At 52.8% G+C, this 57,671-nt stretch carries 55 protein-coding genes and 14 tRNA genes (1 of these 69 running past the window's edge); 17 read left to right on the top strand and 52 right to left on the bottom strand.

Annotated features, from left to right (window positions below; translation table 11 throughout):
• Positions 1-1,571 carry the 5' portion of a helicase-exonuclease AddAB subunit AddB gene (gene addB, locus JJU47_RS04905; protein WP_228616694.1) on the bottom strand. Its footprint begins 1,870 nt before the window's first position, so the window shows 1,571 of its 3,441 coding nt (coding positions 1-1,571); it begins with the start codon at positions 1,569-1,571; its stop codon lies off the left edge, out of view.
• Between the two features lie 158 nt (positions 1,572-1,729).
• On the opposite strand from addB, the gene JJU47_RS04900 reads away from it, so the two are divergent.
• Complete coding sequence (locus JJU47_RS04900; RefSeq protein WP_228616692.1) at positions 1,730-2,110, top strand: truncated hemoglobin; 381 nt, start codon at positions 1,730-1,732, stop codon at positions 2,108-2,110.
• A gap of 54 nt (positions 2,111-2,164) precedes the next feature.
• The gene (locus JJU47_RS04895; RefSeq protein WP_024371816.1) at positions 2,165-2,518 is read left to right on the top strand and encodes a hypothetical protein; all 354 of its coding nucleotides are present in this window, start codon (positions 2,165-2,167) and stop codon (positions 2,516-2,518) included.
• Positions 2,519-2,545: 27 nt separating this feature from the next.
• Here JJU47_RS04895 and JJU47_RS04890 read toward each other — a convergent pair whose 3' ends face one another.
• The 16 genes from JJU47_RS04890 to JJU47_RS04815 all read right to left on the bottom strand — a co-directional run bounded on the left by JJU47_RS04890 (position 2,546) and on the right by JJU47_RS04815 (position 20,017).
• Complete coding sequence (locus JJU47_RS04890) at positions 2,546-2,956, bottom strand: hypothetical protein (protein WP_228616690.1); 411 nt, start codon at positions 2,954-2,956, stop codon at positions 2,546-2,548.
• Between the two features lie 133 nt (positions 2,957-3,089).
• Entirely contained in the window at positions 3,090-6,158 is a 3,069-nt protein-coding gene (locus JJU47_RS04885) for an efflux RND transporter permease subunit (RefSeq protein ID WP_228616688.1), read from the bottom strand.
• 87 nt (positions 6,159-6,245) lie between these two features.
• Positions 6,246-6,716 (bottom strand): competence protein ComK, encoded by a 471-nt coding sequence (locus JJU47_RS04880; protein ID WP_228616686.1) that lies wholly within the window; start codon positions 6,714-6,716, stop codon positions 6,246-6,248.
• Between the two features lie 128 nt (positions 6,717-6,844).
• A complete protein-coding gene (locus JJU47_RS04875; RefSeq protein WP_228616684.1) occupies positions 6,845-8,218 on the bottom strand; it encodes a sensor histidine kinase in 1,374 nt (457 codons plus the stop codon).
• Positions 8,215-8,877 (bottom strand): response regulator transcription factor, encoded by a 663-nt coding sequence (locus JJU47_RS04870; protein WP_228616682.1) that lies wholly within the window; start codon positions 8,875-8,877, stop codon positions 8,215-8,217. The genes JJU47_RS04875 and JJU47_RS04870 overlap by 4 nt, the downstream gene beginning before the upstream one ends.
• Positions 8,878-9,205: 328 nt before the next feature.
• A complete protein-coding gene (gene copZ, locus JJU47_RS04865) occupies positions 9,206-9,412 on the bottom strand; it encodes a copper chaperone CopZ (protein ID WP_228616680.1) in 207 nt (68 codons plus the stop codon).
• Positions 9,409-11,520: a heavy metal translocating P-type ATPase gene (locus JJU47_RS04860; protein ID WP_228616678.1), complete on the bottom strand. Its 2,112-nt coding sequence runs from the start codon at positions 11,518-11,520 to the stop codon at positions 9,409-9,411. Before JJU47_RS04860 ends, copZ begins: the two co-directional genes overlap by 4 nt.
• A 12-nt stretch (positions 11,521-11,532) precedes the next feature.
• Positions 11,533-11,835 carry a metal-sensitive transcriptional regulator gene (locus tag JJU47_RS04855; RefSeq protein ID WP_228616676.1) on the bottom strand — a complete coding sequence of 101 codons (303 nt, stop codon included), beginning with the start codon at positions 11,833-11,835 and terminating at the stop codon, positions 11,533-11,535.
• A 93-nt stretch (positions 11,836-11,928) separates the two neighbouring features.
• Complete coding sequence (locus JJU47_RS04850) at positions 11,929-13,473, bottom strand: long-chain-fatty-acid--CoA ligase (protein WP_228616674.1); 1,545 nt, start codon at positions 13,471-13,473, stop codon at positions 11,929-11,931.
• Positions 13,474-13,575: 102 nt separating this feature from the next.
• Entirely contained in the window at positions 13,576-14,049 is a 474-nt protein-coding gene (locus tag JJU47_RS04845) for a PTS sugar transporter subunit IIA (protein WP_228616672.1), read from the bottom strand.
• Positions 14,050-14,205: 156 nt separating this feature from the next.
• Positions 14,206-15,195, bottom strand: a complete 990-nt coding sequence (gene lplA, locus JJU47_RS04840; RefSeq protein WP_228616669.1) for a lipoate--protein ligase — start codon at positions 15,193-15,195, stop codon at positions 14,206-14,208.
• A gap of 70 nt (positions 15,196-15,265) precedes the next feature.
• Positions 15,266-16,153, bottom strand: a complete 888-nt coding sequence (locus JJU47_RS04835) for an HAD family hydrolase (protein ID WP_228616667.1) — start codon at positions 16,151-16,153, stop codon at positions 15,266-15,268.
• Positions 16,154-16,241: 88 nt separating this feature from the next.
• Positions 16,242-17,627: a protoporphyrinogen oxidase gene (gene hemG, locus JJU47_RS04830; protein WP_228616665.1), complete on the bottom strand. Its 1,386-nt coding sequence runs from the start codon at positions 17,625-17,627 to the stop codon at positions 16,242-16,244.
• On the bottom strand, positions 17,620-18,549 hold the full coding sequence (gene hemH / locus JJU47_RS04825) for a ferrochelatase (RefSeq protein ID WP_228616663.1): 930 nt from the start codon (positions 18,547-18,549) through the stop codon (positions 17,620-17,622). Before hemH ends, hemG begins: the two co-directional genes overlap by 8 nt.
• Positions 18,546-19,595 (bottom strand): uroporphyrinogen decarboxylase, encoded by a 1,050-nt coding sequence (gene hemE / locus JJU47_RS04820; RefSeq protein ID WP_228616661.1) that lies wholly within the window; start codon positions 19,593-19,595, stop codon positions 18,546-18,548. Before hemE ends, hemH begins: the two co-directional genes overlap by 4 nt.
• A gap of 116 nt (positions 19,596-19,711) precedes the next feature.
• Positions 19,712-20,017, bottom strand: a complete 306-nt coding sequence (locus JJU47_RS04815) for a MerR family transcriptional regulator (RefSeq protein WP_228616659.1) — start codon at positions 20,015-20,017, stop codon at positions 19,712-19,714.
• A gap of 130 nt (positions 20,018-20,147) precedes the next feature.
• Here JJU47_RS04815 and JJU47_RS04810 point away from each other — a divergent pair, with 130 nt between their 5' ends.
• Complete coding sequence (locus tag JJU47_RS04810) at positions 20,148-21,446, top strand: ammonium transporter (protein ID WP_228616657.1); 1,299 nt, start codon at positions 20,148-20,150, stop codon at positions 21,444-21,446.
• A 39-nt stretch (positions 21,447-21,485) separates the two neighbouring features.
• Here the strand turns inward: JJU47_RS04810 and JJU47_RS04805 are convergent, their stop codons facing one another.
• A complete protein-coding gene (locus tag JJU47_RS04805; RefSeq protein ID WP_228616655.1) occupies positions 21,486-22,616 on the bottom strand; it encodes an ABC transporter permease in 1,131 nt (376 codons plus the stop codon).
• A complete protein-coding gene (locus tag JJU47_RS04800) occupies positions 22,613-23,350 on the bottom strand; it encodes an ABC transporter ATP-binding protein (protein ID WP_228616653.1) in 738 nt (245 codons plus the stop codon). The genes JJU47_RS04805 and JJU47_RS04800 overlap by 4 nt, the downstream gene beginning before the upstream one ends.
• A 166-nt stretch (positions 23,351-23,516) precedes the next feature.
• On the opposite strand from JJU47_RS04800, the gene JJU47_RS04795 reads away from it, so the two are divergent.
• Positions 23,517-23,768 carry a GlsB/YeaQ/YmgE family stress response membrane protein gene (locus tag JJU47_RS04795; protein ID WP_228616650.1) on the top strand — a complete coding sequence of 84 codons (252 nt, stop codon included), beginning with the start codon at positions 23,517-23,519 and terminating at the stop codon, positions 23,766-23,768.
• 52 nt (positions 23,769-23,820) lie between these two features.
• Here JJU47_RS04795 and JJU47_RS04790 read toward each other — a convergent pair whose 3' ends face one another.
• Positions 23,821-24,864, bottom strand: coding sequence for a hypothetical protein (locus JJU47_RS04790; protein ID WP_228616648.1), 1,044 nt, complete (start codon positions 24,862-24,864; stop codon positions 23,821-23,823).
• A 129-nt stretch (positions 24,865-24,993) separates the two neighbouring features.
• On the opposite strand from JJU47_RS04790, the gene JJU47_RS04785 reads away from it, so the two are divergent.
• On the top strand, positions 24,994-25,422 hold the full coding sequence (locus tag JJU47_RS04785) for an HIT family protein (protein ID WP_228616646.1): 429 nt from the start codon (positions 24,994-24,996) through the stop codon (positions 25,420-25,422).
• Positions 25,423-25,459: 37 nt separating this feature from the next.
• Here the strand turns inward: JJU47_RS04785 and JJU47_RS04780 are convergent, their stop codons facing one another.
• Entirely contained in the window at positions 25,460-25,789 is a 330-nt protein-coding gene (locus tag JJU47_RS04780; protein ID WP_228616644.1) for a hypothetical protein, read from the bottom strand.
• A 243-nt stretch (positions 25,790-26,032) separates the two neighbouring features.
• Between JJU47_RS04780 and JJU47_RS04775 the strand changes: the two genes are divergently transcribed.
• Both JJU47_RS04775 and JJU47_RS04770 read left to right on the top strand, forming a co-directional pair.
• Positions 26,033-26,320, top strand: coding sequence for a hypothetical protein (locus JJU47_RS04775; RefSeq protein ID WP_228616642.1), 288 nt, complete (start codon positions 26,033-26,035; stop codon positions 26,318-26,320).
• 60 nt (positions 26,321-26,380) lie between these two features.
• The gene (locus JJU47_RS04770) at positions 26,381-26,944 is read left to right on the top strand and encodes an HTH-type transcriptional regulator Hpr (RefSeq protein ID WP_024371791.1); all 564 of its coding nucleotides are present in this window, start codon (positions 26,381-26,383) and stop codon (positions 26,942-26,944) included.
• Here the strand turns inward: JJU47_RS04770 and JJU47_RS04765 are convergent.
• Positions 26,928-27,266: a DUF1878 family protein gene (locus JJU47_RS04765; RefSeq protein WP_228616640.1), complete on the bottom strand. Its 339-nt coding sequence runs from the start codon at positions 27,264-27,266 to the stop codon at positions 26,928-26,930. The two genes, JJU47_RS04770 and JJU47_RS04765, sit on opposite strands and share 17 nt — an antisense overlap.
• 151 nt (positions 27,267-27,417) lie before the next feature.
• Here JJU47_RS04765 and JJU47_RS04760 point away from each other — a divergent pair, with 151 nt between their 5' ends.
• Complete coding sequence (locus JJU47_RS04760; RefSeq protein ID WP_228616638.1) at positions 27,418-28,407, top strand: peptidylprolyl isomerase; 990 nt, start codon at positions 27,418-27,420, stop codon at positions 28,405-28,407.
• Between the two features lie 41 nt (positions 28,408-28,448).
• Here JJU47_RS04760 and JJU47_RS04755 read toward each other — a convergent pair whose 3' ends face one another.
• Entirely contained in the window at positions 28,449-29,375 is a 927-nt protein-coding gene (locus JJU47_RS04755; RefSeq protein WP_024371788.1) for an HD domain-containing protein, read from the bottom strand.
• Between the two features lie 115 nt (positions 29,376-29,490).
• On the opposite strand from JJU47_RS04755, the gene JJU47_RS04750 reads away from it, so the two are divergent.
• From JJU47_RS04750 to JJU47_RS04740, 3 genes are read left to right on the top strand one after another with little or no spacing between them, the layout of a single operon-like run.
• Positions 29,491-30,414, top strand: a complete 924-nt coding sequence (locus tag JJU47_RS04750) for a CorA family divalent cation transporter (protein ID WP_228616636.1) — start codon at positions 29,491-29,493, stop codon at positions 30,412-30,414.
• A gap of 36 nt (positions 30,415-30,450) precedes the next feature.
• A complete protein-coding gene (dinB, locus tag JJU47_RS04745; protein ID WP_228616634.1) occupies positions 30,451-31,542 on the top strand; it encodes a DNA polymerase IV in 1,092 nt (363 codons plus the stop codon).
• A 38-nt stretch (positions 31,543-31,580) separates the two neighbouring features.
• Entirely contained in the window at positions 31,581-31,799 is a 219-nt protein-coding gene (locus tag JJU47_RS04740) for a YhzD family protein (protein ID WP_228616632.1), read from the top strand.
• Between the two features lie 47 nt (positions 31,800-31,846).
• Here JJU47_RS04740 and JJU47_RS04735 read toward each other — a convergent pair whose 3' ends face one another.
• From JJU47_RS04735 to JJU47_RS04725, 3 genes are all read right to left on the bottom strand, one after another.
• Positions 31,847-33,622, bottom strand: a complete 1,776-nt coding sequence (locus JJU47_RS04735) for an SLC13 family permease (protein ID WP_228616630.1) — start codon at positions 33,620-33,622, stop codon at positions 31,847-31,849.
• A 132-nt stretch (positions 33,623-33,754) separates the two neighbouring features.
• On the bottom strand, positions 33,755-34,126 hold the full coding sequence (locus JJU47_RS04730; protein WP_024371783.1) for a YlbF/YmcA family competence regulator: 372 nt from the start codon (positions 34,124-34,126) through the stop codon (positions 33,755-33,757).
• A 35-nt stretch (positions 34,127-34,161) separates the two neighbouring features.
• Positions 34,162-35,253, bottom strand: a complete 1,092-nt coding sequence (locus JJU47_RS04725; protein WP_483298118.1) for a DUF445 domain-containing protein — start codon at positions 35,251-35,253, stop codon at positions 34,162-34,164.
• A 69-nt stretch (positions 35,254-35,322) separates the two neighbouring features.
• On the opposite strand from JJU47_RS04725, the gene JJU47_RS04720 reads away from it, so the two are divergent.
• The 3 genes from JJU47_RS04720 to JJU47_RS04710 all read left to right on the top strand — a co-directional run bounded on the left by JJU47_RS04720 (position 35,323) and on the right by JJU47_RS04710 (position 38,366).
• On the top strand, positions 35,323-36,180 hold the full coding sequence (locus tag JJU47_RS04720; RefSeq protein ID WP_228616625.1) for a PucR family transcriptional regulator: 858 nt from the start codon (positions 35,323-35,325) through the stop codon (positions 36,178-36,180).
• Positions 36,181-36,283: 103 nt separating this feature from the next.
• The gene (locus JJU47_RS04715) at positions 36,284-37,384 is read left to right on the top strand and encodes an ABC transporter ATP-binding protein (RefSeq protein WP_228616623.1); all 1,101 of its coding nucleotides are present in this window, start codon (positions 36,284-36,286) and stop codon (positions 37,382-37,384) included.
• 142 nt (positions 37,385-37,526) lie between these two features.
• Complete coding sequence (locus JJU47_RS04710; protein ID WP_228616621.1) at positions 37,527-38,366, top strand: DUF6671 family protein; 840 nt, start codon at positions 37,527-37,529, stop codon at positions 38,364-38,366.
• Between the two features lie 58 nt (positions 38,367-38,424).
• Here the strand turns inward: JJU47_RS04710 and JJU47_RS04705 are convergent, their stop codons facing one another.
• The 3 genes from JJU47_RS04705 to JJU47_RS04695 form a co-directional block, all read right to left on the bottom strand.
• Complete coding sequence (locus tag JJU47_RS04705) at positions 38,425-39,075, bottom strand: amino acid ABC transporter permease (protein WP_228616619.1); 651 nt, start codon at positions 39,073-39,075, stop codon at positions 38,425-38,427.
• On the bottom strand, positions 39,072-39,830 hold the full coding sequence (locus JJU47_RS04700; RefSeq protein WP_228616618.1) for a transporter substrate-binding domain-containing protein: 759 nt from the start codon (positions 39,828-39,830) through the stop codon (positions 39,072-39,074). The genes JJU47_RS04705 and JJU47_RS04700 overlap by 4 nt, the downstream gene beginning before the upstream one ends.
• A gap of 125 nt (positions 39,831-39,955) precedes the next feature.
• Positions 39,956-41,686, bottom strand: coding sequence for a phospho-sugar mutase (locus tag JJU47_RS04695; RefSeq protein ID WP_228616617.1), 1,731 nt, complete (start codon positions 41,684-41,686; stop codon positions 39,956-39,958).
• A 97-nt stretch (positions 41,687-41,783) separates the two neighbouring features.
• Between JJU47_RS04695 and JJU47_RS04690 the strand changes: the two genes are divergently transcribed.
• A complete protein-coding gene (locus tag JJU47_RS04690; protein WP_228616615.1) occupies positions 41,784-42,599 on the top strand; it encodes a sulfurtransferase in 816 nt (271 codons plus the stop codon).
• Between the two features lie 17 nt (positions 42,600-42,616).
• Here JJU47_RS04690 and JJU47_RS04685 read toward each other — a convergent pair whose 3' ends face one another.
• The 4 genes from JJU47_RS04685 to JJU47_RS04670 are packed head-to-tail and all read right to left on the bottom strand — an operon-like array spanning position 42,617 to position 48,812.
• Positions 42,617-45,049 (bottom strand): glycogen/starch/alpha-glucan phosphorylase, encoded by a 2,433-nt coding sequence (locus JJU47_RS04685; RefSeq protein WP_228616613.1) that lies wholly within the window; start codon positions 45,047-45,049, stop codon positions 42,617-42,619.
• Between the two features lie 22 nt (positions 45,050-45,071).
• On the bottom strand, positions 45,072-46,511 hold the full coding sequence (gene glgA / locus JJU47_RS04680) for a glycogen synthase GlgA (protein ID WP_228616611.1): 1,440 nt from the start codon (positions 46,509-46,511) through the stop codon (positions 45,072-45,074).
• 11 nt (positions 46,512-46,522) lie between these two features.
• Positions 46,523-47,623, bottom strand: coding sequence for a glucose-1-phosphate adenylyltransferase subunit GlgD (glgD, locus tag JJU47_RS04675; protein WP_228616609.1), 1,101 nt, complete (start codon positions 47,621-47,623; stop codon positions 46,523-46,525).
• A 34-nt stretch (positions 47,624-47,657) separates the two neighbouring features.
• Positions 47,658-48,812: a glucose-1-phosphate adenylyltransferase gene (locus JJU47_RS04670; RefSeq protein WP_228616607.1), complete on the bottom strand. Its 1,155-nt coding sequence runs from the start codon at positions 48,810-48,812 to the stop codon at positions 47,658-47,660.
• Between the two features lie 152 nt (positions 48,813-48,964).
• On the opposite strand from JJU47_RS04670, the gene JJU47_RS04665 reads away from it, so the two are divergent.
• Positions 48,965-50,752, top strand: a complete 1,788-nt coding sequence (locus JJU47_RS04665; RefSeq protein ID WP_228616605.1) for a transglycosylase domain-containing protein — start codon at positions 48,965-48,967, stop codon at positions 50,750-50,752.
• 321 nt (positions 50,753-51,073) lie between these two features.
• Here the strand turns inward: JJU47_RS04665 and JJU47_RS04660 are convergent, their stop codons facing one another.
• From JJU47_RS04660 to desA, 6 genes are all read right to left on the bottom strand, one after another.
• Positions 51,074-51,631 carry a DUF5366 family protein gene (locus tag JJU47_RS04660; protein WP_228616603.1) on the bottom strand — a complete coding sequence of 186 codons (558 nt, stop codon included), beginning with the start codon at positions 51,629-51,631 and terminating at the stop codon, positions 51,074-51,076.
• Between the two features lie 367 nt (positions 51,632-51,998).
• Positions 51,999-52,472 (bottom strand): tRNA (uridine(34)/cytosine(34)/5-carboxymethylaminomethyluridine(34)-2'-O)-methyltransferase TrmL, encoded by a 474-nt coding sequence (gene trmL, locus JJU47_RS04655; protein WP_228616600.1) that lies wholly within the window; start codon positions 52,470-52,472, stop codon positions 51,999-52,001.
• Positions 52,473-52,482: 10 nt separating this feature from the next.
• Positions 52,483-52,923, bottom strand: coding sequence for a methylated-DNA--[protein]-cysteine S-methyltransferase (locus JJU47_RS04650; RefSeq protein ID WP_024372516.1), 441 nt, complete (start codon positions 52,921-52,923; stop codon positions 52,483-52,485).
• Positions 52,904-54,052: a tRNA epoxyqueuosine(34) reductase QueG gene (queG, locus tag JJU47_RS04645; RefSeq protein ID WP_228616698.1), complete on the bottom strand. Its 1,149-nt coding sequence runs from the start codon at positions 54,050-54,052 to the stop codon at positions 52,904-52,906. Before queG ends, JJU47_RS04650 begins: the two co-directional genes overlap by 20 nt.
• Before the next feature lie 78 nt (positions 54,053-54,130).
• Positions 54,131-54,201 (bottom strand) — tRNA-Gly (locus JJU47_RS04640).
• Positions 54,202-54,399: 198 nt separating this feature from the next.
• The gene (gene desA / locus JJU47_RS04635) at positions 54,400-55,419 is read right to left on the bottom strand and encodes a Delta(5) desaturase DesA (RefSeq protein WP_228616598.1); all 1,020 of its coding nucleotides are present in this window, start codon (positions 55,417-55,419) and stop codon (positions 54,400-54,402) included.
• 264 nt (positions 55,420-55,683) lie between these two features.
• Here desA and JJU47_RS14670 point away from each other — a divergent pair, with 264 nt between their 5' ends.
• Positions 55,684-56,328 (top strand): DUF6241 domain-containing protein, encoded by a 645-nt coding sequence (locus tag JJU47_RS14670; RefSeq protein WP_228616596.1) that lies wholly within the window; start codon positions 55,684-55,686, stop codon positions 56,326-56,328.
• Positions 56,329-56,476: 148 nt separating this feature from the next.
• Here JJU47_RS14670 and JJU47_RS04625 read toward each other — a convergent pair.
• From JJU47_RS04625 to JJU47_RS04565, 13 genes are all read right to left on the bottom strand, one after another.
• Positions 56,477-56,557: transfer RNA gene (locus tag JJU47_RS04625), tRNA-Leu, on the bottom strand.
• Between the two features lie 9 nt (positions 56,558-56,566).
• A tRNA-Cys gene (locus tag JJU47_RS04620) sits at positions 56,567-56,640 on the bottom strand.
• Positions 56,641-56,648: 8 nt separating this feature from the next.
• A tRNA-Gly gene (locus JJU47_RS04615) sits at positions 56,649-56,723 on the bottom strand.
• A 5-nt stretch (positions 56,724-56,728) separates the two neighbouring features.
• A tRNA-Gln gene (locus tag JJU47_RS04610) sits at positions 56,729-56,803 on the bottom strand.
• Positions 56,804-56,809: 6 nt separating this feature from the next.
• Positions 56,810-56,885, bottom strand: a tRNA-His gene (locus JJU47_RS04605).
• 9 nt (positions 56,886-56,894) lie between these two features.
• Positions 56,895-56,965 (bottom strand) — tRNA-Trp (locus JJU47_RS04600).
• Between the two features lie 3 nt (positions 56,966-56,968).
• Positions 56,969-57,052, bottom strand: a tRNA-Tyr gene (locus JJU47_RS04595).
• Positions 57,053-57,055: 3 nt separating this feature from the next.
• Positions 57,056-57,131 (bottom strand) — tRNA-Phe (locus tag JJU47_RS04590).
• A gap of 28 nt (positions 57,132-57,159) precedes the next feature.
• Positions 57,160-57,235 (bottom strand) — tRNA-Asp (locus tag JJU47_RS04585).
• Between the two features lie 7 nt (positions 57,236-57,242).
• Positions 57,243-57,316, bottom strand: a tRNA-Met gene (locus tag JJU47_RS04580).
• Positions 57,317-57,333: 17 nt separating this feature from the next.
• Positions 57,334-57,408 (bottom strand) — tRNA-Glu (locus JJU47_RS04575).
• A gap of 18 nt (positions 57,409-57,426) precedes the next feature.
• Positions 57,427-57,517, bottom strand: a tRNA-Ser gene (locus tag JJU47_RS04570).
• A gap of 13 nt (positions 57,518-57,530) precedes the next feature.
• Positions 57,531-57,605, bottom strand: a tRNA-Asn gene (locus JJU47_RS04565).
• Between the last annotated feature and the right edge of the window lie 66 nt (positions 57,606-57,671).

Here is a 57,671-nt window from a genome sequence, read left to right as displayed (position 1 = left end):
AGCACCGCATCCCACACTTGCGTATGTTCACGCGCTTCGAGCAGCCTTGCCTCTTCGAGCGCTTCTTCGCGCCAATAGGCTAAGCACGACGCGACATCGATCCGCTCTAAGAAGTGATAAATCGCATGCGTGTACGCTTGCATCGTCTTCGCCGCTTTCAAATCGTCAAGCAACGGGTCGAACGTTTCGACGACCGTCTGGCGATAGCGATTGAGCGACGCCTCAAGGTCAAGTTCTTCCCCCGTCAGCTTCGCCTCGTCCTCGGCCCGTCGTTTCAGTTGCCAGTCATCGTGCCAGTGGTAATGTTTGACGCCGCGCTCGATGACGAACGCCTCGAGCCGGTCGACAGACGTGCGGCGATGCTCAGCGTCGAGCAAGATGAGCTCGGTTTTCAGTGCCCGAAACACCGGCTCTTCCCGGTATCCGCGCAAGGCGACTTCGATCGTCGCTTTCAACAGTTCGACGACAGGATGATCGAGCATCGGTTGCCGTTCATCCAGGAAGAACGGCAACGCCGCTTTCTGAAGGGCTTGTGAAGCCAAGTCGCCGTATTCTTCGAGCGAACGCGACACGAACGCGATGTCCCGATAACGAAAATTCTCTTCCCGAACGAGCCGCATCACTTCTCGTACCGCCGCCTCGACTTCGACGGACCGGTCGACGGCTGCTTCGAGTGTGACGTGATTTTCCTCGCGTGTGTACGGTGCCGCCGCCACTTGGCCAAACGTCGCCTCGAGGTAAGCGAGGCTCGCGTGTGTGAACCGGCGCACTCCGTCGTGCGGCACATCAGTCGAGCTGATTTGCCGTTCTGCGAGCAACTCTTTAAACCGCATAATCGTCCGTTGTGTCGGTCCAAAGAGCGGGTGTGGACGATAGAGCGAGTCCGGGTCGATCGTCAACAACACGGAGAGCGGGGCTTTCTCCGCCAAAGCGGTGAGGACGGCGAGTTCTTGCTCGGAAAACTCGTTGAACCCATCGACGTAAAATTCAGTTCCCGCCAAATCGACTTCCGGCAATAGCTCGAGCATGACATTGAAGTAGTCCTCGGCATGGAGCGCTTTGCCGGAAGTCATCGACAAAAACCCTTCATACAGAATCGATAAGTCTTGGAGCTTTAACGCGCGGTGCTTGTCTTGCTCGCTCAACCGAAGCAATTGTTCCGGGTCGACCAACCCCCGCTTCAACATCGTGATCAAATCATTCAACTCTTCATAAAAGCCATATTGATTCATCGTCCGCCGGAACAGCGTCAGCCGCTCCTCATTCATCTCGACGACCCGACGCAACAACAAGTGCGTCCCTGTCTGGTCTAAAAATTGCTCGGTGGAAATGCCGTGATCACGCATCATTAAAAACGCGAGACGGCGCATCGACAGGACTTGTACCCGGGTCGACCCGGTCAAGCCGTCGGTCATCGCCATCTTTCGTTCCATTTCAAATGACATTTGGTCCGGGACCAACAAATAGATGGTCGGTCCGCTCGGGTCGCGCTTCAGCTCTTCGATGATACGGCCGATCATCCATTCGCTCTTGCCGCTCCCCGAACGTCCGACGTGAAAAGTGACCGTCATTTAGGCGAACACCCCTTCCCTTTTTTCTTTATTATGACGCATCCACATCTGTTTGTAGAGGGAAACCTCCTCTATACCTTAGAAGAAAAATAGCCAACCCTTCTCAGTCCCATTTAATGCTTGTTTCGATTAGACTAGACGTATGAGGGGGATGAGCAATGAGTGCATACGAACAATTCGGCGGTGAACGCGGCGTCTCGCAACTCGTGGACGCGTTTTACAATCTCGTCTACGCCGACCCGGTATTATTGCCGCTGTTTCCAGATGACAAAGAGCGGGTAAAACAACATCAGTTTGAATTTTTGACACAGCTGCTCGGAGGACCGAAGCTGTATACGGAACGGCGCGGCGGCGGCAACTTGGCGATGATCCATCGGGACCATCCGATTTCTGAGACACACGCCGGACATTGGCTCGGCTGCATGGAGCAGGCGCTGAAGACGGTCGATGCACCGGAAGCGGTGAAACGCCAGTTGTTCCATCGATTGATCATGTCGTCGTCAAACGTCGTCCGCGTCTGCTCGCACCATTTTGAGTAGTCAGCCTTTCAAAAAGCGGGTATGATAAGAAAGTAAGTAAAGGAGGTCGTTGTCATGACAGAAGAAGAGAAAAAAGAAGCCGTTTCCTCTGAGGAAGAAACGGAAGAAGTCGAGCCTACGGCTGTCCTCGCCGATGCACTCGATGAGGACGAAGAAGAGGATCAACCCGAAGAAAAGAACATGGACCACATTAAAGGCGTGTTCAACTATATGCATGAGAACGGACGGGAATATCGGGTCGTCTTTTATAACGACCGCAAAAACCTCGTCTTCCGCGAACTCGGGAACGGGAAAGTCGAATTCGTCGGCCGTTTCACGGACGACGCATACGATGAAGAAAACGAAGACGAGATGCGTGAACTCGGTGAACGTGAACTGAACCGCATCCTCGCCGACCGACTCAAATAAAAAAATCGCCCCATCCGGGCGATTTTTTTATTTTTTCTTGTTTTGTTTTTTCTTCCGGAGCGCATAAATCGCACCGGCAATCCCGCCGGCGACCGCGATTCCGGCCATAACCGGAACGAGTACTTTCTTCGTCGGGATCATCTCTTTCACCCGCTCATACGGTGTCGGCATCGACAACTCGAGATGGACGGCCGATTCCCCGTGGCCGTGCGCCCGTGCTTTGCGGGCCGCATCGGTGACGACGACCCGTCCCGTCGTATAGCGGCGGTTGCCATGCTCGTCCGTGTAAGGACGGCGAACTCGTTTCACCCCACGGACCGTCTTGCCGCGCGCCGCATCAGGTCGGACGACACGCTCACTCGTCCAAGCGCGACCGCCAGTTGCACTATAGGCCGGGCGAATCGTCCGGCGATTTAACCATGTATACGAATCATTCATCGTTGATTCCCTCCAATATTGTGAAGTCCTTCTCTTATTATACCCATAGAGCATCTCCAAAAAACATCCCTTCTCGGCGTCACTCGACTCGGGCAACAAAAAAAGGACCGGCATGACGACCGGTCCTCCCCTATCAGTCCGTGAACGGTTTGTCACGGTGGCGACGTTTCGCCAAAATCAAGTAGTACGCCGGCACAAGCACGAGCGTAAGCACGGTCGAGAACAAGATACCCGACACGATACCGATCGCAAGCGGCTTAAAGAGCGGGTCTTCTCCGAGAGCGACCGGCAAGAGCGCGACGACCGCCGTGAGTGCCGTCAGTAAAATCGGACGGATCCTTGCGCGCCCGGCCTCATAGACGGCCGTTGTGACCGCCATGCCTTGGCGAATGCCCTGTTCGATGAACTCGAACAAGACGACGGCATTACGGACGACGATCCCGGCGAGCGAGACCATCCCCATCGACGCCATGAAACTGAACGGCGTCTGCGTGACGAACAAGCCGACGACCGCACCGGCGATGGCCAAGTAAATCGTGAACAAGACGAGGAGCGGAAGCGACAACGAATTGAACTGGAACGCGATAATCAAGAAAATCAAGAACAAGACGACGATGAACAGTGTGGCGAGTTCAAGGAAGAACTCGTTCTGGGTATCGCTCGACCCGGTTTGGGCGAACGAGACGCCGTCGTCCGTCAATCCGGCCTGTGCATCTTCTAGCACCCGATCGACGTCTTGCTTGAACGCTTCTTCATCCATTCCTTCCGTTGGATAGATTTGAAGCGTGACGGTCCGCTCTCCGTTCTCGCGCGGAATTTGCTGGATCTGCTCGGTCGTCGTCTCCGTGACGAACGTACTGAGCGGCGCGACCGGAGGACCTGCCTCCGTTTCGACCGGAACGAGAATCTCATCTAATGCGAGCGCTTCACGGTTCGCTTCGGCATCGATGACGATTTTCACGTCGCGTTGCTCGATGCCGTCATCGAACGTGCCGATCGGGACACCGTCTGTGACGAGACGAATTTGATCGCTGATCGCCTTCGCCGTCACACCGGCCGCGGCCATCGCTTCACGGTCTAGCTCATACGTGAGCGTCTGGAACGGCTCTTTAATGTTATCGAGCACGAGCGCACCGTCGATCGCCTCGAGTTCTGCCTTCACCGTATCCCGGGCGTTGACGAGTTGGTCAATCGTCTCTCCGCGCATCGTGAACTCGACTGGGGCCGAAGTCGGTGGTCCTTGCTGCTGTGTGTCTAAGAAAATCTCAGCATCCGGATAGTTTTCTCGCAACTGTGTCGTATAACGATCAATCAGCTGGATCGCATCGATTTGATCGTTGTCGACCCGAACGATGACTTGGCCGGTATTGTCCCCGGACTGATCGAGGCCTCCTGTGAAGAGGCTCGGCAATCCGCCTCCTGCGAAGACCGACGTTTCGACGACACCGTCGATGTCTTGGAACTCAGCTTCCATCTGTTGCAAACGACGTTCCGTCTCTTCAAGGTTCGTCTGGACCGGGAACGTGACACTCGTCACGACCTCGGGCCGGTTCGCAGCCGGGAAGAATTCAAACGGCGTCAACAAGATGAGACCATACAGTGCCGTCGTGATGGCAAATCCGACGAGCCCGAACGTCCAAGGACGTTTGGCGACGACCGGGAGGAGCTTGTCCGCATAAAAGTTGCTGAGACGGTTGAGCGGGCCGCCCAGCCATCCCGGCTCTCGTTTCGAGACACGGACGCGCTTCCGGTTCAACCAGTATTGAGCGATCGGGACGAGCGTCAAACTGATGACCATCGACGCGAGCACCGACAAGGCGAGTACGGTCGGAAGGGCACGGATGAAGTTCCCGTTCGCCCCTGAAAGTAACGTGAGCGGCAAGAACGCGAAGACGACGGCGAGCGTCGACGTGACGATCGAGCCCCACACTTCTTTCGTCCCGCGAACGGCACCGATCATCGCCGAATCGCCTCTGCGGTAGCGGCGTAAAATGTTGTCGTTGACGACGATGGCGTCATCGACAAGTATCCCGAGCGCGATGATGGCCCCGATGATTGAAATTTGGTTCAAGTCGACTCCTGTGAAGCGAAGCGGAATCAAGGCGATCAAAAACGAGAGCGGGATCGCCAAACTGACGATGAGTGAACCTGTGAACGTCAGACCGATCGTCGTCACGATGATGACGGCAATCATGGCGATGATGAACTCACGTGTCAACGAAGAGAAAATGTCGTCGACGGCTTTCGCCTGGTCATAGTACGTGACGAGATTGACACCTTCGAGATTTCCGACTTCGGACGCGACGACTTCATCGACCCGTCCTTGCAGCGTCGGGATGTCTTGGCCGGGCTCGATCGTCACCGTGAGCGAGACGGCCGGTTTCCCATCGAGCGAGACGAGATCCGTGACCGTTTTCGGTGCTTCTTCGACCGTACCGACGTCTTCAAGCAACACCGGCTCCCCATCGACCGCACCGACGACGACTTGTCCCATCTCATTGACGTTCGTCAAACTGTCGATCGCGAGTTGGTAAATGCCGTCCTCGGTCGATTGGCGTCCGAGCGGTGTCGTCTTATACTCCTCGTTAATTGCGGTCAGCACGTCAGGGAATGCGAGTTGACGCTCCCCGAGCGCTTCTGAGTCGAGCGAGACGACGAACTCCGTCTCCGGGAGTCCTTTGATCGTCACGCCCGTCACTCCGTCCGTCCGGAGCAGTCGTTCTTCTAACTGTTCTACGTCCGCGCGGACCGTCTCGAACGATTCACGTTCGTCCGCTGTCAACAAATAGGAAGCGACCGGCAGTTGTCCGACCGAATCGTTGATCGTCGGCGGGAGCGCTTCTTCCGGCAAGCGTGACTCCGCATCGGACACGGCTTGGCGAACGTTCGCTTGCAGTTCTGCTTTGTTCAAACCGTCCTCATATTCGACGGTGATGTTCGAGAACTCGGACGCTGACAGCGACGTGACGTTCTCGACACCTTCGACGCCTCTCAGCTCGTTCTCGAGCACGTTCGTGACGTTCCGTTCGACCGCCTCGGCAGTCGCCCCCGGATAAGGGGTTTGAATGAGCACGATGTTGACGCTCGTCTCCGGTATTTCGCGCTTAGGCAGTTGGAAGAACGTCAGCACCCCTACGATGATTGCGACGAGTAAAAACACGATAACGAGTTTTCCCCGCTCAATCATTTTTTGAAAAAACATAATGACCCCTCACTTTCAGATGATGTGCAAATACACATATGAACTATTCTTCTTCATCATAGAGGGGTTCACTGTTGATTTCAATCTTTACGTGCGGCTCAATGTGCTGCTGTGAAAACGTTTTTGGAACGCATAGGAGATTTCAATCGAGCGTTGTTTTTGACGCGAGACGGTATGGTCGGACACATTGACTTCCACGGATTCGCCGGTCAAGAACTGGATGCGTGTCCCGTCCTTACAGCGTTTGATGTCGGTGACGTGTTGGAAGTTGATCCACGCACAATCAGGACTCTCTTTGGCGATCGTCGGGAAAAAGACGGCATCGGCGTGCCAATCCATGACGACCGGCGTCTTACGATGCGGACCGAGCACGTACCGGGCCGCTTCAATTCGTCCTTGGATGCTCGACCCATAATAGAGACAGGCCGTCTCGAGCAAATGCATCGGTGAACCTTTCATCCGATGGACTCCGTCTGGCTGATAGACGAGCGTCTCCGCCTCCCCATATTCGTTAAATACCGGAAGCAAAGCTCTAGTGTCATTCGTCAACTGCGTCATCTGTTCATCCTCCATACCGTTTATTGTGACTTACACGTTATTCATACCAAGTTCTAACCGAAGCAGCAAATCGCGTTTTCAAATTGCCCAACTAAAAAACCAGCCGATTTCGGCTGGTTTTTAAAAATTCAAGCGTCTAAATTTGAATTTTGGATCGATTTTTGCTGCGGGAAGCGGAATCGGACAGCAACTCCGTTCGAAGTATTTCCTAACGTGACTTCTCCTTGATGGAGCGTCACGATGCGTTGGACGATAAACAGTCCGAGACCGAATTTTCCTTGTTTCCCTCGGGAGAACTGATGGAACAAGTCCAAGTTTTCGTCGACAGGCGGACCGTCGTTTTTAATCGTGACGCCGATTCCCGCGTCCGTGCGCTCGAGTTCGATTTGAATCGTCGACTCGGCGTAGCGGAGGGCGTTATCAAGCACGTTCTCGAAGGCGACACGGATCTGTTCGCCGTCCCCTAACATCTCACCTGCGTGACCGGTGATGCGCCAGTCCAAGTCGCCGCGCAGTTTGAAGCGTGCGACGAGCAGTTCCATAAGCTTATCGAGGTTGATCGGCTCGAGACGCATCTCCTGGCCTTTGAAATACTCGAGTTTCGTGACGTACAGCAAATCGACGACTTTCTTCTCGAGGCGGGACGCTTCTTCGTCGATGACTTCAGCTGACCCTTTCAAATCCCCGGTCGGATAAATGCCGTCCCCGATGGACTGCGCGTAACCACGGATGACCATGATTGGTGTCTTCAAGTCGTGCGAGATGTTTTGAAGCAACGCCTGTTGCGCCAAATCTTGCTCTTGAAGCTCTTTCCGCATCGCGTCGATCGACCGGGCCAACTGCCCGAGCTCATCTTCACGCGCGAGCGGCAACACCGTCTCCCATTGCCGGTTCGAGATTTTTTCAACGGCCCGTTCCATCTCGACGATCGGCTTCGTCAGTTCTCGTGACATCCAAAGCGCCGGGATGAGCGACAGCAGACTGATCACACCGATCAAAATCGAGATGCGCCAAAATAGGGTCGAGACGAGCTCACGGCGATAAGCATCCCATGCATATGACGCCTGATAGATGATCGTCCCATCATACTCATTTTGACGAATGATGTAGTAGACGTCTTCCCCGTCAATCGTCGTCTGGTATTTCTCGACCTCCCCCGTCTGCTCGATCGCTTCGCGGTACATCCGGTTCGTCAACTCGAGCGGGGCCGAGCCGTAAATGATCCGTCCGTTCGGCAAGAAAATGAGCTGGTTGACGGAACGCGACTCTTGTTGACGGCGGTCATACTCGATCGGGTTACGCGGAATGTTCTCGAGCTCGTTCGTATTTCCAAGGTAATAATCAACGTCTTGCAACGTCTCGTATACTTGTTCATCAATGAACTGGGCGATCGACGAGCGGACGGTGAGCAAAATCATCAACGCGAGCGTGACGATAATCAACAGGATGAGCACCCAAATCTTCCACATGAGCCGTTTCGGCTTGAACTGCTCAAGTTTCATGGCTTGACGAGTCGGTAGCCGACACCATAGAGCGTCTCAAGTTCGAGCCGATGCAATTTCTTCCGGAGCCGGCGGACCAAATCATCGACGACTCGGTCGGAGCCGAAATAGTCGTGTCCCCAAACCCCTTCTAAAATCTGTTCACGCGACAACGCCGAACCCGGGTGCTCTAAAAAGAGGAGCAACAAATCGAACTCTTTCGACGTCAAATCGATTTCTTCGTCTTCATGCTTGATGAGGCGCTTGTCCGGATAAATCGTATACTCGCCGTAATCGATATGTTCGTTCGACTTCGATCCGTAGACGCGGTCAATCAACTTTTTGACCCGGATGACGAGCTCGCGCGGCAAAAACGGCTTGGCGATGTAGTCATCAGACCCCATCTCAAGCCCGATGATTTTATCGATATCCTCATCGCGTGCCGAAATGAAAATCGTCGGCGTGTTGGCGTTTGTCGCTTTGATTTGTTTCAACAGCTGGAAGCCGTCTAGGTCCGGCAACATGATATCGAGTACCCAGAGATCCGGTTCATCTTTGATCGCAGCCTGCGCCGAGACCCCGTCAGTGAATGACCGGACCCGATATCCTTCCTGTTCTAAATATGTGACGAGCATTTTATTCAAGTTGATTTCATCGTCGACTAAGTAGATTGTGTACATCCGATTCACTCCTGCAACGTTTTTACATATCATATCAAACATTTATGGGCGAATGATGGGAATATCCTCGCAAAAAGCCGTTGTAATGTGCGACAAGCCCGCAAAAAAAGAGGGTTTCCCCTCTTCATCGGGACGTCTGCTCCCGCAACTTTTGGGCAAGGAAAGCCGTGCCCCCGCTCAGGAGCGCCACCACACCGCTAATCATGACGAGTTCCATCACCATCCACCTTCCCACTGATACCGATTCTCATTATCACCTCCAATATAGCACATTTCCCTCGTCTTGCCCAATGCAAAAAAAGTCCCGCCTCGAGGGCGGGACAACGGTTCATGCGTTTACGTCATAACCTTGCTCTTCAATCGCTTCGATCATCGTTTTCACCGACACTTTGTCGTTGTGGATCACATCGACGCGGTGGTCTTGCAACGATACGATAGCTGACTCGACGCCTTCAAGCTCGGCCAACGCCCCTTCGACCGCCGCCTTGCAATGATTGCACGTCATACCTTCTACTTTCAATACTGTCTCGTTCATGAGTTCGTTCCTCCTTGAGTTTTTAATCGTAACGCGTTCAAGACGACTGACACCGAACTGAACGCCATCGCCGCCCCGGCAATCCATGGGGCGAGCAATCCTGCCGCCGCGACTGGGATCCCGAGACTGTTGTAGGCGAGTGCCCAAAACAAGTTTTGGCGGATGTTCTTCATCGTCAGCCGGCTCATCTCGAGCGCACGCGTCACGCCGATTACATCTTTCCCCATCACGGTCACATCGGCCGCTTCAAGCGCCACATCCGTCCCGCTGCCGAAGGCGATGCCGACATCAGCGACCGCGAGCGCCGGTGCGTCGTTCATGCCGTCACCGACCATCGCGACACGCCCTTTCTGTTTGAGCGCCTCGATATGATCGGCTTTTTCAACCGGCAATACTTCCGCGATGACGTTCGCCTCGGGGATACCGAGCTCTCGGGCGACATCCATGGCGACTTCTCGGCGGTCGCCTGTCAAGACGTAGACGTGACGTGTTTTCGCGAGTTGACGGACGACGTCCCGACTGCCTTCTTTCAAGCGGTCTTTCAGCCCAAACACAGCTTTAATACCGGAAGCGTCCGCCACGTATACGGGCGTCATCGCCTCCATGTCCCAATCCGGTAACCGAAATCCTGATTCCTGCATCATTCGGACGGACCCGATAAGAAGCTCATTCCCATCGACGACCGCTTTCAATCCTCGGCCAGCGAGCTCCTCGACCTGCTCAACGTGACCGTTTCCGTCGAGTTTTCCGATCGCTTCAGCGAGCGGATGGGTCGACTGACGCTCAGCCATGACGGCTTGACGTAAATACGACTCGTCCCCGAACGTCGTGACGACTTCGGGTGTACCGTTCGTGAGCGTTCCGGTCTTGTCAAAGACGATGATGTCCGCCCCGTTCAACGACTCGAGCTGGCCGCCACCTTTAAAGAGGACACCTTGTTCGGCGGCACGGCCGGTCCCGACCATGATTGAGGTCGGTGTTGCCAGGCCGAGCGCGCACGGACAGGCGATGACGAGTACCGCAATCGACGCCCGGATGGCCATATCCATGTTGCCAAGGCCGAACGCCCAGACGGCAAACGTGACCGCACTGATGGCGACGACGATCGGTACGAAGACGCCTGAGATACGGTCGGCTTGCCGTTGGATCGGCGCTTTATCCGTCTGTGCCTGTTCGACGACTCGCACGATTTGGGCGAGCATTGTCTCACTGCCGACCCGTTCGGCGGTCATCAAGACGCGGTGCGAGCGGTTGATCGTCCCGCCGACGACCTCAAAACCGACGCCTTTTTCAGCAGGGATCGATTCTCCCGTCAACATGGACTCGTCGACGATCGTCTCGCCTTCGATGATGCGGCCATCGACCGGCACTTTCTCACCCGGACGGACGACGAGGACATCCCCGACGTTGACGAGCTCGACCGCGACCGAACGCTCCTCTCCATCGACGAACAAGATCGCCTCTTTCGCCTGAAGAGACAACAGCGACTTGAGCGCATCGGTCGTCTTCTCTTTTGCCCTCGCCTCCAGCCATTTCCCGACGAGGACGAGTGTGATGAGGACCGCACTCGTCTCGAAATAGAGCGCCGGATGCGCCGGATGCACGAGCATTTCGAATACGGAATAGAAGTAAGCGGCCGATGTGCCGGTCGCGACGAGCACGTCCATATTGGCACTGCCGCTCTTCAAACTCTTATACGCGCCTTGATAAAACTGGGCCCCGATCCAAAATTGGACCGGCGTCGCGAGCGCAAACTGCCACCATGGGTTCATGAGCCAATCTGCATGAAACATGAAACCTGGAATATGCGTGATCATGACGAGTAAAAGCGGGGCCGATAACAAGGACGAGATGAGTACTTTTCGTTCGAGCGGACGCAAATCGTGCTTCTTGGTAAGCTCTACTTTCCGTTCCGCCCCGTAACCGATCTTCTCGATCCGGGCAATCAGTTCTTCTTCCGTGATGCCATCCTCGACACGGATCATCGCCGTTTCGAGCGGTAAATTGACGGTCGCTTCGACCCCATCCATTTTATTTAATACTTTTTCGATTCGGGCCGAGCATGCGGCGCATGTCATTCCTTGAATCGACAGTTCGACGGTTTTCATCGCTCGACCTCCTTACTTTTTAATCCGGCTGACGATTGTCATCAATTCGTCAATGTACGGATCCATATCTTCCGTCTCGCTCGCGTGAACCAAACATTTGCGCATATGACGTTCGAGCAGTTGCAGCTCGACTTGTTTGAGCGCCGCCTGAATCGCCGACGTCTGTGTCAATATATCGACGCAGTAACGGTCGCTCTCGACCATCTTTTGAATGCCGCGGACTTGTCCTTCGATCCGGCGCAGACGTTTGCTGAGTGCTTCGCGCTCGGCATCGTCGCGTGGAACGAGCGGTTGTTCATGCATGTATTCCTCCATGGTTATCACCTCACCACCAATATACCCCTACCCCGTAATAGTGTCAAACGATTGCGATGAAAAAGAGCGACAACTTTGTGTCGCTCTCCTCCGTCAACTATTTTGGAACGCCTCGCTCTTCAAGACCGTCCGTAAAATCTTTCCGGTCGTGTTACGCGGCAGTTCGTCGATCAACTCGATATACGTCGGTTGTTTATACTTCGCAAGCTTCGTCGCCACGAACGCGCGGATATCGTCTGTCGTTATGTTGTCGCGCGTGACGACGAACGCCTTGACCGCCTCGCCTTGTTCAGCGTCCGGCACCCCGATGACGGCCGCTTCGACGATTCCCGGATGTTGATAGAGCACTTCCTCGACTTCTCGCGGATAGACGTTGTAACCGCCGACGATGACCATATCTTTTTTCCGGTCGACGATGTAGAAATACCCGTCCTCGTCCCGCTTCGCCAAATCGCCCGTATAAAGCCATCCGTCCCGAAGCGTCATCGACGTCTCTTCCGGCAGCTTATAATACCCTTTCATGACGTTCGGACCGCGGACGATCAGTTCACCGACCTCGCCGACGCCCACTTCTTCCCCGAGCTCGTCGACGACTTTGTTTTCGACGTGCACGATCGATGGACCGATCGACCCGGCTTTCCGTTCCCCGTGGAGCGGGTTGAAGCATGTGACCGGCGAGGCTTCTGACAACCCATACCCTTCAAGGATCTTACATTCAAACTTCTGCTCAAACGATTCGAGCAGCTGCACCGGCAAACTCGCTCCGCCTGACACGAAGACGCGGACGTGTTTGAGCGCGGACGCATTGGCCGGGACTTTCATCGCCGTTTGCAGCAAGAAATTGTACATCGTCGGCACGCCGGCGAAAATACTGACGCGATGTCTCGGGACGAGGTCGAAGACGTCCTGCGGCGAGAACTTCGGTAAGATGACGATCGTCGCCCCGCGCAAGAGCGGTGCGTTGACGATGACGGTCAAACAGAAGACGTGGAACATCGGCAACGCCGCGAGCGCCTTGTCGTCCGGTGTGATTTCAAGATATTCCCCGATCGACTGTGCGTTCGAAAACAAGTTCCGATGTGTGAGCAGCGCCCCTTTTGGTTTTCCGGTCGTCCCGCTCGTGTATAAGATGACAGCGACTTCTTCCTCATCGACTTCGACGAGCTCCCCTTCGAGCGCCGAAAGCGAGTCGGCGAACGGTAAGAACTCAATCGCGCCGCTTTCTGTTTCAGCCGGCACGTCCGCGTACGGGACCGAGATGACCAGTTTCAACTGCGGCAGTTGCGTCAGCGCCCCTTTCGCTTGAGCGACGAGCGGTGACAAGGCGACGATGGCCTTCACATCCCCGTCGAGCAGAATATAGGCCATCTCATCTGGCGTATATGTAGGGTTGATCGGGATGACGACGCCGCCTCGCGCGAGCACCGCGAAGTAAGAAATGAGAAATGCCGGACTGTTACCGAGAACGAGTGCGACGTGATCTCCTTTGTTGACGCCTTTCGCTTCAAGCGTCGACGCCATCGCCCGCACTTGCCCGAAAAACTGTTCATAACTGACCGTGTCTTCCCCGAACACGTAGGCCGCCTTCGAGCGATGCTCGGCGACTACCCCTTGTAACGCCGTGACTAAGTTTGCCATAGTAATCCCCCTTTTGAATGAATGACGATTCACTTTTACGCCGTAAAAAAGAGCACGGCGACCGCGCTCTTTTTCAGTTAATTCTATTGTACATGAAACAGCTCAGGAAGAAAACGCTTTCAAATTCATCGCCTGCAAATGATATAATCCGCTCCGGCTTTGTACGTGCACGAGCGCTTGCAGCGCCTCGTCGTCCATGAGCAGGTCGTCGAGCAGTTTATGATACGCTTCCTTGCGCTCGTCTGTCGTCGCCGTGACGATGAACATCATTTCTGCCCGGACCGGTCCCCCGGCAATCGTCCCAACATCGAACGGTTGATTCAAATGCAACAGCGTGATGCCGTCAAGCCGGGCCGCATAACGCGGGACGTCGATGACGGCGACCGGGACCGCGACATCGCTCACACCGGACGGAATCGTCCGTTCTTGCTCGAGGACGGCTCGGGTGAACGTGTCCGCGACGATTCCTCTTCCTTCTAATTCAAGACCAATCGCTCGCACGGCGCGCTCAAACGTCGGCTGATCGGTCACCCACATCCAGTTCGTGTCCATCCATTCTGTGATGAAACGGCACATCTTAATTCCTCCTCAACATCGATTCAGTTTACGAAAGCGCTTGCACTGATTATAATACGCCTCCGTGAGTGCTGTCGCAATGCCGCGCGCGATGTTTCACGAAACCGCCAAAAAAGGATGATCTCGTAATGAGACCATCCTGGCTGTCGACCCGCCTCAGCTAATGAGATCGACGAGTTCTTCGAGCTCGACGTTGCCAAAGTAATGTTTGACGTCAAGGTGTGATAATTGTTCCCGAATCGCCCCGCGTTCGAAGCGCGTCCCGACGAGAGCCTGCTCGACGTCATGGATGTCACCGACGCCGAAGAAGTCCCCGTAAATTTTCGCTTCCGTAATCGTCCCTTTGTTGACGTTCAACCGGACATCGATCGTACCGATCGGGAAGCGGCGTTTCGACTCGACGTCGAACTTCGGAGACTTGCCGAAGTTCCAGTCCCAGTTCGCATAGCGCTCTTTCGAGATATCTTGGACGATTTCCCAGTCCTCGTCACGAAGCACATAGCGTTCTGGCTCTTGACCGTCATAAATCGAGTGAAGCAACGCTTCGACGAACCGTTCCATCGCCATCTCTTCCTCGAGGAATTCAGTGATATTGGCGACACGGCTCCGGACTGATTTGATGCCTTTAGAGCGCATCTTCTCTTCCGAGACGTTGAGCGAGTTGACGACTTCCTCGATGTTCGAGTTGAACATGAGCGTCCCGTGGCTGAACATACGGCCGCGTGTCGTGAACTGGGCGTTGCCGCTGATTTTCCGTTCGCCGACTTGGATGTCGTTGCGACCCGTCAATTCCGCCTCGACACCGAGTTGTTTCAAAGCGTCGACGATCGGTTGCGTGAACTTCTTATAGTTGTTGAACGAGTTGCCATCATCTTTTGTGATGAAGCTGAAGTTCAAGTTCCCTTCGTCGTGATAGACGGCACCGCCGCCCGAGAGACGGCGGACGACGTCAATCCCGTTCTCCTCGATATACTTCAAGTTGACTTCTTCTGACGTGTTCTGGTTTTTACCGATGATGATTGACGGTCCGTTAATATAGAACAAGAAGTAATCCTCATGCTCGACGTTCAGATGTTTGAGGATGTACTCCTCGACTGCCAAGTTGAGTTTCGGGTCCCGGATGTCCGGGTTGAAGATGAATTTCACAGTGTTCGTCCTCCTAGTGACTAATCGTTACGTTCATTATACGAGACGCGTGAGCGCCTCGACAAATGAATTACTTCCATTCTCCGTTCATGACGCGTTTCAATGCGTTGGCAACCCCGTACTCGTCATGCCGCTCGGTGACGTGATGGCTGATTTTGATCAACTCCTCGTGGCTGTTCGCCATCGCGATCGCCTTGCCGGCAACTTCGAACATCGGCACATCGTTCAAGTTGTCGCCGATGACGACGACTTCGGACAAGTCGACGCCAAAATGCTCGGCGAGTTTTCGGACGCCGTGCCCTTTGTCGGCCCCGTTCGCCATCACCTCGATGTTGTCATTGCCTGAAGACGTGACGTAAACACCTTCGACACGCTCATCGATTTCCGTCCACAACGACGACATTTTTTCAAAGTGGCTCGAGAAGGCGATAAACTTGTAGACGCGCCCCGCCTCGTTTTTAATGAAGTCCTCGATGTCATCGACGAGACGAACGTCCTCGTTGACATAGTAGCGCTTCCGGAAGAACTCATACATCTCAAGCGAACGATCATCGCCGTTTTGCTTCAAGTTCTCCATCGTCGCCTCAATCAAATCGAGCCGGCTCGCGACGAGTCCTGCCTCTGAATACATCTCATAGAAGACGTCCGCATACTTATGGTCTTGATGCAACACCGATACGACCTCGAGCGCTTCTTCCGTCGTCAAGTCGATCTCATGGAGCACTTCCCCTGTCTCCGTCAAGACCCGTCCTCCGTTCGATGAGACGATCGGGCAGACGAGCCCGACTTCGTCGAGGATTTCTTTCGCGTTGAAGTAGTTGCGTCCCGTCGCAATCGCAAAGCGAATTCCTTGTTCTTCGGCGGCGCGTACGATTTCAGCCGTTTCCGGCGCAATTTTTGTGTGGTTGTGCAAAATCGTCCCATCCATGTCCGATACGAACAGTTTATACGTTGTCATCAACATCCACTCCTTTTTTCTCTTTCGTCTCTAACTATAACAAAAAGAGAGGCCGACGGAAAAATCCGACACCTCTCTTCATAAATCCTTAACCTTGCGCGGCCAACTGTTTGATTTGTTCATGGACACTCTTTATACAATCCGGCATGCCGATCCCGTCGTAAGCGATCCCGGCGAGCAACACGCCCGGATAGACGCGACCCATCTCGGCCCGGAGCGCTCGAACGCGATCCGAATGGAAGACCGCATATGGCGGGAGGCCGTCGCGTAAACGGCTGACGACGGCTTGGCGCGGCTCCGTGTGAATCGTCATCAGTCCGCCGAGGTCACGGAGCGCCGTCGCGACAATCTCTTCGTCCGATGCCTCGACGATGTCATCGGCACCGGGACGACCGAGGAAGACGCGGAGGACATGATAGCCATCCGGCACGGCGTGCGGCCATTTTTGATCGATGAACGTGCATGCCGTGATCACGACGTCCGCTTCTTGACTTGTGACAAAGCCGGTCCCGACGAACGGGAACTCGATGTCGCCTTCTTTAAAGACGAGCGAACACGTCGCCGTGGCGTGCGGTTTCATCTCGGCCAAAAAATCGCTGTCGACTTTCGGTAAAAACTGACGAATGAGACGCGGTGGCACGGTCAAAATCAGACGCTCGGAGTCGATGTCGCCGCGATTCGTGAGCAACCGATAGCCGGTCGCCAACTCTTCGACTTGTTCGACCGAACAGTTCAAGATGACCTCCGTCCGTTCGAGCCGTTCCGCGATCCGGTCCGTCAACGATTTCAACCCGCGTTTGAGCGAGGCGAACTGGCCGACTTTCTTCGCACCGACTTCGGCGACACGTTGTTCGGGACGAAGGTGACGCATCCCTTCGTATAAGTTTCCGTACCGCTTCTCTCCTTCGATGAACTGCGGGAACGTCGACAACGCGCTCATCTTGTCGATATCTCCGGCATAAATTCCCGACAAGAGCGGTTCGATCAGACGGTCGACGATCGGGTCTCCCACCCGTTCGCGCAAATAGAGTCCGAGCGAGACGTCCGTCTCTGGGGGCTCGACGTTCGGCGGTGACAACAACATCTCCCGAAGCGCAGCATGTTCCGCTTCCGATAAGAGTGTCGTGTGTTTTAATGGGTCGACATAGAGCGGAAAACCCATCACCGTCTGTTTCGGGATCGGGTGAAGGCCGTCATGGTGCAGGACGTACGCCTGACCGACGCCGTTGCGGACGATCTCATCGCCGAGCCCGACGTCTTGGATCAACTCTGTCATCGCCGTCTTTCGAAACACGTAAGAATCGGGACCGCGCTCGACCGCGAACTCTCCCGTCTCAAACGTGTCGATCTTCCCACCGAGTCGATCGCTCGCTTCGAGCAACGTGATCGTCACGTCTTCCGGCAAATAGCGTTCGGCATAAAAAGCGGCGGTGAGACCTGTGATCCCACCGCCGACAATCGTCAAATTACGCATGATGCACGATCACGCTTTCCATCCGATCCGCGACGGCTTCGATGAAGCTCCGCTCCGCGTTTGGCATGTTCGGACGCGCGTAGTGAACACCGAGTCGATCACAGACGACTTTACACTCCACGTCGTTGTCGAAGAGAACTTCGAGGTGGTCTGCGACGAATCCGACCGGCGTGTAGACGAACGCCTCATAACCATGCTTTTCATAAAGTTCAGCCGTCAAATCTTGGACGTCCGGTCCGATCCATGGGTCAGGCGTGTTGCCTTCTGACTGCCAACCGACCTCGTAATGCGGGATACCGGCCGCTTGGGCGATTTTGTCCGCCGTCTCTTTCAATTGATCCGGATACGGGTCGCCGCCTGCCAAGATCTTCTCAGGGAGACTGTGTGCCGACACGATCAAGCACGCTTTCTCAGCCGGTACCGGCAAGTTCGCGAACGTCTCTTTGATCGCTTCTGCCCACCAGTTGATAAATTTCGGCTCATTGTACCACGACTCGACAGAGCGGATCTCGATTCCGTATTTCGCCGCTTCTTCATGGGCACGTCCGTTGTAAGACTTGACGCTATATGACGAATAATGCGGGGCCAATACGACCGACACCGCTTCTTTAATGCCGTCGTTCGCCATTTGCGCGACAGCATCTTCGACGAACGGTTCGATGTGTTTCAGACCGATGTACAATTTGAACTCGATCTCACCGGCGTGACGCTCGTTCAAAATGTCACGAAGCGTCTCGGCTTGGTCGATCGTGATCTTCGCGAGCGGAGATACCCCGCCGATCGCCTCATAGCGTTCTGTCAAATCTTGAAGCGCTTCCGGTGACGGCTTACGGCCGTAACGAATGTGCGTGTAGTAACGTTCGATGTCTTCAGGCTTGTACGGTGTGCCATAAGCCATTACGAGTAGTCCGACTGTTTTCATGATGATTTGCCTCCCATTTTTTCACGTGAGTAATCGTGGATGAATGCTGTCAATTTGACGAGTACAGATGGATCGACTTCTGGGAACACCCCATGTCCCAAGTTGAAGACGTACCCTGGTTGCTTCATGCCCTCATCAAGGATCTCTTTCACTTTCTCCTCGATGACCGGCCATGGTGCGAGCAAGAACGACGGGTCCAAGTTCCCTTGGACTGCTTTCGTGACGCCACGGTCACGAGCTTCCTGGACCGACAAGCGCCAGTCGAGACCGACGACGTCGATCGGCAAGCTGTTCCACTCTTCAACTTGATGGCTCGCGCCGACACCGTGCATGATGAGCGGGATATCGAGCGTGCGCAACTCGCTAAAGATGCGCTCTGTCGTCGGCTTGATGTAACGGGCGTAGTCTTTACGGCTGAGCGTCCCGACCCACGAGTCGAACAGTTGGAACGCTTGGATGCCGGCCTCGGCCTGCGCTTTCGCGTACGTGATGACCATGTCCCCCAATTTTTCCATGAGCGCGTTCCATACGTCCGGCTCGGCGTACATGAGTGCTTTCGTCCGATGGTAGCTCTTCGATGGTCCGCCTTCGATCATGTAGCTCGCGAGTGTGAACGGTGCCCCTGAAAACCCGATGAGTGGTACATCAAGACGTTCCCGAAGCAAACGAATCGTCTCGAACACGTACGAAATATCATCCGTGTTGAGCGGTTTCAAGCTCTCGACATCTTCCATCGTCCGGTACGGGTTGTCAATGACCGGACCGATGCCGCTCTTGATCTCGACATCGACGCCCATCGAAGGCAGTGGCGTCATGATGTCCTTGTACAGAATGGCCGCGTCGACACCGAGCTGTTTGACCGGAAGCTCGGTCACATAGGCGCAAAGTTCCGGATCATGCGTGATCTCAAACAGCGTCCTCGTCTTTTTAATCTCCCGATATTCCGGTTGGTAGCGTCCCGCTTGGCGCATATACCAGACAGGCACATAGTCTGTCGCCTCTCCTCGAAACGCCTTTAAAATAGTATCGTTCATACGTCGCGTCATTCCCCTCTATATTTCTCCTACACTCTTCTTCTATAGGTATGTGAACTCAAAAACATTATACAGAAATGAATTAGAATAATGCTAATGTGAAGCATTTTCATTGTGTTTACTTTGTGTCATTTCTTTGTCGGATACGTGCGGAATGCCGAGTTGAGCTGACCACGGATCATTTCATCACGCTGTTTCGTCGACAGGCGCTTCTCCCGTTCCTTAATATCCTGGATTCGCCACCCGTCTTCAAGTTTTGAAGCGACATCGATCAATCGTTCGACGTCATGGAAAGAATATTTACGTGACCCGCCTTTTGTTCGTTCAGGAAAGATCAGGCCTTTCGCTTCATAATAGCGAATTTGCCGCTCCGAAAGTCCGGTCAATTCAGTGATGACGCCCATTCCAATCACTTTCTTTGATTTATAGTCCATCCTGCCCGCTCCTCCCTTTTGAAAAAAACTATGTCAGATAATCTGACAAAATGCAATCCAGCTCGTTTATTTCGACTTAAACTGAAAACAACTTTTCACCCACACCGACGAATAAAGGAGGAATCGCAACATGGAAGACATCTTGTATTATATGGACACGCTGTTTGTACTCATCGCGGCACTGCTCGTCTTGACGATGCAGCTCGGCTTCGGCCTGCTAGAAACAGGGACGCTGCGGGCGAAGAACGCCGGGCACGTCGCCGTCAAACAAATCATCAGCCTCTCTGTGGCGGCACTTGCCTTTTGGGCCGTCGGATTTGGTCTCTCTTTCGGGGACGGGACACGTTGGTTCGGAACGGAAGGGTTCTTCTTGAACGGTTCGTTCACAAGTCTCGATTGGGCGAACGTGTCGATCGATATCAAGTTCTTATTCCAGTTATCGTTTGTCGCTGTCGCTCTTGCCATCGCTTGGGGCGGGTTTGCGGAACGGGCTAAACTTTCGGCCTACGTCCTATTCGGCATTTTCTTCGTCGCTATTCTCTATCCGATCGTCGCCCGCTCTGTATGGGCTGGTGGACTTCTCGGATCGATGGGTATGCAAGACTTCGCCGGTTCGGCTGTCGTCCACCTTCAAGGCGGGATGGCCGCGCTCATGGCGACGATCATCTTGAAACCGCGTCGGAAGACAGAGTCACTCGCGGGTCACAACCACGTCTTGACCGTCGTCGGCGGTCTCGTCCTCTGGCTTTGCTGGTTCGGTTTCAATGCCGGTTCGACGATGTCGGTCGCAGACGGGTTCTTCGGATACGTCGCCTTGACGACAATGCTCGCAACGGCCGCAGGTGCTCTCGGAGCCCTCGCCATCGTCATGCTTCATAAGAAGACGGCTGATATCCCGACCGTCGTCAACGGTGTGCTCGGCGCCCTCGTCGCGATCACGGCCGCTTGTGCGTTCGTCGAGCCATGGGCCGCTGTCATCATCGGTGCCCTCGCCTCGATCGCGACGTACGGGACGAGCATCCTCATGGCAAAATACGTCGACGACCCGCTCTGTGCCTTCTCGGTCCACGGGGTCGCCGGTATCATCGGGACGCTCGCACTCGGTTTCTTCGCTTCTCCTCGTCTCGTCGAAATCACGGGAATCGGTTCAGCCGGCCTATTTTACGGCGGCGGACTCGGCCAGCTCGGCGTCCAGGCGCTCGGTGTGTTGATTGCGATGGTCATCGCCGGCGGTGGTAGCTACGCGTTCTTGAAACTGCTCGATGTGACAATCGGACTCCGCGTCACCGAAGAACAAGAAGACATCGGTCTCGACATCGCCGAACACGGCGTCTCGGCTTACGGTGAAGCAGCAGAACCGACAGACACGCCGGCACGTCTCCCGAAAATACTCGGGTCGAGCGTCTCGGTCATGTCTCCAAAAAAATAACGCTATAAACAAGGACACCCGCGGCGGGTGTCCTTGTTTTCATGTCAATTTCGCCAAATAATACCGGACAATCCCATACGCCAACAGCAACCCGACGAGAGCGTCCCAGCTCGCCCCAAAAAGAAGGGAAACCGCACCGAGCACGAGTGCCTGTCCGACGAGAAGGCGGAGCGTCCACCACTTATACGCGACGAGACGCTCGATACGAGTGATCGGCAGCCACGACGCAATCGACACTGTGTCGAGCCGTTTGAAGAGCGGCACGAGCTGCAGCGCCGTCAACCCGACGAATAAAGGCACGACCATGCCGACGTACCAACCGCCCGCAAGCCACATGACGAGCACTGCAACGAGCAACAGCCGAATGATCAAATCGAGCGAGTCTTTCGACCGAGCGATGCGTAAGCCATATATATAACGCGCCGCATCGGCACGGACGAGCACCGAACGTTCGATCATTCTCACGACGAGCTTACGCTCTTTCACTTCTTCCCGCATCTCAGGCAAGTCGACGAACCAACTGACGATCCGATTGAACTGCGCCTTGCTCGTCTGTTCGAGGGCGAGCCATTCAAGTAGCGGAATCCGTTCGTTCCGTCTTATATGAAGAAAGAGGAGTGCGGCGAGCGCGGGCAACGGCGTCAAGAACGGCAAGCCAAGAAAAACCAAGGCGCTGCTCGCAACGGCGCTCACGACTCCGGCGAAACGGATCCCTTCTAGTTTCGAAAGACGCCCGACGACCGAGAGCAAGACGCTCGCGAAGACGATGGCAAACACTTCCGCTGACGTCAGTTCAAGCGTTCTGACGAGGAGCGGCAAGACGATGAGCATGAGGATCAAGGCACGGATGCTCGCGAAGACGACGTTAAACAAGCGGACGCCGTTCATATACGACCGGATTCTACCGAGTTCTGGTAACAAAAACACTTGATCAGCTTCTTGAATCAGCGTCCTCGGCCGGTGACCGAGCGGCAAGATGAGGAAAGCCAACGCGACGACCCACTCGCTTGGGAACGACGGATCGAGTCCGTTCAAAAACTGGTTATATACGAAGGCGCCATAAATCAAGGTGAAGTATAACGTGAACAACAAGCCGCCGTTCGCCACGTAGCGGCTATATTTCACGACTTCTTCCATCCAGACGCCGAACCGGGTGCGAAATACGTTCATCTCGCCCGCTCCTCGACGTCGATCGCCTCGACATAAATGTCGTCGAGCGTGGCATCTGGCGAAAGGGCATATTTTTCACGCAGCTCGCCCGCTGTCCCGGTGGCGATGACGACACCTTGGTGCAAAAAGACGAAACGATCACAGTGTCGCTCTGCCGTCTCGAGGATATGGGTCGACATTAAAATCGCACTCTCTTCCTTATACTCGTCAAATAATTGGAGCAACTGGCGAATGGCGAGCGGGTCGAGTCCGACGAACGGTTCGTCGACGATGAGCAGCGGTGTCTTCGTCACGAGCGCACAGAGGATCATCGCTTTTTGCCGCATCCCTTTCGAAAAGACCGACGGAAACCAGTCAAGTTGCTTCTCCATCCGCATATTTTTAGCGAGCCGGCCTGTCCGTTCTTCTAAATCCCTCTCAGGAATCTCATACGCTTTCCCCATGAGCGTCAAATGTTCACGCAGGGTCAACGTGTCGTACAGAATAGGGGTCTCGGGTATATAACTTATTTTTTTGCGATAATTCTTTTCGGATGATTGAACGGTTTCCCCATCGACCGTCACCGATCCGGAAATAGGTTCAAGCAACCCTAAAATATGTTTGATCGTCGTCGATTTCCCGGCCCCGTTTAGCCCTATCAGCCCGACGAGCTCACCTTTCTTCACCTCGAACGTGACGTCGTGTAACACTTGTTTACCTATATAACCGCCGTTCAACTTATCGACGTGCAACATGAAAACTCCACCCCTCATTTTCAACTTTTTTTTGTGATATATGTTTTAAAAGCTGTCACATGGGAATAATCTGAACTGTAAGGCATTTTAAAACTTATTCATCACTTCCATTGTTCCATAAAATTGTTAGTAAGAACAATGGACAAAACAGAAAGGAGAATGTTTTATGGGTTGGATTATCACATTAATCGTCGGGGGTATTATCGGTTGGTTAGCAGGTCTTATTTTAGGTAAGGATGTGCCAGGTGGCGTTATCGGTAACATCATCGCTGGTATCATCGGTGCTTGGCTCGGTGGCCTCATCTTCGGTGACTTCGGTCCTGCAGTTGGCGGCATCGCGATCATCCCAGCACTTCTCGGTGCGATTATCTTGATCTTGATCGTATCGTTCGTCTTGAAATCTATGCGTAAACGCTAATCAAATGCCTACCGAAAACGGGACCCTCAACAATGAGGGTCCCGTTTCCCGTTCAACTGATAACGACAAACAGCTTGCCGTCCCGTTCAATGAAGCGTTTATCGGTTTGGAGGCCGAACAAGGTGAAAATCGATTCTACGAGCGAACGATCATAGCGCCACTCCTTGCCTAGGTCGGTATCGACCCGTTCTTTCGGCTCCCCGAGCAATGCGACCATATCATCAGGACGTTTGTCCAAGTCGATGTCAATCCGGCTCACCCGCCCGCTCTCAAACGTCACGTCAAATCCTTCATAGCGCCAGACGCCGTTTCGATCGTTCGGTTCGCCGAGTTGCTCTAGGACGGTCGTTTCACGTTTATTCAGGAGCCCGTCCATCGTCTCGAGCGGATGTCCCGTCCGCGCTTCGACCTCGATCGCAATCAACTCCAGACGTTCTAAGTCGAACTGCCCCGCGATCGTCTCGCCTGACTCCGGCGTCAGCGTAAACGCAAGCCCGGTCGCTTCGCTGAGCGTCACGGCTTCTTCTTTCGTCACCGTCGCTCCGTCAACGACAGCGACTGCCTTCACGTCATATCGGCCCGGCATCCGCTCGATGGTGACGGTATCTCCCGCTTTTTCTATCCGGCCTGCCTGCGTCCCGTCCAGCCAAACGTTCGTCAACGGCCTATCTGCGGTCACGGTTAGCCGCTGCGGCAACAGTTCGATCCGATAATCGGCGAAACCGAACCGCCCTTCCCCTGTATCAGCCAAGCGGAACAATCCTTCCCCGCTCGCAGTCACGTTTTGGCGATCCCTGGCCACTTCGGCGATTGCCTCGCCGCGAAGCGCCGGCTCATCGTTCAACCATCGGACAAAACGGATGGCTTCGGCCCGCGTGAGCGGGACGTTGGCGTATTCGACGGTCTGTTCGAAGAACGCGATGTCTTCCGTCAGCAGCGCTTCTTTGAACCGGATGTGAATTTTCTCGTTTTCTGCAGCCGGCCGATAACCGTATACGTACAGGAACAGTGCGACAACAGCGAGCAGAGCCGTGCCCGCCAACCAGATTCGCAGGCGGCGTTTCGGTCCGCTCTTTTTCGTCCGCTCATACGCCAAGCGATCCCCTCCTCTTCGTCTCTTTTTTTCTATTGTATGTCGTTATCCATGGACAGGACAATCGTTCTTCCGCCCGAATTTCCATGTTATGATGAGAAGGAACAGTCATTTCAGAATGGAGGACGTGCCATGCACTCAGAAGACAACTGTATTTTTTGTAAAATCGTGAAGAGCGAGATTCCTTCTCACAAAGTGTACGAAGACGATGAAGTCGTCGCTTTTCTCGACATCTCGCAAGTGACGAACGGACACACGCTCGTCATTCCGAAACACCATGCCCGAAATATCTACGAGCTCCCGGAACACGTCGCGGCGGACGTTTTTCAAACCGTGCCGAAGATCGCGAACGCGATTCAACGGGAGACCGGCGCGATCGGTATGAACGTTTTGTCAAACGCCGAGGAGATTGCCGGCCAGACCGTGTATCACTTCCATATCCATTTGATTCCGCGCTTCGGTCACGACGACGGATTCGGTGCGAAGTGGGAAACACACATGGACGAGTATTCACAAGAGACGCTCAAGCAGTTGGCTTCTCAAATCAAACAACACGTCTAAACGAAACGGACCGGGCATGCGCCCGGTCCGTTTTGCTTTATGTTGAATTGATCGAATCGAGGTGGTGTTTCCGCTCTTCTTCGATTTGTGCCCGTTCGACTTGTAATTTGATCGCCTGTTCGTACAACTGCTGACGCGATTTGACAGATTCGGCTTGTTCAAATTCTTTTCGTAATTCATGTAGGCGGGCATCTATTTCGACGAGCCGCTTTTCAAACAACGTTTGCTTGCGCTCTTGTTCGCTTTGTTCGGATGCTTCATATCCCGCCTCGAGTGCTTCCATGATTGTGTGTGCCCAAGTGTCATCTCCGAGTCGTTTCGCAGCGTTGTACAAGTCCAACATGTCGTCGATCCAACGCTTTTGCATATTCACTGGAGGTCACCTTCCTTTACCTACATTCTAAAATAAAATGATTTTTCGGTCAAAATTGAATGTTCTGAAAAATTTTATTTGAGATATAGGTTTTTAATCACTCTTTTTTGGTAAAATAATATGAAAAGAATGTATTCTAGCATCATCGTGCTTGAGGAGGGGAATGTATTGTCGAGTCACAATCGTCGAGAATGGGTTGCTTTCGGCTTTGTCGTAGCGTTTTTAGGGGTTGCGACGATGAGAAAACTCGCTCGTGGAACAGCAAACGATGCCGCATCGAAGCAGCATCGGGCATCTACAATCACTACGTTGAAAGAACAATTCAAAAAAGTTGCGGCTGACACATCGCACGTCGCACAAGCAGGCAAACTGCAAGGGAAAGCATTGGCGGATCAAGTGAAAGCCGAAGTCGAACGCTATCAACAAGACATTCAGCCTTCTATCGAGCGGATCCAAGGAAACCTCAACGAGCTTTCGAACGTACAGTCAGATATGACCGAAACGAAAGCGAAACAGACTGACTGATTTGTCTGTCGTCATCGTCCGTCGTTTTAGTCACTTTGTATCCGGAAAGGATGGATCGAGATGGATCACGAAAAAGAGTTCACTGGCCCTGAGGCCATGCTGTATAGCCATAAAATCATTCAACTCAGCAAAGCATTGTGGAAGACGGTCGAGAAAGACTGGCAGAATTGGATTAAACCGTTCGATTTGAACATAAACGAGCACCATATTTTATGGATCGCTCACGCGCTTGGCGGCGCCTCGATTTCCGAGATTGCGAAATATGGCGTCATGCACGTTTCGACCGCTTTCAACTTCTCGAAGAAGCTTGAGGATCGCGGCTTGCTCACGTTCTCTAAAAAAGAAACGGATAAGCGTAATACGTACGTCCAGTTGACGCCTGAAGGTGAAGCGCTCCTGCTTGAGACGATTCACGCTTTCGACCCGGAAGAGAACGGCGTTTTCCGCGCCTCGCTCCCGCTTCAAGAACTGTACGGGAAGTACCCGGACTTGACCGACATCACGGCAATCGTCCGCCGTCTCTACGGCGACAACTTCATGGACATCTTCGCTGAGACGTCGAAAATGATCACGGAAGAAGCCGGTCGCCGACCGGAAGAAGACGAGGTCACGAAAGAAGCTTGACCTGCCGATAAAGGGGCTCTGTCACATCGAGCTCGATTTGTTGCTTGACGCAGGCGGCTAATATTTTTTCAGGATCAAGCGCCGGATGTAACATACCGACAAAACTGACGAGCAGTGGCTCTACGGACGAGAGACCGTACCGCCCTTGCTCGTTTTGTTGTTGCCGGATTTCTTCCAACAAGCCGTAAAACGCCTCCACTTCTTCTTTCGTCAAATTCGCACGGATGATCTCATATTCGAACGGACGATTCGACCAATCGACCGATCTCATCAATAGCTCCATTTGATATGATAATTGTTTCACTTTCTCTTCTAACGACACGTTTCCCACCCCATCATTTCACATTCTCTTTCATCATTATACGACACGTTTGTGTGCTATGATACGGTACAGGTAACAGAACAGCTGTCATGATTAGGAAAATGTGATATAGTCGGACATAGAAACTTATAGATTTTTAGGGGTGGAATATATGTCAAACGGAATGACGAATGAACCAAAAAAACAAGATAAGAAGTTTTCAACGGGCGCCCTCGTCGGCGCATCTGCTCTCGCACTCGTAATCGGCGCAGGCGGCACGTACGCAGCGACGAACGGCGGCGGCACATCAGACGACTCAACTGTCGTCTCATTCGAAGGCGGCGAAATCACACGCGGTGAAATCGCGAACATGAGTTACGACCGCATGGTCCCTCAGCTCGCGTTCCAAGAAACGATGAACGAGCTCCTCGAGAAAGAATACGGCGACAAAGTCGAGCAAGACAAAGTCGACGAAGAGTACAGCAAAACCGAAGAGCAGTTCAACTCGAAAGAAGAGTTCGAGCAAGCGATTCAACAAGCCGGCATGACAGGCACAGACGAATTTAAAGAAGCCCTCCGCGGCCAAATGCTTGTTGATGCAGCGAAAACTGAACTTGTCGACGTGACAGATGAAGAAATCGAAGCGCAATTCGCGAAAGAAAACGTTGAAGTCCAAGCGAGCCATATCCTCGTCGAGACGGAAGAAGAAGCACAAGATATCATCAAGCAATTGAACGACGGAGCGGACTTCGCTGAACTCGCCAAAGAGAAATCGACAGATACGGGTTCAGGCGCACAAGGCGGCGACCTCGGTTACTTCTCAGCCGGCGCGATGGTCCCTGAATTCGAAGAGTACTCGTTCCGCGAAGATGTCGTCGGTGAGATCTCTGAGCCTGTTCAATCTCAGTTCGGTTACCACGTCATCAAAGTCGTCGACCGGAAAGAGAAAGATCTCAAACTCGAAGACGAGAAAGATCGCATCCGTGAAGAACTCGCAGCCGAGAAAGCTGCATCGGTTGACGCGAACAAAATCTATGCCGAGTTGATCGAGAAGTACAACGTCGATGTGAAAGATGCGAAAGCATCACAACAGTTCGACGCAGTCAAAGAAGCTGTGAAAGCATCAGAAGAAGCACCAGCTGAAGAATCAACTGAACAATAAGCCAAAAACGGTCGCTCTCACAACGAGAGCGACCGTTTTTCTTAGAGTTTCGGCTTGTAAAACGCGCGATTATCGAGCGCCATGACCCGTTCCGTGAACGCACCTGGCTCGACGCCTTCGTACGCCTTGTCGAACATATTCATCCGCGCATCGATGTTGTCGATGAAAAACAACATCTCCGCTTCCGGAAGTTGCGGCGCGTTCGCCGAACCCCATTCCGGTTTTCCGTGGTGGCTGAGGACGAGATGTTGCAGCAAGGTCACAACTTCACGATCGGTGCCGAGCTCACGCGCGATGACTTCGATTTCAGACGCCATCAATGACAAATGTCCGAGCAGCTTTCCTTCGAGCGTGTATTCCGGTGTGATCGCATCTGACAGTTCGATGACTTTCGCCAAGTCATGCAAGACGACTCCTGAGACGAGCAAGTCCCGGTTCAACTGTGGATACAAGTCACACATCGTCTCGGCGAGCTTCAGCATCGACATGACGTGGAACGCCAGACCCGAATAGACGGCGTGATGGTGGCGCACGGCCGCCGGGTACGTGAAGTACGCCTCTTCGTGCCGCTCGACGACCGTCGCGACGAGCTGTCGCATGCCGTCATGTCGAATCGCTTCGATATATGACCGGATCGCCGTCTCGAGTTCCGATTTCGCGACCGGTGCCGACCGGACGTACGGTGCGATATCCGTCTCGCCTTCGATGATGGAGATCTGTTTCAGCTTCAATTGTGTCCGTCCGCGATAATCCATCACTTCACCCGAAGCGTGAACGATTTTTTTCATCGCATATTTCTCCGTGTCAGCACTGTCCCACAGCTTCGTCTCAATCTCCCCGCTCTCGTCACAAAGGATGAGCGTCAAGTATGGTTTGCCATTGCCGGCAAGTCCCCGATAAGATTGTTTGATCATCACATATTGGTCTAACGTGTCGCCCACTTTGAGCTGTCCGATTTTTGTCGCCAATGTTAGCACCTCTCTCTAATTCAGTACCTCCATCTTAACGAAACTTCAGGTGAGATGCCAACTTTCTTCCCAATTCGGGAATAGTTGAAGGAGAATCGAATTGGAGGAATAGAACATGAAGTGGAATTGGTACACACGGCCCGAGGAGTCCGTACACATCGATCAGCGTTATGAAGAGGCGTACACGTATTGGCTCGATCAATTGACGACAGCGAACGTCACGAAACTCATCGTCGGGGAAGGCTATATGTACGGCTCACTCACACTCGACTACGAGCAGCTTGAACGGGAACCGCAAAAGGTCGGCCATTATTTTATTGGACGCAATTTTTTATGGACAATCGGATTTGACGATTTGTTCTGCGAGGTCGTGGCCGCGAAACGGTACGAGACACCCATCGAGGCGTTTTATGAACTGCTCGCTGAAAAGATGGACTACTACTTCCACGGCATCGACGAGTACGAGGAACGACTTATGATCGCCCAGCGTGAGATGAGCGGACAAGTCCCGCCTGAGTTCATGAACGAGATTTTCGGACTCCGCAGCGAGATCGAACGTTGGTCCGATACGGTCGTGCCGTATCGAGAACTCCTCATGGCCGGGCGCGAGGCGTTCCTCGACCTCAAGTTACAAGAAATGAAATCGTATCGGTTGGCCACGTACCGGGTCGAGCGGTTGCTCACTTCTATCGAACACTATCAAAACGATGTCATCGCGATGACCGATCTCGCGGCGACACTATCAAACTTCCGGGGCAACGAGATTATGAAGGCGCTCACCGTCTTCACGGCGCTCACGACACCGGTCGTCGCTTTCGGCGCCATCTGGGGAATGAACTTCAAAGAAATGCCCGAGCTCGACTGGCCGTTCGGGTACGTCTTCGCCTGGGCGATGATCCTCGGCTTCACCGTCGTCATTCAAGTCTGGTTGAAACGGAAAAATTGGATCGGCTCGCTCTTACAATTCCCGACCCAAGTGAACACAAAGCAGGCCATTAAAAGACAAAAAGATAAAACAACGAACAAAAGTTCGGTATAATAGACGTATCCAACATAATTTAGAAAGGGGATACTCATGGATCGTCTCATCATCCACGTCGACATGGATGCGTTTTACGCATCCGTCGAACAGCGAGACCGTCCCCACTTGCGGGACAAGCCGGTCATTGTCGGCGGTGCGCCGCACAGCCGCGGCGTCGTCGCGACGTGTTCTTACGAGGCGCGAAAATACGGGGTCCATAGCGCCATGTCTTCGCGCCGCGCGTTCGCCCTCTGTCCGCAGGCGACGTTCGTCAAACCCCGTTTTCAAGCATACCGTCAAGTGAGCGACCAAGTGATGCAGATCTTCAAATCCGTGACACCACTCGTCGAACCGTTATCGCTCGACGAAGCGTATTTGGACGTCACGGAGAACACGCTCATGAGCACGTCAGGCACGTACGTGGCCCGCTATATTCTCGGGGAAATCAAACGCCGGACGGGCCTCACCGCCTCGGCTGGTGTCGCCCCGTCAAAATTCGTCGCCAAAATCGCTTCCGGTTTCGAGAAACCGAACGGTCTCACGGTCGTCACGGCCTCTGAAGTCGAGACGTTTCTCGCCCCGCTCCCGATCAACACGATGCACGGCGTCGGCAAAGTGACGGCCCAGACGCTCTTCAAACACGGCTTCCATCTCATCCACGATATTCAACGAGCCCGGCCTGATGAATTAAAAGCCATCTTTGGTCATGACCGTGGCACACAATTGTACGAACTAGCCCATGGACGCGACAGCCGACCGGTCGTCCCGACCCGTGAACGGAAGTCGATCGGATCCGAGACGACGTTCGCTTTTGACCTCGATGACCCGGAAGAAGTTTATGAGCGCGTCGTGCCAGAAATCGAGGACGTCTTGCGCCAGCTCGATCGGCGCGAACTGAGTTGTCAGACGGTGACGATTAAAATCAAGACGAGCGAGTTTCAGGCACGCAGTCACCAGATCAAGTTGAACCACCCGACGCACGACCATGACGAGATCAAACGTCTCGCCCGCCGTCTGTTCGACGAGATGGCCGTCAACGAACCGGTACGCTTAATCGGTATGACCGTCTCCGATTTGATTCCCCGTGCCGAGTCGACACGGCAGCTCACGTTTGAAGAGTTAACGAAACCTTCCCTTGAAGAATGAATCACCATTCATTAGAATGGAGGAAAGGGGGCTGACCGATGGAGACGTATATGATCACTGCGTTCGAAAACGATGGCACGATGGTATTGAATGAAGCCTACGAGGCGGCTGATGACCGCGAGGCAAAAGAAAAAGGGCTCGGCCTGCTACGAGAGGCCGGCCATGAGCATAAAGGGGCGCGCATCGTCAGACGCGGCCAACTCATTTATTTCGAGCGGTGCAAGCTGCCAGGAAAACTAAAAGGAACCGCATCGTAACATGAAGCGCCCGGGGCTCAACGAGCATCCGGGCGCTTTTTTCATTTTTAAAACGGGAAGATGATTAAAATCGTCAGAATGGCGATGACCGCGGTCACGAGTTGAAGCGGCAGCCCGACTTTCACAAAGTCCAAAAAGCGGTAACCGCCGATGCCGAACACCATCGCGTTCGTCGGCGACCCGAACGGGGTCATGAAAGCGAGCGACGCCGCGATGGCGACGGCGACGACGAGCGGCACCGGGCTGACTTCGAGCGCCGCAGCGAGTGACAACGCCAGCGGTGCGAACAAGACGGCCGTTGCTGTATTCGAGATGATTTGACTGAGAATCATCGTCGCCCCGAACACCGCGATGAGCACCCAGACTGGTCCGGACCGTCCGAACGATTCACTGATCCATGTGACGAGCCACGCCATCACCCCCGCGTTCTCGAGCGCTTTGCCGACCGGAATCATCGCCGCGATCAAAAGAAGCGACGACCATTGAATCGATTGGTAGGCGACGTCCATATGACGGACCGCACCGGTGAGCACCATCGCGAGCGCTGCGATCCAGACGGCGACGGTCGGGTCGACCCATTCGAAGACGAGCAGCGCGACCATTCCGGCCATAATGATGCCAGCGGCGAGCTGGTGCCGTTCCGATACAGCCCGGTTCGCCACATCGGTCACCCGCTCGTTAGCGAGCAACAAGTGCGTTTCTTCTCCGACTTTCTCCAAGTCCCGCCACTCTCCTTGAGTGACGAGCATGTCCCCTTGTTCGAGACGGACATCTTTCAATCTCGTCATCGCGATTTCCTCGTTCGGACGAATGACGCGCAAGACGTTCAGACCGTATCGATTGCGGAGCCGGCTCTCTTCCAAACAGCGCCCAATGAGCGGGCTGTTGGCCGGTATCGTAAAGATGACGACGCCTGCCTCTTTCCCGTAGACGTCTCGCGGTGGGACGTGCTCGTAACGCAACCCTTCCTGGTGAGCGATGCGATGGACGTCTTCCTCTGCCCCGCTGACGAGTAGACGGCCTTCATGGAGCACCGTATCCGCCCGCGCGGCGTGTAGGCGATGCGCCAACCCTTTCCGGCGCTCCCCGAGCACTGTCAGCCCGTGGCGGGACCATAGCGTCTCCCGTAGCTCCCGACCGATGAGCGGATGCCCTTTTCCGACATGTAACGCATACACGCTCAGCGGCGGCATCATCGGATGAGGTGCGACCGTATCCGGTACGTCGTCAACATCCAACAACCGATTTCCGATCACGTAAAAGTAAAGCAAGCCGACCCCCGCTGCGACGAGACCGATCGGCAAGAGTGAGAAGAAACCTAACGTCTCGCCTCCGGCACTCCGAAGCGCCTCCGCGGCGACGAGGTTCGGCGGAGTCCCGATAATCGTCATCGTCCCGCCGATACTCGAGAAAAACGCAAGCGGCATGAGCAGTTTCGCCGGACTCGTGCCCATTTGGCGCGACATGGCGAGGACGACCGGGATTAACAACGCGACCGTCCCCGTGTTCGACATGAGGCTCGACAACACCGTCACAGTGACTATGAGGACGAGAAATAGACGCACCTCACTCCCTTTCGCATAAGGGATGAGCGCGGCCCCGAGCCGCTCGGCGAGACCGGTGTGAAACAGACCTGCCCCGACGATGAACAGTCCGGCAATCATGAGGACGACCGTATTCGAAAAACCAGCCATTGCCTCGACCGGCGTCAGTTGGTTTGTCAAGACGAGCAACAATAAGCCAATCAGCGCGACGAGGTCGGCCCGGAGCCAGCCTCCGATGAAAAACAGAATCATAACGGCAAGAATCGCCAAGGTGACCATGACGTCCACCCTCTCATGTGAAATATCGTACAAAGGTATTATACCACTTATTATGTAAGCGTTATCATGTTTGGTTTGACAACTTCCTCAACAAAAAAAAAACGGATGGCCGTGGCCATCCGCGAGTACACATTATTGAACTTCGTTTTCGTTCACCATCGGAGCATACAGCTCTTCGAGTGGCTTCATGATGATTTTCGTCACTTCTGTGACAAGTTGGTGCATCCGTTGCTCTTCTTGCATGAGCTCCATGATCAACTCGTTCTGTTGAACGTTCATCATTTTTGTTTGGGCGTCCATCATCTCTTGTTCCGAGATCTCTTCGCCTTGCATTTGCTTCTGTTGAAGCGTCATTTGGATTTCACGGAAGTCAGCGAACAACTGGTTCGCTTCTGCATCCGCATTGACACGGTCGTATAGTGAAGAGAGGTTTGTGAACTCTTCAGAATCGCGAAGTGCTTTCTCCAATTGGTAAGCATGATCGTACAAGTTTGTTTGTGACATGTGACGTCCTCCTAAAAGCTATTAGGGCGTGCCATTCATATGATGGCGATCAACCCTTGAATCAACCCAATCATACCACCTAATAGCGCCCCAAGCCATGTTATTGCCCGGAACTCACGTTTTGAGATCGACAAGACGATCTCTTCAAGATACGACGTATCTAGGGAACGAACTTGTTCTTGGACGATTTGGTCGATTTTCAGGCGTTCCATGATCGTCTCCATCTCGTCCGTGAATCGTACGATGACGAGCGTCACCCCTTTTGGGACGAGTTCTTCGACGACTTGTTTCTCCACGTCTCGCGTATACGAGTAAACGGTCCGGTCGAGCAGACTCGCAACCGGCAAACGCGTGACGACTTCGGTGACGACACCGTCGATGAGTCGCGCCTCTAACCGATCGTCGAGGAACGTTTCGACCGGTCGTTCGCTGAAGCGCTCGAACTCGCGTGTGATCATCGTCGCCATGCCGGTCCGGGTCGAGCTGCCGCGCAAAATGTTGATGATTTCTGGACGAATCATCTCGACAAAGTTGACGTTTTGAATGAAGCCAGCGATAAAACCGAGCCGGCGTTGGACGAACGAATCGACCATATGCCGGAGCTGTTCCTCTCCTTCTGTCGAATAAAAGTATTCCTCGGACTTGATGAGCATCGTATCGACGATTTCCGGGACGATGGCGCGGACGCGGTCCATCCCTTCTTCACCGAGCAGTTCATACAATTTCCGCGACTTGACGTCTTGAAGCACGTGTCCGAGCTCGTCCCGCAACCTCGCGTCAGCCGCCATCAACACACGCGTCTCCGCGTCCGGATAGAGCGGTTCTACGAGCGAACGAATCGTCTTCTCCGAGCGAAGCATCGCTTGTACTTCTCCTTGAACGAAATGAGTGATGTGGCCGCTGACTTGCTCGTCTAGCAGGCGCTTGCGCATTCCTTCCGGGGTCAGCAAATGTTTGACGACCGTTTTACCGAGACTCGTCGCCAATTCGTCCCGTCGTTTCGGAATGAGCCCAGGTGTGAATGGTACTCGCATTTTGCCGATATACTTCGGCTCGTGCGGCCGGAATAACATTTTGATGGCGAAGAAGTTCGTCACTCCCCCGATGGTCGCCCCGATGGCGATCATAATGAATATTTTTAGTAGACTATCCAAACTGTCTGCCCCCGATCTGAAATATGATACATTGTTGAAGAGGTGATTTTGTTGATTACGTTTGAACGTATTAAATCGATTTTCCCGACCGTTGTCCATCGGTCGGAGGACGCATCTGACACTTGCGTCTGGTATCAGGCGCATGACGGGACCGTGTTCGGGCTCCCGAAGACCGAATTGACAGAGCGGGAACGACGCTTGCTCGAATGGTGGGCGACGCCGTTCGTCGTAGCCGCCGACCCAAACCAAGCCGCCTGGCGCGAACGGCTCTTTGATGAGACGTATCGTCTCGACGGGCCGTTCCGGTTGTCTTCCCTCGTCTTGCACTATCAAGAGCCCGAGGCGCTCGACGCCTTTTTAGACGTGCTTCGTGACTTTATGCCGACCGCAGACATCATCGTCATGACCGAACGGCATATCGAGATGATCGAGACGGATGAGCTTGTCGACTTAGCGGAACTCGAGGACGTGTTGCGTGCCATCGCCGGTGACTGTTACGTCGAGGCCCACGTCGTCTACAGCGAACGTCCGCTCGGGACACCGGCGACGATTTATGCGGGACATCAAGTGCTGCTCCCGCTCGCGAAACGCTCTACTAAAGCTTACCCTGCTAGTCAATTATTATACCATTATTTGCTACAACACCATGAGTCTTTTGCCGACCGAACCCGCTTGACGGCGAAGACGTACGCCTCACTCGACCCGACGACGCTCGAGCTGCTCGAGGCGTTGTTCGCCCATACGCTCAACGTCTCTCACACGGCGAAAGCACTCTTTATGCATCGCAACACGCTCAATTACCGGCTCGATCGGCTCTACGAAACGACCGGCTACGACGTGCGCAATTTCCATGACGCCAGCCTTTTACAGTTGATTGTCACGTTGCACAAATCTGAGTAATCGTTTTTGTGCAGCGTGTCCATATTCAATGCAAGCGGTTTCATCGTATAATCTGTCTTGTAAGCGCTATTATACAAGAACAGATTCTCAGGAGGCTAACGACATGGCAGAAATTCAATTGAATCATATCGATAAAATATACGAAGGTGGCGACTCGAAGGCCGTCAGCGATTTCAACTTACACATCAAGGACCGCGAGTTCATCGTTTTCGTTGGACCGTCTGGTTGCGGTAAATCGACGACACTCCGGATGATCGCAGGACTTGAAGAAATCTCGAGCGGTGATTTCATCATCGACGGGAAGCGCATGAACGACGTCGCACCAAAAGACCGCGACATCGCGATGGTTTTCCAAAACTACGCCCTCTACCCGCACATGAGTGTGTATGACAACATGGCGTTCGGTTTGAAACTCCGCAAGTTCCCGAAAGATGAGATCGATCGCCGCGTTCAAGATGCTGCCCGTATCCTCGGACTTGAAGAGTACCTTCAACGTAAACCAAAAGCACTCTCTGGTGGTCAGCGTCAACGTGTCGCCATCGGCCGTGCCATCGTCCGTGACGCGAAAGTGTTCTTGATGGATGAGCCGCTCTCGAACTTGGATGCCAAGCTCCGCGTTCAAATGCGTAAAGAAATCATCCAATTGCACAACCGTCTCGACACGACGACAATCTACGTAACCCATGACCAAACGGAAGCGATGACACTCGCGACACGTATCGTCATCATGAAAGATGGAATCATCCAACAAGTCGGTTCACCGAAAGAAGTATATGACAACCCAGACAACATCTTCGTTGCCGGCTTCATCGGTTCACCGTCGATGAACTTCTTCCGCGGTACGCTCGCTGATGGGAAATTCATCGTCAGCGGCGAGGAAATCAACGTTCCTGAAGGCAAAATGAAAGGTCTCCGCGACCGCGGTTATATCGGTAAAGAGCTCGTTCTCGGAATCCGTCCGGAATCGATCCATGACGAGCCGATCTACATCGACTCGCCAACGACGCACACGTTCAACACGCACATCGACGTTGCTGAGCTCATGGGCGCTGAGTCGTACTTGTATGCCGAACTCGGTGGCCACCAGTTCACGGCTCGCATCGATGGACGTTCGAACATCCACATGGGTGATGACGTCACACTCGCACTCGATATGACGAAAGCTCACTTCTTCGACTCTGAGACAGAGCTCGTCATCCGTTAAAATCATTTAAAAAAGAAGTGAACCGCTAAAGTGGTGTCGCTTCTTTTTTATTTCATACTGTTGAAAATATATTTACTTTAACTGAATCGCTCCTTTATATTTTTCACAAGGAACCTGTATGTGAATAGAAAGGAAACGTGTGATGAGTTTTTTAAAAGATCGAGATGTTATGTTAGTCACAATGCACCAAAAAGAAAAAGTGATCAAGCCACTACTAGAAGAACAGCTAGGATGTCGTTTACATGTGAGCCAGTTTGATACCGACCAGTTCGGAACGTTTACGAGGGAAATCGGTCGACAACACTCTCAACTCGAAACAGCAAGAAAAAAAGCGAATATGGTCATACAGCTGTCAAACCTACATGTTGGAATAGCCAGTGAAGGTACATTCGGATTTCATCCTCTTGCCCCCATTCCATGGAACACTGAATTGGTGTTACTAAAAGATTATGAACGAGATCTTGAATTACAAGGTTACTACGAAGGAATCGACACAAATTTTAATCATACCATCGTTCAAAGCTATTCTTCCGCGCTTCAGTTCGTGAATGAAGTTGGGTTCCCAGACCATCACGTAATCCTTCGACCAGATGATGAACACTCATCCGTCATTTTAAAAAATATTGCGGATGAATCAGCGCTGCAGGAAGCTTTTACGTATTGCTTAAACAAATCTACGAATCAACAAGTTTTTATAGAGACTGACATGCGAGCATACGCCAATCCAACTCGCATGAAAAATATTGAGATGGCGACGAGAAAACTGATTGAACAAGCAAACTCTTTATGTCCAAAATGTGAAACACCCGGTTTCCGTATCGTACGAAAAGTACCTGGACGATTATGTGAGCAGTGTCATACTCCCACTAAACAAGTCGTGCGACACATCCATGCCTGCTCTACTTGTCAATATCAACTAACAGAACATCTTGATCCTGACGTATACGCCTCCCCAGCATACTGTGATTTTTGCAATCCATAATACAAAAAAAGCAGTCATATCTCTCCACCTTAGGATGAGAAATGACTGCTTTTTGTGCTTAGCGAATCGCATAGCGACGTTCAAGCCGATGTTGACCTGCTTGAATGAGCGTCGACAAAATCCAATAAATCGTTGCCGAAAACAACAGGAGTGGCATGACGAGATACGTCGTCGCGGCGATTTGGTCGGACACGTACGTCAATTCTTGAACGGCGATGACCGAACCGAGCGACGTCGATTTAATGATATCGATCACCGAGTTCGAGACAGGCGGGATCGCACGTGAGAGCGCCTGCGGGAAGATGATGTCTTTGAACCGTTTGCCGCGCGGAATACCGAGAGCGACACTCGCCTCGACTTGCCCTTGATCGACCGAATTGATGGCGGCGCGGAACGCTTCCGAAATATAGGCCGCAAAGTGAAGGCCGAGCCCATAGATGAGCGCTTGCATGCCGCTCAATTGGACGAAACCGGTCAAGCCGACATAAAGAATGAGCAGTTGCAACAAGAGCGGTGTCCCGCGGAAGAACGAGATGTACATCCGCGTGAACAACCGGACAAGTTTAACAGGGCTACTGTGAAGCAAAGCAATGATCAGACCGAGCACCAATGCAAGAATAATCGACAGCACACTGGCGATCAACGTCAATTGCACGGCTTCAAGATAGACCGAACGGTTATCGATGACGGTCGTGATCAGTTCATTCATTGACTGATGTCCTCACCGAAGTACTTCTCACCGATCTCTTTCATCGTGCCGTCTTGTTTCATCTCGGCGAGCGCCTCGTTCAAACCTTCAAGCACTTCCGAGTCTTGGCGTGCCATGAAGCCGGCTTCGCTCTTGTTGAAGACATCCCCGACCGCTTTCACGTCATAGCCTGTCTTCTCAAGCTCTGAAAAGATGAAGAGACGGTCGTTCAAAGCAGCGTCGAGACGGCCGACTTGAAGGTCTTGCAGCACTTGGTTCGCACCTTTGTAGAACTTCACTTCCGCGCCGGCTTCTTCAGCCATCTGTGCGTACACAGATCCTTGCGTCGAGCCGACGACTTTGCCGTCGAGGTCGTCGATGCCTTGAATGTCCTCGTTGTCTGATCCGACGATGACTTGGGCGCCTGAGACGGCATACGTGTCAGAGAACGCGTACTTCTCTTGACGCTCTGGTGTGATGCTCATTTGGTTGGCGATCAAGTCGATGCGTTCCGCGTCGAGTGCCGGGACGAGTCCTTTGAAGTCCATCGCTTCGAACTCGAGCGTGTAACCGGCACGTTCTGCCGCTTCGTTCAACACGTCGATATCGTAACCTGTCAATTCACCTTTATCTTTGTACGTGAACGGTGGGTACGTCGCTTCCGTCCCGACGGTGATGACCGTCTCTTCTGAACCGCTGTTTGTCTCGGTCCCGCAAGCCGCGAGCACCCCGAATGATGCGCCGATCGCGAGTACAGCTGTTAATGATTTTTTCATATAAAATCCACCTTCCTGATAATCCTTATATGATTACATGGTTTTGAACAATACACTCATCATACTGACGGGGGCATGCGTTGTCAAACAAAAACCACCACCCTCGTCAGGGTGGTGGTCATGGATCAATCGATTGCTTTCGCTTGCTTCATCACATCTCGTTCGATCGCTTCACGTTTCGCCGTCGTCTTCTCGGCACTGTCCGCGTGAACGCTGAAATAGAACTTGATTTTCGGTTCAGTACCGGACGGACGGAGGCAGAACCATGACCCGTCCTCAAAGATGAACTTGAGCACGTTCGAAGACGGCAAGTCGATCGCTTCCGACTCGTTTTGACGGAGGTCGGTCGCGACTTGTTTCTTATAATCTTCGAAACGGACGACTTCATAGCCGCCGACTTCTTGCGGCGGGTTCGCCCGGAACGCTTCCATCATCCGGCCGATTTGCTCGAGTCCGGCTTTCCCTTTGAGCGTCATCGACTGGAGCGACTCCTCGTAAAACCCATACTTCTCATAGACGGCTTGAAGCGCGTCGTAAAGGGTACGTCCATGTTGTTTATGGAAAGCGGCCATTTCGGCTCCGAGGAGACACGCTTGGACGGCATCTTTATCGCGACAGAAATCACCGATCAAATAACCGTAGCTCTCTTCGTAACCGAACAAGAACTCGTATTCACCTGACTCCTCGTACTGTTTGATTTTCTCGCCGATAAATTTAAACCCGGTGAGCGTGTTCTCGAGATGGACACCGTACGCTTTCGCGATCGCCGCCCCGAGTTCAGACGTGACGATCGTCTTGGCGACGAATCCGTTTGACGGAAGTGTGCCCGTCTCCACTTTTTGTGACAAGATGTAGTCCATCAAGAGCGCACCCGTCTGGTTGCCCGTCAAGACGAACCATTCGCCGTCACGATCACGGACCGTGAACCCGACGCGGTCAGCGTCCGGGTCCGTCGCCATCAAAAGATCCGCCTCGACGCGGTCGCCGTATTCCATGGCGAGCTTGAACGCTGCCCGCTCTTCCGGGTTCGGATAGCTGACCGTCGGGAAAGCCCCGTCCGGTTCCGCTTGTTCTTCGACGATTGTGACGTGTTCGAAGCCGTACGCCTTAAGCCCTTCCATGACCGGACGACGCCCCGTGCCGTGAAGCGGCGAGAAGACGATTTTAAGCGGGTCTTCGCCTTGGACGTCTTTATGGATGCGAATGGACTGGAGTGCCTCCATATAAGCTGCATCGACCGATGAATCGACAGTGACGAGCGTCCCATCCGCCCGCAGGCTTGCTTCGTCTTTCACTTCGATCAACAGTTCGTCCTCAATCGCGTTGACGTAAGAGACGAGTTCATCAGCTTCGGCTGGCGGCAATTGCCCGCCGTCCGCACCGTACACTTTGAAACCGTTGTATTCTGGGGGATTGTGGCTCGCCGTAATGACGATTCCACCAAAGGCGTTCAAATGCCGAACGGCAAACGAGAGCTCTGGTGTCGCCCGAAGGCTCGGGAACAAGTATGTCTTGATGCCGCTTGAGGCGAGCGTTCGCGCCGCTTCAAGTGCAAATTCAGGCGAGAAGTGACGAGAATCGTGGGCGATGACGACACCGTGCCGTTTCGCTTCTTCTCCAGACGCCGCGATGAAATCAGCAAATCCTTTTGACGCTTTGCGAATCGTGTAGATGTTCATGCGATTGGCGCCCGGTCCGATCTCCCCACGCATACCACCCGTCCCGAACTCGAGCGTCTTATAAAACGCGTCCTCAAGTGACGTCTCGTTCTTCGCCATCTCTTCTAATTCAGCCCGAAGATGCGGTTCTAGCTCCTCGTGTTGCTTCCACCGTTCATACGTTTGTTGCCATGTCATGGTTAGTTCCCCTTTCGACATTTAAATTCAATCGAAGTACTCGCCAATTTGTTCCATCTTGTATAGGATGGAAGTAACGAAACTTCGAGGTGATTCTATGTTCCCAACAATGCGTGCCCAAGAATTGAAACATATCGTCCATACGGACTCGATCCGTTTTATCGATTGCCGCTATTCCTTGAACGATGCCTCTTACGGCAAATATGTGTATCGCCAAGGCCATCTTCCGAACGCCGTCTTCCTTGATTTGATGGAAGACTTGTCCGGTCCCGTCGAAGAGCACGGCGGACGTCATCCGCTTCCTTCGAAAGAAGCGTGGACGGCGACGCTTCGCCGCATCGGGATTCAAAAAGATGACTTGATCATCATTTATGACGACGGGTTCCCGTACGCCGCTCGCGCCTGGTGGCTCTTTAAATGGGCCGGCCATGAACGCGTGATCGTGCTCGAAGGCGGCATTCAAGCCGGCATCACCTACTGCGGTGAGACGACGACCGAGGTCCCGAACTATCCGGCGTCTGACTATGTCCCTCAGTTCCAAGATGAGATGATCGCCACGATCGAAGACGTGAAAGCCGTAAGCACGGGCGATCTGTATGATTCCCGCACGGCCGACCGTTTCGACGGCAGCCACGAACCGATCGATCAGAAAGCCGGACATATTCCGAACGCCGTCCTCTGTTCATACGCCAACGCCATCACCGAACTCGGCACGTTGCAAGACTTTCATGATTTGAAAGAACTGTATGCGGACGTACTCGATGTCCCGAACCCGATCTTCTACTGCGGGAGCGGTGTCACCGCTTGTGTCAACATTTTAGCGTTGCACGCCCTCGGCAAAGACGACGTCCGCCTTTACCCTGGCTCATATTCTGACTGGATCTCTTATCCAGAAAACGAGGTCCACCCGTAACGGGTGGATCTCGTTTTTTATTTCACGCTCGTCGGTTTGATGTTCCAGACCGCGTTCGCGTATTCTGTGATCGTCCGGTCGCTCGAGAAAATCCCCGATTTGGCCGTGTTGACGATCGAGCTCTCGGCCCAACGTGCCTTATCGGCGAACACTTCTCCGGCTCGACGCTGCGCCTGCATGTACGAGGCGAAGTCTTTTAAGACGAGGAAATCATCGTTGTAGACGAGCAATGAATCAAAGATCGCCTGGAATTGATACTCGCCGACCTTATCAAACGTGCCGTTGACGAGACCGTCGACGACGTCGCGGATTTCTTGATTCGCATGATAGATATCGGCCGCATGGTACCCGCCGAACTTCTTATAGTTCATGACTTCTTGCGGCGTCAAGCCGAAGATGAAGATATGGTCGTCTCCGACCGCGTCTCGAATCTCGATGTTCGCTCCATCGAGCGTTCCGATCGTGAGCGCCCCGTTCATCATGAACTTCATGTTACCGGTACCCGACGCTTCGTAGCTCGCTGTCGAGATTTGCTCGCTCACATCAGATCCAGGGAAGATTCGTTCTGCCATCGAGACGCGATAGTTCTCGAGGAAGACGATCTTGATGAACTGGCTCGCCCGTTTATCGTGATTGATCATCGTGGCGAGAGCGTTGATGTAACGGATGACTTCTTTCGCATAGTAGTATCCAGGCGCCGCTTTCGCGCCGAAGATGAACGTGCGCGGTACCATCGTGAACGTCGGGTCCGCTTTGATCTTTTGGTAGAGGGCATGAATGTGGAGCGCGTTCATGAGCTGACGCTTGTAGGCGTGCAGCCGTTTCACTTGTACGTCAAAAATTGAATTCGGATCGACGGTGATGCCCGTTTCGTCTTGAATATACGACGCCAAATCAAGCTTGTTTTGTTGCTTCACGTCCATGACCTGTTCTTGGAAGCTCGCGTCTTTCGAGAAGCCCATCAACTTCTCTAAGTCGTTCGGATGTTCAATCCACGACGGTCCGATGGCGTCTGTGATCAAGTTCGAGAGACGCGGGTTCGACTTGAGCAACCAACGCCGGTGTGTGATTCCGTTCGTCTTGTTGTTGAAACGAAGCGGGAACATCTCGTACAAATGACGCATCTCGCGTTGTTTCAAAATATCAGTATGGATTTGGGCGACGCCGTTCGTCGAGTGTGAACCGACGACAGCCAAGTTCGCCATGTTGATATGCGCGTTCGAGACGATGGCAATGTCACCCATATGCGGCTCGAGGTGCGGATAGTTGACGAGCACGTCTTTACAGAAACGACGGTTGATCTCTTCAATGATTTGATAGATGCGCGGCAACAACCGTTCATACATCTCGACCGGCCACTTCTCGAGCGCTTCGGCGAGAAGTGTATGGTTCGTGAACGACATGACACTCTTCGTCACACGCCACGCCTCTTCCCATCCGTAACCGTGCTCATCCATCAAGATGCGCATCATTTCTGGAATAGCGACGACCGGGTGCGTGTCGTTGATGTGGACGGCGTAGTGATCACCTAGGTGTTTGAGTGATTTGTTATGACGGAGATACGACGCCATCATCGATTGGATGCCCGCCGACACGAAGAAGTATTGTTGCTTCAGACGAAGCACTTTTCCTTCGTATGTCGTGTCATCCGGATAGAGGAATTCAGAAATCGTCGCAATTGACTGCTTGTATTTAAGCAAATCTTTGTATGACCCTTTCGTCAGTTCCATATACTCCTCATCGTCATAAGGCGATTCGGCGTTCCACAGACGGAGTGTGTTAACGACGTCATTTTTGTAACCGATGACCGGCATGTCATACGGGACGGCCCGGACGACTTCGTCCGGGTGATGGACGACGCGAAGACGGTCGCCGATTTGACGCATCTCAATCCAACCGCCGAAGTTGACGTCGACCGCGCGATCGGCGCGGCGCGTCTCCCACATGTTGCCGTCACGAAGCCAGTTGTCCGGGAGTTCGACTTGATAGCCGTCGACGATCTTTTGCTTGAACAGCCCGTAGCGGTAACGGATCCCGTTCCCATGCCCCGGCAAGCTGAGTGCGGCGAGCGAATCCAGGAAGCAAGCGGCAAGTCGACCGAGGCCGCCGTTCCCTAGTCCAGGCTCCGGTTCATACTCGGTAATTTCATTGAAATCAAATCCAAGCTCCTCGAGCCCTTCTTGAACGACTTCTAAAACATCCATGCTGAGCAAGTTATTGTATAAGAAACGCCCTAACAAAAACTCAAGTGAGAAATAGATGACTTGTTTGCTTTGCTTTTCTTCTTGCTTGTCGCGCGTGTTGATCCATTTTGGGATCGCCTGCTCGCGCACCATCGTTGCCAACGTCTGATACACTTCCTGCTCGGTCCCTTCATCGAACGATTTCCCGTTTAAAGCGACAAATCTTTCTTGGAACGAAGTGACGAAGCTCTGTTTATCTGTGAACATATAAGTGTAAAACTCCTTCCAGTCATGCGAATAAGTGATATAACTCACGGTATTGCTTCGCGGATTGTTTCCAGCTGAAGTCCGTCGTCATCGCTTGATGGACAAGGGCGTTCCAATTGTTTTGGTCGTAGAAGACGCGAATCGATTTCTCGATCGTCGCGAGCATCTCATGGGCGTTGTAATTCAAGAACCCAAATCCTGTCCCTTCTTGCGTGTACTCGTTGTACGGTTTGACCGTGTCACGAAGCCCGCCCGTCTCACGGACGATCGGCAGCGTTCCGTAACGCATCGAGATCAATTGACTGAGCCCGCACGGTTCGAATCGTGACGGCATGAGGAATGCGTCAGAACCGGCATAAATCAAGTGGGCGAGTTCGATGTCAAAGCCGATGTATGAACCGATCTTACCAGGATGTGCAGCCGTCATCTCGTGGACGATCGCCTCGTACTCGGGTTGCCCTGAGCCGAGAAAGACGAATTGACAATCCAAATTCCCGAGCTCGTCACTCACCCCGTTGATCAAGTCGAGACCTTTTTGTTCGACGAGACGGCTGACGAACCCGATCAACATGACGTCGTCACGCACTTCTAAGCCGAACCGTTCCTGCAGCTCACGCTTGTTGGCCAGTTTTCCTTCTTTGACCGTATCCAAGTTGTACGTCTGTGCGATTCGCTTGTCCGTACTCGGGTCGTTCGTCGCCAAGTCGAGACCGTTCAAAATCCCCCGGACGTCGACGGCTCGATGACGAAGCGCCGCGTCAAGCCCTTCTCCGTAATACGGCTCCATGATCTCATCACGATATGACGGACTGACCGTCGTGATTTGATCGGAATGGACGATGCCCGCTTTCATGTAGTTAACGAGACCGTTATGTTGAATCCCTTCCGCCGTGAAGTGTTCAGGCCCAAACTGCAACAGTTCGCCGAGAACAGCCTCAGGGAAAATGCCTTGATACTGCAAGTTATGGATCGTGAACACGGTGCGAATCCGTTGATACGCTTCGATATGTTGATAGTGGATCCGTAGGAACGCCGGGACGACGCCTGTCTGCCAATCGTGACAATGCAATACGTCCGGTACTTCGTCCGCTTCCACTTTTCCGATCATCTCGAGGACGGCGCGTGAGAAGAACGCGAACCGCTCCGCGTCATCATAGTGGCCATAGAGCACGCCTTCACGCTTAAAGTAATATTCATTGTCGATAAAGTAATACGTGATGCCGTCCCGCTCAAGCTTAAGGACCGCGCCAAACTGTTTGCGCCATCCGACAGGGACGATCAAATCAAATAAATACTCCATCTCATCCACATATTCCTGTGCAATCGAGCCATACTTCGGCATGACAACACTAACGTCCTCACCAAGGCTAGACACCGCTTGAGGGAGCGAGCCGATGACATCGGCAAGCCCCCCCGTCTTCATGAACGGTGCCGCTTCTGAAGCGACATACCATATTTTCATAATATCCTCCTTCACACCGTTGTCCGTTTTCCGATAACGATCGGCTCATCGACCGTTCCTCGAATGACCTGTCCGCGTTTCACGACCACTTCTTTGTCTAAAATGGCGTTCTCGACGACAGCGCCTTCTTCAATGATGGACTTGGATAAAATGATTGAATTTTTAATGCGAGCGTGTTCACTGACGACAACGCCGCGGAAGAGAATACTGTTTTGAACTTCTCCGCTGATTTTACATCCGTTGGCAACGAGCGCTTCATTCACTTTCGACCCTTTCAAGTAGCGGGTCGGCGGCTCATGCTTGATCTTCGTGTAAATGTGCGGGAAGTCATAGATGATGCCTTCCTGACGAAGTAAGCGCATACTTTCATTATAGTATGAAAGGACTGAATGAATCACCTGCATTTTCCCAGTATAGTGATAGCCGTGAACGTGGAGACGATGGAGCTGAGGACGGATGACGCCGTCTAACAAGTCGTACTCCCCACGCGACGTCGCTTCATCGACGAGGCGGAGGAACAAGTTTTTCGACATGATGATTGTTTCCGTGTACGCATACTCATCGTCCGGGCTATAGCCCCGTTCCGAAATCCCGACGACGCGGTCGTTCTCGCCGAGGCGGATCGGACGGCAGTAGCCGCATTTTTGCTCGTGGCCCGTATATGCGAGCGTAATATCCGCACCCATCTCTTTATGATGGTCGAGCATCTCTTGGAAGTCGATCGTCGTCAAGACGTTCGATCCCGTTATGACGACGTAAGGTTGCTTGCTGCGCACGAAATGCTCGCGATGGATCGAGAAGTTGGCCAAATCACCCAAGTACGCTTCGCCGTCTGGTTTTAGCGCCGGCGGGAAGATATGGAGACCGCCTTGTGAGCGGTCAAGGTCCCATTCTTTCCCAGACCCGAGATGGTCCATTAAAGAGCGGTACTTGTCGAGTGTATAGATCCCGACTTGGTTGATACCTTGTGTGATCATATTCGTCAAAGTAAAGTCAATGAGTCGATATCGTCCTGAGAACGGAACGGCCGCTAAATTGCGGTGTCCCGTAAACTCTGGAAACAGTCCTTCTTCGGTCCCTAAGTTGATGACCCCTAACAAATCATTCGTCAACAGTAACGCCTCCTTGCGTCGGTCTTTTTTTAAATCAAGCACGTTGTTTGAATACGGTGCCGCTTTGGATATTTTCATGTGGTTCAATGACAACGATCTCACCACCCGGCTCGCCGACCGTCGCCCCGTCTTCGATGACGGCACAGCTTGCGACGATGGCACGATGAATTGTTACATCTTTGCCGATGCGTGCTCCCGGCATGATGACTGAGTCTTTGACGAGAGAACCCTCCCCGACACGGACGTCATAGAACAACACCGAGTGTTGGACTTCTCCTTCAATCCGGCATCCTTCATTGACGACCGACTGTTCGACACAAGCGTCTTTCCCGATGAACTGCGGTGTTTGGTTCGGGTTGACCGAATAGATTTTCCAGTTCTGGTCATACAAGTCGAACGGTGGATCTTCTTCAAGCAAGTCCATGTTTGCTTCCCAAAGCGACTGGATCGTACCTACGTCTTTCCAGTACCCTTTGAACTTGTAAGCGAAGACGTTTAACCCATCGAGAAGCGTGTTCGGAATGATGTTCTTCCCGAAGTCAAAGCTTGACGTCTCATCTTCTGCATCTTGAATCAAGTGCTCCCGCAACACTTTCCAGTTGAAGATGTAGATTCCCATCGAGGCCAAGTTGCTTTTCGGCTTTTCAGGCTTCTCGTCGAACTCATTGATGCGAAGATCGTCGCTCGTATTTAAAATCCCGAAGCGTGGCGCCTCGTCCCATGGTACTTCCATGACCGAGATCGTGACGTCTGCATCTTTTTCCTTATGGAAATCGAGCATTTTCTCGTAGTCCATCTTATAGATATGGTCACCCGATAAAATCAATACGTACTCCGGATCGTAGTCATCGATATAGCTCAAGTTCCGATAAATCGCGTTCGCCGTACCTTCATACCAGTTTTTCCCCGATTGTGCCTGGTATGGCGGCAAGATGGCTAAGCCTCCGTTACGACGATCTAAATCCCAAGCCGAACCGATCCCGAGATAACGGTTCAATTCAAGCGGTTCATATTGTGTCAACACACCGACTGTCGTGATTCCCGAGTTCGTGCAGTTTGACAGTGGGAAATCGATGATGCGGTACTTCCCGCCAAAGTTAACGGCTGGTTTCGCCGTCTTTCGCGTGAGAGGCCCGAGTCTCTTCCCTTCTCCGCCCGCGAGGAGCATCGCAACCATTTCTTGCTTCATAGTACAGCCTCCTAAATTCATAATATAAACCTCTATTACCCTTTTTCGCGGTTTCCTAATGTATTCCTGCCCAAATTATTATATGATAACGTTTACATTTTGAATTTTATTGAAAGATTGACGATATAATGAATGAAGAGAGAGGTGAAAAGATGCGCGCATGGATTGGAACACTGTTTTTCGCCGGACTGTTAGCCGTCGGGTTTACGGTGAGCGGGGCTTTAAAAGAAGAGATCGAACAAGCAAAGACGATTGTCGCATGGGGTGAAGAGACGGTCCAAACAGAGCCGCTTTCGGCAAAATATGCCGTCACGCTCGCTTATAAAGGTGGGACGGAAGCGCTTTATTTGAGCGGACGCCGGGATGACGTCTCGGTCGACGGGCTCCCGGACCATATCCGTGACGCCATCATCGTCATCGAAGACCGGAAGTTCAACGCCCACCCTGGCTACGATCTCGGGGGCATCGCCCGAGCGTTCATCAATAACGCCAACGAGACGTCGATGCAAGGTGGAAGTACGGTCACGCAACAATTGGCACGGAACGTTTACTTGACGCATGAGCGGACGTACGAGCGGAAAGTGAAAGAATTGATGATCGCGCGAGCACTCGAAAAAAGTTATAGTAAGAAAGAAATTATCACCGCATACAGCAACGTCATCTTCTTCGGTCATAACGTGTACGGCATCCAGTCAGCGGCCGACACGTATTTCAATCGTCCGCTCGAGGACTTGAATTGGAATCAGATCGCCTACTTGTTGACGGTCCCGAACAATCCGTCATTATACGATCCGCTCGACCCATCTCCTGCGTTTTACGAGCGGAAGGACCGGATTTTAACCCAACTGAAAGATGCCGGACTCGTGTCGCAACAAGCGTATGAGGCGGCCCACGGCGTTAAATTGAAAGCTACTTACAAACGGCACGAAATTCGTTACCCCGACTATATGGATGCTGTCATCAAAGACGCCATCCGGCTCGTCCGAACCCGCTACGACCTAGACGAAGAGGCTGCGCGTGACTACTTAGCAAGCAACCGGGCGACGGTCGAGACGTACTTATCCGTCTCGCGCCAGACGAAAGCGAAGCGTGAGCTGAGCCGGCTTCCCGGCGGCGTGAACGGCGGTTATGCTGAACTGACGCCGAACGGGCGCATCGTCGCGCTCGTCGATTCGGAGATGACACGGAGCGGCGAGTTCAACCGGGCGACGCAAGCGTTCCGCCAACCAGGTTCAGCGATCAAGCCGATTCTCGTCTTTGCCCCGTTCATCGAAGAGACGAACGCGACACTCGAGACGGTACTCGACGGGCGCCCGGTCTGCTACGGCACGTACTGCCCGACGAACAGCGGCAACCGCGTGCTCGGTGACGTGACACTTCGCGATACGGTCGCCTACTCGTTCAACACCCCGGCGCTCGCGGCGTTCGCTCGTATCGACCAAGATGCCGCCTACGCCACGGCCGACCTCATGTTCAGCCAGTGGGACAAAGAGAACGACAACAGCATGGCGAGCGCCCTCGGCGGATTGACGCAAGGCGTGTCGCCGAAAGAACTAGCCGCCGCTTATACGCCGTTCCTTAACGGCGGCGTGTACGTGTCCGGACAGACGATCAAAGAGATTCGCTTCGGCTCCGGGGCTCCGACCCTCACACCAAGCATGACGAAACAGGCCGTCTGGTCGGAAGAGACCGCGGCGACGGTGCGGCAAGCATTGTCCGCCGTCACGTCGTATGGGACCGGACGTTACGCCGGACAAATCAAGCGTCCGTATGTCGGCGGCAAGACCGGCACGACGAACGCCCACAAAGACATGTGGTACGTCGGCTTGACCGATGAAACGATCACCGCCATCTGGCTCGGAGCGGACACGCCACGCCCGTTCCCCGAGCTCGCCAACCGCGCTTATCCGGCCATCGTCTGGACGGAAGCACATCGTTAAAAGGTCAGGGACGTCTGTCCCTGACCTCAGGCTGTTGACGAACCAAATCGCCCATTGCGATTTGGTTCGTCTTTTTTTGTGTTCAATGAGCTCGAGGCGCTCTGCCCGGCATAAAATTGAAGAAATGCTATGTAGACGGGCTTTTCCTTCGGCCATCGAGGCCTCAGAAAAAGACAAACGGCCGCCAAATGGCGACCGTTTGCGTTGCCCGTCCGACGGCGCCCCGACTCCTGCAGGAAAGCGTGGGCGTCGGAAGGACGAGCGATTCTATTGATGTTAGTCAACAAGCTGAGGTCAGGGATGTCTGTCCCTGACCTTTCTTTATAAAATGATATCCCCGACCGAATTAAACAATCGCAATAGCGCCCACGCCAATCCACTCAACAGAAGTGCCCACATCATCGCTTGAATGAGCAACAACCCAATCGCTCGAAACGTCGACATCAACTGACTGACTTGCCATATGTAATAGAACAAATAGAGCACGAATGTGCCGAGCAAAACGGCGATGGCGGCGAGCAACGAGTTTAAAAACAAGAAACTGACCCCTGACCCGACAAGAAAGATCGTCGCGCCTGGCTTCAACCGATGGAGCGAGCTGCCGTTCGTCTCACGGGCGAAGAACGCGAAGCCAAGCTGATTGAACGTGTCGGCGACAAGTTTGAACGCGCTAAACAACATGAAATATATCGTGAAAAAGACGACGAGGACGAGCACTTTCGTCTCTTGTACCGACAATAAGGCGATGATTTCACTATACACACCGACACGAGTCATCCATTCGATGACGTACTCACTCGTCGCGATGGCGAGTGACATCGAGAACAAGATGATGCCGATCAACGGGGCATAGCTCAACAAGTACACATTCGTTTTCATAGGGAAGGCTCCAATTTCACATTTATTTCTCATATTCAGTGCAAATCTAATATCAAGTATATTATAATATTCGTAGTCATGGAGAACAAAAGGGGGATTTTCGGATGGGTTTATTATTAATGATGGCAGTCAGCGTTGTCTTCCTCGCCGCGATTTTCACAGCAGGATATAACAGAAAACCAGAAGGTAACCAATAAGAGCCGAGATTCTCACGAATCCGGCTCTTTTTTTATGGCTCCGTGTCAAAGTTCCACGGTCTGAAGTTTACCGAAACGACGAGCATCTGTCACTCGTCCCTTATGCGGTAATCGCAATATACCGCTTCTTCGTCTGCTTTCACTTCGGCCATACAGTCAAGCTTACGACTTCATTTCAATCCCGCATATCCTTGTTGGCGAAGCGCTTCATAGACGATGATGGCCGCCGTGTTCGATACGTTGAGCGAGCGGACAAGATTCGATTGCGGAAGGCGGATGCAGCGGTCAAGGTTATTCTCGATCACTTCCATCGGCAACCCTTTCGTCTCGCGTCCGAAGACGAAGAAGTAGTCTTTGTCGACGTTCGACACATCGAGGTCGCTCGGATACTGTTCCCCGTATTTTGTAATATAGAAGAACTCTCCGTCCGGATGCTGTTCCCACAACTCATCGAGCGAATCATGGTAGCGGACGTCAACGAACTGCCAATAGTCGAGCCCAGCCCGCTTTAACATCTTGTCATCCGTCGAGAAGCCGAGCGGGCGAATCAAGTGGAGCACCGAGTTCGTCGCCGCGCACGTCCGCGATACGTTTCCCGTGTTCGCAGGGATTTCAGGTTGAAACATGACTACATGGATTGCCATAATGAATACCTCACTTTTGTTGTTCGATTTCAAGTAAACGTTGCTTATGCGAGAGTCCGCCGGCAAAACCGGTCAACTTGCCGTTGCTGCCGATGACACGATGACACGGAAACAAGATCGGCAACGGATTCCGATTGAGCGCTTGCCCGACGGCGCGTAACGCTTTCGGGCGTCCGATTTGTTCGGCGATTTGTTTATACGTTCGGGTCTCCCCAGACGGGATCGTCAAGAGCGCGTCCCAGACTTCATGTTGAAACGGTGTGCCGTGCATCTCGATCGACGCACGATCGGACGCCTGAAGACCGTCACGTTCGACGCGTTCCATCAAATCAACGAGCCAATCAGGCGCCGGCTCGATCGACGGTGTATCGGCGAAATCGAGCGCGACCAACTTCCCCTCTTCGTTCAGTTCGTACGATAACGGTCCCCATTTAGATGACACGGTTTTCACGTTCCCACTCCTCCCGGAAAATACGAATCTCCTCAAGCACCACTTCGGATTGTTCCTTCTGTTCGATCTCTTGGTAAATCGTATCGGCCGTCTCACCAAGGATGGCCCCGATCGCCCACACCGCGGTCGCCCGCATATCTTCTCTCTCGTCTTCTTGAATGAACGATTGCAACACCGGAACCGCTGACGGCTCACGGTAATGTGCGAGGGCGAGAATGGCGTTCCGTTGAATCGGCTTCTTGCCGCGCCACGCTCCGGACAGGTGCCCGAACTTCGTTTTGAATTCGCGGTTACTTAATGTAAGAAGCGGCTCGAGGAGCGGCTTGACGATTTCCGCCTCCGGCAACAACTCCTCGTGGTGCCGCCAATCTTTTTTACGGTTATACGGACATACTTGCTGACATGTGTCACAGCCGTACAGACGTCCTCCAAGTTTTGAACGAAACTCGCGCGGCATGAGCGTCTTCATTTGCGTTAAATAAGCGATGCATCGCTTCGCATCAAGCACTCCCGGTTCGACTAGCGCCGACGTCGGACAAGCCGTCATACACTTATCGCAATCACCGCATCCGTCTTCAATCGCTTCGTCTGGCGGTAAATACGTATCGAGGATCATCTCGCCTAAGTAGAGGTAAGACCCTTTTTCCGGGGAAATGATGGAACAGTTCTTACCGCTGAATCCGATACCAGCTCGTTCGGCCACAGCCCGGTCGACGAGTTCTCCTGTATCAACCATTGAACGGGTCCGGACATCAGGGACGAGTGTCTCAATATAAGCTTGAAGTTGCTCGAGGCGCGAACCGACGGCCCGGTGATAGTCGAGACCCCAGGAGGCGCGGGCAAAGAGCCCACGTCGTGAACCGGATACGCTACGCGGTGCCTCCTTTAACTTGCTCGGGTAGGCGATGGCGATGGCGATAATTGACTGGGCGTCTTCAAGCAGCAACTCCGGCTTCGTCCGCTTGTCTAAATCCGGCTCTTCAAAACCTGAAGCGAATCCTCTCTCTTGTTGCTTGATGAGCCGCTGTTTCATGACGATGAACGGATCAGCCGTCGTCACTTTCAACTCATCGATTCCAATCGTCTCGGCATACTCGACAATTTTTTGTTTGATCGTTTCCGGACTCAATCCGTTCATCCAACCACTCCTTCCGTATCCATTTTCGCATACAAAAAATCTCTCCGCCACTCGGCAGAGAGATCAAGAAGCGGGTGAAGAGAATCGAACTCTCGTCATCAGCTTGGAAGGCTGAGGTTTTACCATTAAACTACACCCGCATGGTTATCATATGTTCGCCTCATCAGCGACTACAATCAATATACACCTATACTTTTACGAAGTCAATGCTTTTGTTTAAAATCTTTTGGTGTAATGCTTAAGAAGTGTTATATACCCCGATTCCTTTCTCGTAAATCATATTTTGCTATATCGTTTTCGGGAATAAAAAAGTCTGCCGTAAGATTACGGCAGACTGCTTAAAGAGAAGACGTCTTCGGTTCTCGTAACAGATGTTTAATGTCGCGGAATGTGACGAACGTCTTGTTCTTCGCATCGTATAGTTTGTAGCGAAGCGATTTCAAACTTGAGAGCAACCCGATCGTCGTCGCCTTTTGCAACGGCGGCGTCAACGTATGTGCTTTCTCCAAATTGTAGTTTGGCACGCGCGGGCTTAAGTGGTGGACGTGATGGAAACCGATATTCCCAGTCACCCACTGGAGCACTTTCGGCAACTCGTAATACGAGCTCCCTTCGATCGCTGCTTTGACGTAGTCCCATTCACTCTCGTCTTCAAAGTATGAATCTTCAAACGTATGTTGGACGTAGAAGAGCCAGATGCCGAGAAGACCAGCCGTGAACATCGTGATGCCTTGTACGATCAGAAACGCTTGCCAGCCGACGAGCGAGATCATCACCCCATACAAGACGACGAGCGCTGCATTGATCACATACGTATTCGTACGTTCTTTCTTACGTGCATCTTTTCGATTGAATCGGCTCGTAATCATAATCAGATATAAGGGACCAAGACCGAACATGACGAGCGGATTACGGTAAAGACGGTATTGAAGACGCGTCCACTTTGATGCTGCGATGTATTCTTCGATCGTCATGACCCAAATGTCCCCCACTCCGCGCTTATCCAAGTTCCCGCTTGAGGCGTGGTGAATCGAATGCTCCCGCTTCCACTTTTCGTATGGGAATAACGTGAGCACACCCATGATCGTACCGACGATATTGTTCGCCTTTTTATTTTTAAAGAACGACCCGTGCGTACAATCGTGAAATATAATAAACATCCGGACGACAAATCCTGCAGCGATGATTGCGAGCGGAATCGTCAAGAAAATAGAAATGCTGAGCGCTTGATACGCTAAAAACCAAGCTGCTAAAAACGGTAAAATCGTATTGATCATTTGCCGGATACTCTTTTTCACGTCCGCTTTCTCAAAGGGCGAGACGTGTTTCCGGAGCTGGGCAATTTTTTCTTTACTCATGTTACTTCATTCCTCCTCAACTACATAAAGCGCTGACTACACCTACAGTAAAATGAAACGCGAGCACGACCTCATTCGTCTTATGCCGCATTATTTATCACCAGGTAATTATACCACATATAATTTGTATTGTTTGATTATTTCAAATTTGGTAGTGACAATTGATAGAATCCACCTTTTTAAATTCCATATTAATCCCTTTTATAGAATTAAAAACATAATAAGTATGATAAAATCCATTGTATGCAGTGAGGAGGAATTGTTGTGAAGAGTACAATCAAACACCTGGTGACACGTAAGCGAGTAATCATTGTTGTGATGACATTGCTCGTTCTCGCCCCTGTGGCAATTGTCAGCTACACGTTCTATACGAATTTGAGTCAAGGGGTTCAAAACGAAGAATTAGAGGATGTATACGCCGAACGCGTGCGAGAGTTACAGCTTGAAGTATCGAAGGGAGACCCGTTCAATCGACGAGGGAACGCGACGAATAAGACGCGTGTCGAATTAGTCGTCAGCTATGACAAAAGCAAGCTGAGTCGGACAAGTCTCGTAAAAAACATGCATTTGATGACCCATCAAAAAATCTCGGCCCGCTCGAAATGGGGAGCGATTCCGATGACCGAAGAGAATATCGCGGCCTCTTCTGAATATTTGACGCTTCTTAAGACGCACAACAAAGTCGGTCCAAACGTATATGAGGAGCTGCGAACGATGCTCGACAATTGGGCGAGCGGCGACTTCAGCACAGCCGATCAAGAACAGGATCGTCTCCTCCGCCTATTAAACGCAAATCGTGGATTCTCGAACGGGCTAGCTACTGCGGCCGAAGAGGAGTTATATGTTTTGAATAACTTTGGTCCTGATTATTTACATACGCTCACTATCGTTCCGACGTCTATCCAATGAGAACCGAATGACCACACATATAGAAAAAGCGTTCTTGCAAGAACGCTTTTTCTATATGGTTGGTAACCTCTATAGTACAGCCAGCATAGCGGAAAAAAGATGTTAAAAGCATTAAAAAAAGACCCTAGCCTCAGCTAGGATCTACGGATACCGGTGGTCGGAGTCGAACCGACACTCCAGAGGAACACGATTTTGAGTCGTGCGCGTCTACCAATTCCGCCACACCGGCATATTATGTTGGAGGCGCCAGTCGGAATCGAACCGACGATAGAGGAGTTGCAGTCCTCTGCCTTACCACTTGGCTATGGCGCCAAATTAGATGGAGCGGAACACGGGATTCGAACCCGCGACACCGACCTTGGCAAGGTCGTATTCTACCACTGAACTACTTCCGCATAGTTGGCTGGGCTGGAAGGGATCGAACCTTCGCATGTCGGAATCAAAATCCGATGCCTTACCACTTGGCTACAGCCCAATAAAATGGGGCGACTGAAGGGAATTGAACCCTCGAATGCCGGAATCACAATCCGGTGCGTTAACCACTTCGCCACAATCGCCATAATAAGCAGGGGCAGCAGGAATCGAACCCGCGCTGACGGTTTTGGAGACCGTAGTTCTACCGCTAAACTATGCCCCTAAGTGGTGGGGGGGGGCGGATTCGAACCGCCGAACCCGAGGGAGCGGATTTACAGTCCGCCGCGTTTAGCCACTTCGCTACCCCCCCACATGGTGGCTTTGGACGGAATCGAACCGCCGACACAAGGATTTTCAGTCCTTTGCTCTACCAACTGAGCTACAAAGCCATGTATGTAGTAAATTAAATTAAAAAAATGGCGGTCCTGACGGGATTCGAACCCGCGATCTCCTGCGTGACAGGCAGGCATGTTAACCACTACACCACAGGACCACTGTAATTGCGGGGGCTGGATTTGAACCAACGACCTTCGGGTTATGAGCCCGACGAGCTACCAGACTGCTCCACCCCGCGACGATATAAAATTTAAATGGTGACCCGTACGGGATTCGAACCCGTGTTACCGCCGTGAAAGGGCGGTGTCTTAACCGCTTGACCAACGGGCCATAATTTGAGTGAAAAACTGGCGGAGAGCAAGGGATTCGAACCCTTGAGACGGTTTTGCCGCCTACACGAATTCCAATCGTGCTCCTTCGGCCACTCGGACAGCTCTCCAAAAAGAGAAAAGTGGCTCCGCAAGTAGGATTTGAACCTACGACCTACCGGTTAACAGCCGGTTGCTCTACCACTGAGCTATTGCGGAACGATCTTGCCTGGCAACGTCCTATCCTCACAGGGGGAGACCCCCAACTACTTTCGGCGCTGAAGC

It is taken from the genome of Exiguobacterium sp. (genome assembly GCF_020832205.1).
GTDB lineage: Bacteria > Bacillota > Bacilli > Exiguobacteriales > Exiguobacteriaceae > Exiguobacterium.
This window is presented reverse-complemented; position numbering and strand designations above follow the sequence as displayed.

Coding starts and splice junctions, on each gene's coding strand:
- JJU47_RS04900 (WP_228616692.1), top strand. CDS start 1,730: ATGAGTGCATACGAACAATTCGGCGGTGAACGCGGCGTCTCGCAACTC.
- JJU47_RS04895 (WP_024371816.1), top strand. CDS start 2,165: ATGACAGAAGAAGAGAAAAAAGAAGCCGTTTCCTCTGAGGAAGAAACG.
- JJU47_RS04890 (WP_228616690.1), bottom strand. CDS start 2,956: ATGAATGATTCGTATACATGGTTAAATCGCCGGACGATTCGCCCGGCC.
- JJU47_RS04885 (WP_228616688.1), bottom strand. CDS start 6,158: ATGTTTTTTCAAAAAATGATTGAGCGGGGAAAACTCGTTATCGTGTTT.
- JJU47_RS04880 (WP_228616686.1), bottom strand. CDS start 6,716: ATGACGCAGTTGACGAATGACACTAGAGCTTTGCTTCCGGTATTTAAC.
- JJU47_RS04875 (WP_228616684.1), bottom strand. CDS start 8,218: ATGAAACTTGAGCAGTTCAAGCCGAAACGGCTCATGTGGAAGATTTGG.
- JJU47_RS04870 (WP_228616682.1), bottom strand. CDS start 8,877: ATGTACACAATCTACTTAGTCGACGATGAAATCAACTTGAATAAAATG.
- copZ (WP_228616680.1), bottom strand. CDS start 9,412: ATGAACGAGACAGTATTGAAAGTAGAAGGTATGACGTGCAATCATTGC.
- JJU47_RS04860 (WP_228616678.1), bottom strand. CDS start 11,520: ATGAAAACCGTCGAACTGTCGATTCAAGGAATGACATGCGCCGCATGC.
- JJU47_RS04855 (WP_228616676.1), bottom strand. CDS start 11,835: ATGGAGGAATACATGCATGAACAACCGCTCGTTCCACGCGACGATGCC.
- JJU47_RS04850 (WP_228616674.1), bottom strand. CDS start 13,473: ATGGCAAACTTAGTCACGGCGTTACAAGGGGTAGTCGCCGAGCATCGC.
- JJU47_RS04845 (WP_228616672.1), bottom strand. CDS start 14,049: ATGTGCCGTTTCATCACAGAATGGATGGACACGAACTGGATGTGGGTG.
- JJU47_RS04835 (WP_228616667.1), bottom strand. CDS start 16,153: ATGACAACGTATAAACTGTTCGTATCGGACATGGATGGGACGATTTTG.
- hemG (WP_228616665.1), bottom strand. CDS start 17,627: ATGCGTAATTTGACGATTGTCGGCGGTGGGATCACAGGTCTCACCGCC.
- hemH (WP_228616663.1), bottom strand. CDS start 18,549: ATGAAAACAGTCGGACTACTCGTAATGGCTTATGGCACACCGTACAAG.
- hemE (WP_228616661.1), bottom strand. CDS start 19,595: ATGACGCGACGTATGAACGATACTATTTTAAAGGCGTTTCGAGGAGAG.
- JJU47_RS04815 (WP_228616659.1), bottom strand. CDS start 20,017: ATGGACTATAAATCAAAGAAAGTGATTGGAATGGGCGTCATCACTGAA.
- JJU47_RS04810 (WP_228616657.1), top strand. CDS start 20,148: ATGGAAGACATCTTGTATTATATGGACACGCTGTTTGTACTCATCGCG.
- JJU47_RS04805 (WP_228616655.1), bottom strand. CDS start 22,616: ATGAACGTATTTCGCACCCGGTTCGGCGTCTGGATGGAAGAAGTCGTG.
- JJU47_RS04800 (WP_228616653.1), bottom strand. CDS start 23,350: ATGTTGCACGTCGATAAGTTGAACGGCGGTTATATAGGTAAACAAGTG.
- JJU47_RS04795 (WP_228616650.1), top strand. CDS start 23,517: ATGGGTTGGATTATCACATTAATCGTCGGGGGTATTATCGGTTGGTTA.
- JJU47_RS04785 (WP_228616646.1), top strand. CDS start 24,994: ATGCACTCAGAAGACAACTGTATTTTTTGTAAAATCGTGAAGAGCGAG.
- JJU47_RS04780 (WP_228616644.1), bottom strand. CDS start 25,789: ATGCAAAAGCGTTGGATCGACGACATGTTGGACTTGTACAACGCTGCG.
- JJU47_RS04775 (WP_228616642.1), top strand. CDS start 26,033: ATGAGAAAACTCGCTCGTGGAACAGCAAACGATGCCGCATCGAAGCAG.
- JJU47_RS04770 (WP_024371791.1), top strand. CDS start 26,381: ATGGATCACGAAAAAGAGTTCACTGGCCCTGAGGCCATGCTGTATAGC.
- JJU47_RS04760 (WP_228616638.1), top strand. CDS start 27,418: ATGTCAAACGGAATGACGAATGAACCAAAAAAACAAGATAAGAAGTTT.
- JJU47_RS04750 (WP_228616636.1), top strand. CDS start 29,491: ATGAAGTGGAATTGGTACACACGGCCCGAGGAGTCCGTACACATCGAT.
- dinB (WP_228616634.1), top strand. CDS start 30,451: ATGGATCGTCTCATCATCCACGTCGACATGGATGCGTTTTACGCATCC.
- JJU47_RS04740 (WP_228616632.1), top strand. CDS start 31,581: ATGGAGACGTATATGATCACTGCGTTCGAAAACGATGGCACGATGGTA.
- JJU47_RS04735 (WP_228616630.1), bottom strand. CDS start 33,622: ATGGTCACCTTGGCGATTCTTGCCGTTATGATTCTGTTTTTCATCGGA.
- JJU47_RS04730 (WP_024371783.1), bottom strand. CDS start 34,126: ATGTCACAAACAAACTTGTACGATCATGCTTACCAATTGGAGAAAGCA.
- JJU47_RS04725 (WP_483298118.1), bottom strand. CDS start 35,253: ATGATCGCCATCGGGGCGACCATCGGGGGAGTGACGAACTTCTTCGCC.
- JJU47_RS04715 (WP_228616623.1), top strand. CDS start 36,284: ATGGCAGAAATTCAATTGAATCATATCGATAAAATATACGAAGGTGGC.
- JJU47_RS04710 (WP_228616621.1), top strand. CDS start 37,527: ATGAGTTTTTTAAAAGATCGAGATGTTATGTTAGTCACAATGCACCAA.
- JJU47_RS04705 (WP_228616619.1), bottom strand. CDS start 39,075: ATGAATGAACTGATCACGACCGTCATCGATAACCGTTCGGTCTATCTT.
- JJU47_RS04700 (WP_228616618.1), bottom strand. CDS start 39,830: ATGAAAAAATCATTAACAGCTGTACTCGCGATCGGCGCATCATTCGGG.
- JJU47_RS04695 (WP_228616617.1), bottom strand. CDS start 41,686: ATGACATGGCAACAAACGTATGAACGGTGGAAGCAACACGAGGAGCTA.
- JJU47_RS04690 (WP_228616615.1), top strand. CDS start 41,784: ATGTTCCCAACAATGCGTGCCCAAGAATTGAAACATATCGTCCATACG.
- JJU47_RS04685 (WP_228616613.1), bottom strand. CDS start 45,049: ATGTTCACAGATAAACAGAGCTTCGTCACTTCGTTCCAAGAAAGATTT.
- glgA (WP_228616611.1), bottom strand. CDS start 46,511: ATGAAAATATGGTATGTCGCTTCAGAAGCGGCACCGTTCATGAAGACG.
- JJU47_RS04670 (WP_228616607.1), bottom strand. CDS start 48,812: ATGAAGCAAGAAATGGTTGCGATGCTCCTCGCGGGCGGAGAAGGGAAG.
- JJU47_RS04665 (WP_228616605.1), top strand. CDS start 48,965: ATGCGCGCATGGATTGGAACACTGTTTTTCGCCGGACTGTTAGCCGTC.
- JJU47_RS04660 (WP_228616603.1), bottom strand. CDS start 51,631: ATGAAAACGAATGTGTACTTGTTGAGCTATGCCCCGTTGATCGGCATC.
- trmL (WP_228616600.1), bottom strand. CDS start 52,472: ATGGCAATCCATGTAGTCATGTTTCAACCTGAAATCCCTGCGAACACG.
- desA (WP_228616598.1), bottom strand. CDS start 55,419: ATGAGTAAAGAAAAAATTGCCCAGCTCCGGAAACACGTCTCGCCCTTT.